General features: G+C 72.2%; 46 protein-coding genes (2 of these 46 cut by a window edge). 30 read left to right on the top strand and 16 right to left on the bottom strand.

Annotation, left to right across the window (positions count from 1 at the left end; all coding sequences use genetic code 11):
* Positions 1-881, top strand: partial view of a mechanosensitive ion channel family protein gene (locus ACIGA3_RS12590; RefSeq protein WP_399713748.1) — the 3' portion only. The gene continues 121 nt to the left of window position 1, outside the view; the window shows 881 of its 1002 coding nt (coding positions 122-1002); its start codon lies beyond the left edge, outside the window; it ends in the stop codon at positions 879-881.
* 81 nt (positions 882-962) lie between these two features.
* On the opposite strand, the gene ACIGA3_RS12585 is transcribed toward ACIGA3_RS12590, so the two are convergent.
* A complete protein-coding gene (locus ACIGA3_RS12585) occupies positions 963-1133 on the bottom strand; it encodes a DUF5670 family protein (RefSeq protein ID WP_399713745.1) in 171 nt (56 codons plus the stop codon).
* Positions 1134-1343: 210 nt separating this feature from the next.
* On the opposite strand from ACIGA3_RS12585, the gene ACIGA3_RS12580 reads away from it, so the two are divergent.
* Entirely contained in the window at positions 1344-1586 is a 243-nt protein-coding gene (locus ACIGA3_RS12580) for a DUF6479 family protein (protein WP_399713742.1), read from the top strand.
* A gap of 3 nt (positions 1587-1589) precedes the next feature.
* Here the strand turns inward: ACIGA3_RS12580 and ACIGA3_RS12575 are convergent, their stop codons facing one another.
* The 3 genes from ACIGA3_RS12575 to ACIGA3_RS12565 all read right to left on the bottom strand — a co-directional run bounded on the left by ACIGA3_RS12575 (position 1590) and on the right by ACIGA3_RS12565 (position 5066).
* On the bottom strand, positions 1590-2099 hold the full coding sequence (locus tag ACIGA3_RS12575) for an SRPBCC family protein (protein WP_399713739.1): 510 nt from the start codon (positions 2097-2099) through the stop codon (positions 1590-1592).
* A 70-nt stretch (positions 2100-2169) separates the two neighbouring features.
* Positions 2170-3282, bottom strand: a complete 1113-nt coding sequence (locus ACIGA3_RS12570) for an aminotransferase class V-fold PLP-dependent enzyme (RefSeq protein ID WP_399713737.1) — start codon at positions 3280-3282, stop codon at positions 2170-2172.
* A 71-nt stretch (positions 3283-3353) separates the two neighbouring features.
* On the bottom strand, positions 3354-5066 hold the full coding sequence (locus tag ACIGA3_RS12565) for an MFS transporter (protein WP_399713734.1): 1713 nt from the start codon (positions 5064-5066) through the stop codon (positions 3354-3356).
* A 236-nt stretch (positions 5067-5302) separates the two neighbouring features.
* Here ACIGA3_RS12565 and ACIGA3_RS12560 point away from each other — a divergent pair, with 236 nt between their 5' ends.
* Positions 5303-6097 carry a TetR/AcrR family transcriptional regulator gene (locus ACIGA3_RS12560; RefSeq protein WP_399713731.1) on the top strand — a complete coding sequence of 265 codons (795 nt, stop codon included), beginning with the start codon at positions 5303-5305 and terminating at the stop codon, positions 6095-6097.
* Between the two features lies 1 nt (position 6098).
* Here the strand turns inward: ACIGA3_RS12560 and ACIGA3_RS12555 are convergent, their stop codons facing one another.
* Positions 6099-7268 (bottom strand): DUF2993 domain-containing protein, encoded by a 1170-nt coding sequence (locus ACIGA3_RS12555; protein ID WP_399713729.1) that lies wholly within the window; start codon positions 7266-7268, stop codon positions 6099-6101.
* Positions 7269-7712: 444 nt separating this feature from the next.
* Between ACIGA3_RS12555 and ACIGA3_RS12550 the strand changes: the two genes are divergently transcribed.
* From ACIGA3_RS12550 to ACIGA3_RS12480, 15 genes are all read left to right on the top strand, one after another.
* Positions 7713-13925, top strand: a complete 6213-nt coding sequence (locus tag ACIGA3_RS12550) for a DNRLRE domain-containing protein (protein ID WP_399714022.1) — start codon at positions 7713-7715, stop codon at positions 13923-13925.
* A gap of 171 nt (positions 13926-14096) precedes the next feature.
* Complete coding sequence (locus ACIGA3_RS12545) at positions 14097-14666, top strand: hypothetical protein (protein ID WP_399713727.1); 570 nt, start codon at positions 14097-14099, stop codon at positions 14664-14666.
* 151 nt (positions 14667-14817) lie between these two features.
* Positions 14818-15159, top strand: coding sequence for an STAS domain-containing protein (locus tag ACIGA3_RS12540; RefSeq protein ID WP_399713724.1), 342 nt, complete (start codon positions 14818-14820; stop codon positions 15157-15159).
* 192 nt (positions 15160-15351) lie between these two features.
* A complete protein-coding gene (locus tag ACIGA3_RS12535) occupies positions 15352-15525 on the top strand; it encodes a hypothetical protein (protein WP_399713721.1) in 174 nt (57 codons plus the stop codon).
* Between the two features lie 136 nt (positions 15526-15661).
* Positions 15662-15970, top strand: coding sequence for a gas vesicle protein (locus ACIGA3_RS12530; RefSeq protein WP_399713719.1), 309 nt, complete (start codon positions 15662-15664; stop codon positions 15968-15970).
* Between the two features lie 68 nt (positions 15971-16038).
* Entirely contained in the window at positions 16039-16485 is a 447-nt protein-coding gene (locus ACIGA3_RS12525; protein WP_399713718.1) for a gas vesicle structural protein GvpA, read from the top strand.
* A 3-nt stretch (positions 16486-16488) separates the two neighbouring features.
* Positions 16489-17202, top strand: coding sequence for a GvpL/GvpF family gas vesicle protein (locus ACIGA3_RS12520; RefSeq protein WP_399713715.1), 714 nt, complete (start codon positions 16489-16491; stop codon positions 17200-17202).
* A gap of 38 nt (positions 17203-17240) precedes the next feature.
* Positions 17241-17498, top strand: coding sequence for a gas vesicle protein GvpG (locus ACIGA3_RS12515; protein WP_399713713.1), 258 nt, complete (start codon positions 17241-17243; stop codon positions 17496-17498).
* Between the two features lie 46 nt (positions 17499-17544).
* Positions 17545-18078, top strand: a complete 534-nt coding sequence (locus tag ACIGA3_RS12510; RefSeq protein ID WP_399713711.1) for a hypothetical protein — start codon at positions 17545-17547, stop codon at positions 18076-18078.
* On the top strand, positions 18071-19228 hold the full coding sequence (locus ACIGA3_RS12505) for an SRPBCC family protein (RefSeq protein ID WP_399713708.1): 1158 nt from the start codon (positions 18071-18073) through the stop codon (positions 19226-19228). Before ACIGA3_RS12510 ends, ACIGA3_RS12505 begins: the two co-directional genes overlap by 8 nt.
* Positions 19229-19285: 57 nt before the next feature.
* Entirely contained in the window at positions 19286-19696 is a 411-nt protein-coding gene (locus ACIGA3_RS12500; protein ID WP_399713705.1) for a gas vesicle protein, read from the top strand.
* Positions 19689-20468: a GvpL/GvpF family gas vesicle protein gene (locus ACIGA3_RS12495; RefSeq protein ID WP_399713702.1), complete on the top strand. Its 780-nt coding sequence runs from the start codon at positions 19689-19691 to the stop codon at positions 20466-20468. The genes ACIGA3_RS12500 and ACIGA3_RS12495 overlap by 8 nt, the downstream gene beginning before the upstream one ends.
* Before the next feature lie 2 nt (positions 20469-20470).
* Positions 20471-20704: a gas vesicle protein gene (locus ACIGA3_RS12490; RefSeq protein WP_399713700.1), complete on the top strand. Its 234-nt coding sequence runs from the start codon at positions 20471-20473 to the stop codon at positions 20702-20704.
* A gap of 21 nt (positions 20705-20725) precedes the next feature.
* Entirely contained in the window at positions 20726-21028 is a 303-nt protein-coding gene (locus tag ACIGA3_RS12485; RefSeq protein WP_399713698.1) for a gas vesicle protein K, read from the top strand.
* A 47-nt stretch (positions 21029-21075) separates the two neighbouring features.
* A complete protein-coding gene (locus ACIGA3_RS12480) occupies positions 21076-21486 on the top strand; it encodes a hypothetical protein (protein ID WP_399713695.1) in 411 nt (136 codons plus the stop codon).
* Positions 21487-21612: 126 nt separating this feature from the next.
* Here the strand turns inward: ACIGA3_RS12480 and ACIGA3_RS12475 are convergent, their stop codons facing one another.
* Together ACIGA3_RS12475 and ACIGA3_RS12470 are read right to left on the bottom strand one after the other, a co-directional pair.
* The gene (locus tag ACIGA3_RS12475; RefSeq protein ID WP_399713692.1) at positions 21613-22710 is read right to left on the bottom strand and encodes a glutamate--cysteine ligase; all 1098 of its coding nucleotides are present in this window, start codon (positions 22708-22710) and stop codon (positions 21613-21615) included.
* 56 nt (positions 22711-22766) lie between these two features.
* The gene (locus tag ACIGA3_RS12470; RefSeq protein WP_399713689.1) at positions 22767-23570 is read right to left on the bottom strand and encodes an SDR family NAD(P)-dependent oxidoreductase; all 804 of its coding nucleotides are present in this window, start codon (positions 23568-23570) and stop codon (positions 22767-22769) included.
* Between the two features lie 151 nt (positions 23571-23721).
* Here ACIGA3_RS12470 and ACIGA3_RS12465 point away from each other — a divergent pair, with 151 nt between their 5' ends.
* Complete coding sequence (locus tag ACIGA3_RS12465) at positions 23722-24429, top strand: YqjF family protein (protein WP_399713687.1); 708 nt, start codon at positions 23722-23724, stop codon at positions 24427-24429.
* On the top strand, positions 24426-24575 hold the full coding sequence (locus tag ACIGA3_RS12460) for a hypothetical protein (protein WP_399713685.1): 150 nt from the start codon (positions 24426-24428) through the stop codon (positions 24573-24575). Before ACIGA3_RS12465 ends, ACIGA3_RS12460 begins: the two co-directional genes overlap by 4 nt.
* A gap of 9 nt (positions 24576-24584) precedes the next feature.
* Here ACIGA3_RS12460 and ACIGA3_RS12455 read toward each other — a convergent pair whose 3' ends face one another.
* Genes ACIGA3_RS12455 through ACIGA3_RS12445 form a run of 3 tightly spaced genes read right to left on the bottom strand, consistent with a single transcriptional unit; the run spans position 24585 to position 27221 of the window.
* Positions 24585-25598: an NAD(P)/FAD-dependent oxidoreductase gene (locus tag ACIGA3_RS12455; RefSeq protein WP_399713682.1), complete on the bottom strand. Its 1014-nt coding sequence runs from the start codon at positions 25596-25598 to the stop codon at positions 24585-24587.
* Entirely contained in the window at positions 25595-26119 is a 525-nt protein-coding gene (locus ACIGA3_RS12450; RefSeq protein ID WP_399713679.1) for an isoprenylcysteine carboxyl methyltransferase family protein, read from the bottom strand. Before ACIGA3_RS12450 ends, ACIGA3_RS12455 begins: the two co-directional genes overlap by 4 nt.
* 43 nt (positions 26120-26162) lie before the next feature.
* The gene (locus tag ACIGA3_RS12445) at positions 26163-27221 is read right to left on the bottom strand and encodes a type III polyketide synthase (RefSeq protein ID WP_399713676.1); all 1059 of its coding nucleotides are present in this window, start codon (positions 27219-27221) and stop codon (positions 26163-26165) included.
* Positions 27222-27364: 143 nt separating this feature from the next.
* On the opposite strand from ACIGA3_RS12445, the gene ACIGA3_RS12440 reads away from it, so the two are divergent.
* Positions 27365-28225 carry a UbiA family prenyltransferase gene (locus ACIGA3_RS12440; RefSeq protein WP_399713674.1) on the top strand — a complete coding sequence of 287 codons (861 nt, stop codon included), beginning with the start codon at positions 27365-27367 and terminating at the stop codon, positions 28223-28225.
* Positions 28226-28327: 102 nt separating this feature from the next.
* Positions 28328-28507, top strand: a complete 180-nt coding sequence (locus ACIGA3_RS12435; RefSeq protein ID WP_399713671.1) for a DUF6480 family protein — start codon at positions 28328-28330, stop codon at positions 28505-28507.
* 6 nt (positions 28508-28513) lie between these two features.
* On the opposite strand, the gene ACIGA3_RS12430 is transcribed toward ACIGA3_RS12435, so the two are convergent.
* The 5 genes from ACIGA3_RS12430 to ACIGA3_RS12410 are packed head-to-tail and all read right to left on the bottom strand — an operon-like array spanning position 28514 to position 33859.
* The gene (locus ACIGA3_RS12430; RefSeq protein ID WP_399713669.1) at positions 28514-29383 is read right to left on the bottom strand and encodes a carbohydrate ABC transporter permease; all 870 of its coding nucleotides are present in this window, start codon (positions 29381-29383) and stop codon (positions 28514-28516) included.
* Complete coding sequence (locus ACIGA3_RS12425; protein ID WP_399713667.1) at positions 29380-30348, bottom strand: carbohydrate ABC transporter permease; 969 nt, start codon at positions 30346-30348, stop codon at positions 29380-29382. Before ACIGA3_RS12425 ends, ACIGA3_RS12430 begins: the two co-directional genes overlap by 4 nt.
* The gene (locus tag ACIGA3_RS12420) at positions 30342-31667 is read right to left on the bottom strand and encodes an ABC transporter substrate-binding protein (protein WP_399713664.1); all 1326 of its coding nucleotides are present in this window, start codon (positions 31665-31667) and stop codon (positions 30342-30344) included. Before ACIGA3_RS12420 ends, ACIGA3_RS12425 begins: the two co-directional genes overlap by 7 nt.
* On the bottom strand, positions 31664-32644 hold the full coding sequence (locus ACIGA3_RS12415) for a GNAT family N-acetyltransferase (protein ID WP_399713661.1): 981 nt from the start codon (positions 32642-32644) through the stop codon (positions 31664-31666). The genes ACIGA3_RS12420 and ACIGA3_RS12415 overlap by 4 nt, the downstream gene beginning before the upstream one ends.
* A 36-nt stretch (positions 32645-32680) precedes the next feature.
* On the bottom strand, positions 32681-33859 hold the full coding sequence (locus ACIGA3_RS12410) for an exo-beta-N-acetylmuramidase NamZ domain-containing protein (protein WP_399713659.1): 1179 nt from the start codon (positions 33857-33859) through the stop codon (positions 32681-32683).
* 529 nt (positions 33860-34388) lie between these two features.
* Between ACIGA3_RS12410 and ACIGA3_RS12405 the strand changes: the two genes are divergently transcribed.
* The 5 genes from ACIGA3_RS12405 (at position 34389) to ACIGA3_RS12385 (ending at position 38894) form a co-directional block, all read left to right on the top strand.
* Positions 34389-36152 (top strand): ATP-binding protein, encoded by a 1764-nt coding sequence (locus ACIGA3_RS12405; protein WP_399713656.1) that lies wholly within the window; start codon positions 34389-34391, stop codon positions 36150-36152.
* Between the two features lie 121 nt (positions 36153-36273).
* Entirely contained in the window at positions 36274-36693 is a 420-nt protein-coding gene (locus ACIGA3_RS12400) for a roadblock/LC7 domain-containing protein (RefSeq protein ID WP_399713654.1), read from the top strand.
* Positions 36690-37034 carry a DUF742 domain-containing protein gene (locus ACIGA3_RS12395; RefSeq protein WP_399713651.1) on the top strand — a complete coding sequence of 115 codons (345 nt, stop codon included), beginning with the start codon at positions 36690-36692 and terminating at the stop codon, positions 37032-37034. Before ACIGA3_RS12400 ends, ACIGA3_RS12395 begins: the two co-directional genes overlap by 4 nt.
* Positions 37015-37632 carry a GTP-binding protein gene (locus ACIGA3_RS12390; RefSeq protein ID WP_399713649.1) on the top strand — a complete coding sequence of 206 codons (618 nt, stop codon included), beginning with the start codon at positions 37015-37017 and terminating at the stop codon, positions 37630-37632. The genes ACIGA3_RS12395 and ACIGA3_RS12390 overlap by 20 nt, the downstream gene beginning before the upstream one ends.
* Positions 37629-38894, top strand: a complete 1266-nt coding sequence (locus ACIGA3_RS12385; protein WP_399713647.1) for a cytochrome P450 — start codon at positions 37629-37631, stop codon at positions 38892-38894. The genes ACIGA3_RS12390 and ACIGA3_RS12385 overlap by 4 nt, the downstream gene beginning before the upstream one ends.
* An 87-nt stretch (positions 38895-38981) precedes the next feature.
* Here ACIGA3_RS12385 and ACIGA3_RS12380 read toward each other — a convergent pair whose 3' ends face one another.
* The gene (locus ACIGA3_RS12380) at positions 38982-40208 is read right to left on the bottom strand and encodes a cytochrome P450 (protein WP_399713644.1); all 1227 of its coding nucleotides are present in this window, start codon (positions 40206-40208) and stop codon (positions 38982-38984) included.
* Positions 40209-40873: 665 nt separating this feature from the next.
* On the opposite strand from ACIGA3_RS12380, the gene ACIGA3_RS12375 reads away from it, so the two are divergent.
* From ACIGA3_RS12375 to ACIGA3_RS12365, 3 genes are all read left to right on the top strand, one after another.
* Complete coding sequence (locus tag ACIGA3_RS12375) at positions 40874-41092, top strand: MbtH family protein (RefSeq protein WP_399713641.1); 219 nt, start codon at positions 40874-40876, stop codon at positions 41090-41092.
* 396 nt (positions 41093-41488) lie between these two features.
* Positions 41489-55807, top strand: coding sequence for an amino acid adenylation domain-containing protein (locus ACIGA3_RS12370; protein WP_399713640.1), 14319 nt, complete (start codon positions 41489-41491; stop codon positions 55805-55807).
* Positions 55804-57671: the 5' end (the start) of an amino acid adenylation domain-containing protein gene (locus ACIGA3_RS12365; RefSeq protein WP_399713639.1), read on the top strand. Its footprint extends 5638 nt past the window's final position; only the first 1868 of its 7506 coding nucleotides appear in the window; it begins with the start codon at positions 55804-55806; its stop codon lies beyond the right edge, outside the window. Before ACIGA3_RS12370 ends, ACIGA3_RS12365 begins: the two co-directional genes overlap by 4 nt.

Genomic DNA, 57671 nt, shown 5'->3' with positions numbered 1-57671 from the left:
CCCTCATCGTCGTCGTCCTGGGGGTGATCCGCTGGGTCGCCAAGCGGGCCATCACCCGCGTGGTCCAGCACATCCTGCAACCCTCCGGCGACGAGGGCGAGTCCCGGCCGCCGCGCCGCTCCGGACGCGGAGCCGCCGTCCTGCTGCGCGACCGCTCCCGCGCCTCCCAGCGCCGCGAGCAGCGCGCCCGCACCATCGGCTCGGTGCTCAGCAGCGGAGTCACGATCGTGCTGGCCCTGCTCGGCACGGCCATGATCCTCGACCAGGTCGGCATCGCGCTCGGACCCCTGCTGGCCAGCGCCGGAGTGGTCGGCCTCGCCATCGGGTTCGGCGCGCAGAGCCTGGTCGCCGACTACCTCTCCGGCCTGCTCATCATGGTCGAGGACCAGTACGGCGTCGGCGACACCGTCGACCTCGGCGAGGCCATCGGCGAGGTCGAGCACATCGGCTTGCGCCTGACCCACGTCCGCGACCTCAATGGCGGCCTGTGGCACATCCGCAACGGCGAGGTCCTCCGCGTCCGCAACGACAGCCAGGACTGGGCCCGCGCCGTCCTGGACGTCGCCGTCGCCTACGACGCCAACCTCGACACCGTCTACCAGGTGCTGGAGGACGCCGGCCGCACCCTGCGGCAGAACCCGGCCTTCGCCGGCGTGCTGCTGGAGGACCCCAGCGTGTGGGGTGTGCAGTCGCTGGACGCGGACGGGGTCGTCGTCCGCCTCGCCGTGAAGACCGTGCCCCTCCAGCAGTGGGCCGTCACCCGTGAGCTGCGCCGCCGGGTGAAGGACGCGCTGGACGCCGCCGGCATCGACATCCCGTTCCCGCAGCGCACCATCTGGCTGCGCAACGAGGACCCGGAGGCGGCCGTCGTCGCCCGCTGAACCTCCCGCACACGACGAGGGGCCCGGCCTACCCAAGGCCGGGCCCCTCGTCATGTCATCCAACGTCCGCGCGCTGTCCGCCTACCAGCGGTACCAGCGGCCTCGACGGCCACCGCTGCCCGACGGACGCACGAAGAAGCCGACCAGCCACACCACCAGGACGATCACCGCTATCCACCACAGCGCCTTCAGGGCGAAGCCCGCGCCGAAGAGGATCAGAGCCAGCAGAAGAACCAGAATCAAAGGAACCATTGTCATAACCTCCTGACCACCGATTGCCCCTGACCAGGGAATACACGCACACAACTGTCAAGTTATCCGCACGACTTGAAGGGCATGAGGACGTGTTGCGGTGCAGGTCCCCGGTGGTGCGGTGCCCCGTTCGGTGCGGTGCGGGCACGGGGAGGGCTGACAGGGCCGGTGAAGGGGGATTCTCCGCGTGCGCGGGGGTAACCGCCCTGCATGAACATCGCTGCTGAATTCCTCGCCGCGTCCGGCAAGAGCGCGCTCTGGCTCCTGGTCGTGGGCGTGATCGTCGCCGTGATCCTGCTCGGCGGGTTCCTGCTGGGCAGCCGACGCGCGCGCTCGCGCCGCCTCTCCACCCCGCCCCCCGGCGCCGAGGCCCGCCGCGGCCCCCAGGAGCACCCGGGCGTCGGCTGGCAGACCCCGGAGGACAACCCGGAGAACCACACCCACCGCCGCTGACCGCTACCGCGCGGGCTGCCGCTCCAGCTCCCGCTTGAGGTTGCGCAGCGTGGTGCGGATGTTGCGGGTCTGGAAGTCGGCGAAGGTGCTGCCCGAGGTGACGACGCGGTCGAAGGCACCCGCCGCGAGGTCGGGCCAGGCGCGGCGGTCGTCGGTCCAGGTCTCGGTGACGCGGGTGCCCTCGCCGGCCGGCTCGAAGCGGTACTCCCAGGTGGCGATGGGGCCGCGCAGGCGCGGGCGGCCGACGCCGATCGCGTGGACCCGGAAGGCGAAGTGACGGCCCGGTTCGGCCGCAGTGACCGTGCACCGGGTCACCCAGCGGAACCTTCCGCGCTTGTTCCGTCCGACGAAGCTGGCGCCCACCTCGGCCGGGCCGTCCGCCGAGCCGGGGGTGGTGCCCAGGTTCTCCGGGCTCCAGCGGCCCATGTCGCCGGGGTTGCTCACCGCCCGGTAGGCGACCTCCGGCGAGACGTCGATGACGATGCTGTCGCTCACACTCAACACACGGGCCACTGCGCTGCCTCCTACCGCGAACACGAAGCTACTGCCGGGTAGGAATCATGGCACGGCCCATCCGGCCGGGTCAGGTCCCCAGCGCCGACAGAGCGGCCGCGACCCGGTCACACACCTCCCGCGGGGTCGAGGCGTGCGGGGAGAGCCTGAGCGAGTCGGCGCGCACCGTGGGGGTGACGCCCTCGGCGTGCAGCGCCTTCGCCACGAGGGACGGGTCGCGGTCCGGCACCGTGAAGGAGAGGATGCCCGCGCGCCGCGCCGGGTCGGTGGGGGAGAGGACCCGGCCTCCGTACTCCCCGATCACCTCGGTGAGTTCGCCGACCCGCTCGGCGATCGCGGCCTCGATCGCTCCTACGGTGTGCCGCTCGACGAGGTCCAGCGCGGCCGCGAACGCGGCGGCCGTCACCGGGCTGAGGTTGGTGATCGACCACCGGTGCGCGTCCGGGGCGGGCGGGTGTTCCGCGCCGTCGAAGAGGCCGACCTCCTCCACGCCCGTCCAGCCGGTGAGGACCGGCTCCAGGGATTCCAGCGCGCGGTCGGACAGGGTGGCGAAGCCCGTGGCCCATCCCGCGCGCAGCCACTTCTGGCCGCCCGCCACCACCACGTCGGCCGCGTCCCACGGCAACTCGGCCGTGCCGAACGCCTGGATGGCGTCCACGATCAGCAGCCGGTCCGGCCCGATCGCCTCGCGCAGCCCCGCCAGATCCGCCCGGAAGCCGGTACGGAAGTCCACGGCGCTCACCGACAGGGCGACGACATCCTCGGTCAACGCCGCCCGGACCAGTTCCGGAGTCACCCCGCCGCCGGGCTCCGGGTCCAGCCAGCGGGGCGCGACCCGGCCCAGGCCGGCGGTGCGGCGCCACGGGTAGTGGTTGGCCGGGAAGTCGGTGCGGGGCACGAGGACCGCGCCTTCCCGGATGCCGAGTGCGGCATGGAAGAGGCCGGTGGACGCGTTCGGCAGCAGCACGGTGTGCCGGGCGTCGGTGCCCGCGAGGCGAGCGGCCGTGTCCCGCGCGGTCTCCTCCGCGCGCATCAGACCGTCCACGGTGGTGTGGTCCGCGCGGGCGGACTCCGCCAGGGCACGCGCGGTGGCGTCCACGGCGTCCCGCGAGGGCGGGCCGAACCGTGCGAAGTCGAGATACCCGGCAGGTGTGTCGAAGTGGGCTGCGTACGAAGTGAGCACGGGGCTCATCCTCCCTGGTGCAGGGCGGGGCGGGCATCCCCGCCGTGGGAATGCCCGCCCCGCCCCGTCGCTCAGTGCCCGGCGGATTCCTCGGGGCGCGCGTGGCGCGGCAGGAGGAAGGCGAGCAGGAACGTCAGGACGAGCATCCCGTCCACGATCCACAGCACCGTCTTCATGACGGAACCGAAGCCGCCCTGGAAGGCCGATGTCGCGGTGGTCTGGAGCGCGGCCGGTATCCGGGCGCCGTCCTGCGGCGAGGTGATGACCGACCGGGTGTCCTTCTCCAGCGTCACGCAGGAGGCCGGGGTCGCGGCCGGGTCCTTGGCGACCGCGCGGTCCGAGGCGCAGGTGCGCAGATCCGCCACGACGCGGTCCTGAGCGGCCGGCGCGACATGCGCGGCGGTCAACTGCTTGCGCAGGCCGTCCGAGTGCTGGTCGACGGCGGTGGCGATGCCGCCGCCCAGCAGGCCGAAGAACACGGTGCCGAGGATGGCCACACCGAAGGCGCCGCCGAGCTGCTGGACCGCGGTCATGGTGCCCGACGCCGAACCCGTCTCATGCTGCTCGACGCTGGCGAGCACGGTGTCGAAGAAGGGCGCCATCAGCAGGCCCATCCCGATACCCGTGACCAGCAGCGAGGGCAGGAGCTGCCAGGGGCCGACACCGCTGCCCGCGAGATCCAGGGTCAGCCACACACCGAACACGCCGGCCGCCATGACCAGCGCGCCCCCCTGGAGCACGGCGCGGCCGAACCGGGTGACCGCCTGGGCGAGCCCGAAGCCGACGATCATGCCGCCCGACCAGGGCACCATCACCAGGCCAGCCTTCAGCGGCGAATAGCCCAGCCCGATCTGGGTGTAGAGGTTGAAGACCAGCATGAAGCCCTGCGTGGCGGAGAAGAAGACCAGCCCGAGGATCATGCCGCCGCTGAAGCCGCGCTTGCGGAAGAGGCTGATGACCACCAGCGGGTCCCGGCCCGCCCTGCTGCGCCGCGACTCGTACAGGGCGAAGGCGACGAAGACGACGACCGAGGCGGCCATCATCACGAAGGTCCACACGGGCCAGTCGTACTCACGGCCCTGGACCAGCGGGAAGATGAGGAGCAGAGCGGCCAGCGAGACCAGGAGCATGCCGGGGATGTCGAGCCGCGGCTTGCTCTCGGAACGGGTCTTCGGCAGGTAGCGCACGGCGCCCATGAGGGCGGCGGCGCCCAGCGGCAGGTTCAGCAGGAAGATCATCCGCCAGCCGGTGCCGAAGTAGTCGGCGTCCACGAGCCAGCCCGCCAGGATCGGCCCGGAGACCGCGGACAGCCCCATGACCGGGCCGAACATGCCGAACGCCTTCTGCGACTCCTTCGGCGGGAACATCTCCTTGATCATGCCGAGGCCCTGCGGCAGCATCACCGCGCCGAAGAGCCCCTGTATGACGCGGGCGCCGATCAGCATCTCGGGGGACACCGACACCGCGCACAGCAGCGAGCCCACGGTGAACCCCGCGGCGCCCACCAGGAACATGTTGCGGCGGCCGTGGATGTCGCCGAGGCGGCCGCCGGTGACCAGGCCGACGGCCATCGAGAGCGTGTACGCGGCGGCGAGCCACTGGAGGGTGGAGGCGCTGCCGCCGAGGTCGGCGCGCATGGAGGGGCCGGCGATGTTCGTGACGACGGCGTCCAGGAGGTCCATCACCTCGGCCGCGAGGATCACGAAGAGCGCAGCCCAGCGCCACCGATAGGGCGCTGGTGAGTCAGTGGGCGTCTCGGCGGACGCGACACCGGTGGTGGACATCGGTACTCCTCGCGGAAGGGGCCGCGGCACCCGGTGATGAGCCGTGGGCGCGGTGGGACGGACGGATCAAGCTGGAGAACACTGTTCACCGTAGCAGAACAGTGCTCACCCGGAGAACGCTGTTCATTAAGATATAGCGCAAGTGGGCCGCGAGGACAAGATATATCGCGTTGGGTGTGGACAAGTGCCGCTCACCAGCCGTGAACACTGTTCTCCGGCGGCCCTAGACTGTCCCCATGAGCGACGCGGCCGCCGGCAACTCCGCACCCCCTCCGCCGTCCCCCTGGGAGCGCGAGCGTCCCGCCCGCCCGCAGACGGCACCCCAGCGCACCCCGCTGTCGCGCGAGCGGATCGTCGAGGCGGCCTTCGCGGTACTGGACCGCCAGGGGCTCGACGGGCTCTCGATGCGCCAGGTGGCGGCCGAACTGGGCGTCACGGTCTCCGCCCTCTACGCGTACGTCAGCTCCAAGGACGACCTGCTGGAGCTGATGTACACCCGGCTCTTCGACGGCTTCCGGATGCCCGAGCCCGACCCCGAGCGGTGGCGCGAGCAGATCCGGGACTACGCGCGCGCCGGGCGGAAGCGCCTGCTGTCCCACCGGGACGTGGCCCGGATCTCCATGGCGCACGTCCCCTTCACGGCCGAACTGCTGCCGCACGTCGAGGGGCTGCTCGCCATATTCCGCACGGCGGGGCTGCCCGACCGGATCGCGGCGGAGGCCGGTGACCTCATCTCCACCTACATCGACGGCTTCGTCCTGGAGGAGGGCATGTGGCAGGACCGGGCCGCCGCCCGGCCCGACGACGGCGACTCCTCACTGGCCCGCCCGGACTGGCGCGAGATGGCCGGCGAGATGCAGGACTACTTCGCGTCCCTGCCCCCCGCGGACTTCCCCCACCTGCGCGCACTGGCCGACGTGATGGTGACCGACTCCTCCGACGAGCGGTTCGACATCGGTCTGGAGATCATCCTGCGGGGGCTGGCGAGCTACCTGCCGGACGCGGCAGCCGAGGCGACACCGGACGTCTGACTCAGCGCCCGCCCTCCGCCCGCGCCTTCGTCGTGTCACCGAAGGGCAGCGCACCCCCGCTGAGGTGGGCCCGGATGCCGTCCCGCTCCACCGTGATCCGCTGGATACGGATGTCGCCCGGCGTCCTCGGCAGCTGGAAGGACAGGTTGAGCCGGTCCGCGAGCTGGGGCTTGGTGACGCCCCGTACCGCGCCGAGCAGCTTGGGGTCGATGCCGAGCTTCGCGGGCAGGTCGGGCTGCTCGGCGACCACGTCGAACAGGTTGACCTGCATCAGCTTGCCGACGAACCCCGGCGTGCCGGTGAGCCGCGTCAGGGCCGACTCGCTGCGCATCGCGTCGCGGATCTGCGACCGGTCGATCCCGGCGCGCTCCGCGATCACCGGCACGGCCAGCATGGCCCGCACCTTGTCCCGCTGCTCGGCGACGGCGCGCGCCGCCTCGGGGGTGAGCTGGAGCCCCGCGTCGCGGCCGGGGCGGTAGACGGCCACGTCCCCGATGTCGAGGCGCATACGGCTGATGCCGGTCGACACCCCACGGTCACCGGACCGCCCGATACGCGCCTCCGCGTGCACTCCGAGGCGCTGTCCGGCGACCGGTAGCTGCCCGTCGGCCTTGATCGCGCCGGGGCCCAGGCGGCTGAACTCCACCTGCGAAGCGCCCAGTTCACGGTCGAGGTCCTCGAACGAGAGCAGTACGTCCCCGTCGAGGGAGCGGACGGTGCCGCCCTTGAGGTGGGAGGGGAGTTCACCGTCGAGCCGTACGTCGTGCGCCGTGGCGTGGACCCTCGCCAGTGACACCCGGTCGGCGGCGAGGTCGGGGACGGTGACGTGCGCGGTGTCGATCCGCTTGTCCAGCACCTGGGTCAGGAACGGGAAACCGTCGATGTCCACCTGCGGCGCGGCCTCCAGGTGCAGCGACTTCTGCAGCTGGTCCTCGGTCTTCCGCTCCGCGAAGAGCACCGCGAACCGGTCGCCCAGCACCAGGAAGGCCAGTGCGACGGCGACCGCGATGCCCGCCTTCACCAGGCGCCGCAGGTTCTTGAACCTGCGAGGGCGCTTCCCCCCGGCCTTGCGGCGGCCGGGAGGCTGCCGGTCTCCTGACTGCCCATCGGATACGGCGTGTTCCTGGTCGTTCATCGAGCGGTGCGACGCGGGGCGAGTGGAGGAGCGCATCACGCCACCCAAACACGTCACCGCAGGTCGGACGCAAGTTCAGCCCTTGGCGGGCGACGGTTCTCACACCGCTGTGACGGGGACACGTGGCGTGGGTGAAGGGGTGCGGTGGATCATGTGGCGTTCACGTGCGGCCAGGGCGCCATCGGGTTCTCGGCCTGGCTCGACGAATCCGGAATGTATCTCTCCGGATTTGTGACATTACGTAATGTGATGGAAATCATGACGGGGCGTCAGGGCGACGGTGCCCCGTAGCGCCCGTTTTTAGTGATCTTGATGCTGTTGTGTCTGGGGTTACTTTGCGAATCGATCACTGTTCCTTTACATAGCTGATCCACAGGGAGATTCGTGAGACCTGAAGTGCTGTCCTCTCGAGGGAGGGGACGGAAGTGGCAGGGAAAGAGCCGCGGTCTGCGCTGGGTCGCGGGCGGGCTGGCGGTGCTGATGTCGGTGTCGCTGCTGGAGGGCACGGCTGCCGCGTCGCCTGGTGAGCGGCCCGGTGGAGCGCCGAAGCCGAAGGCGACTGCGGCGGCCACCGCGGCGGACGTCGCGTCGGCCAGGGTCGCGGCGCGCCTGTCGGGCCATCGGGTGGAGGCGCTGTCGGAGCGCACCGAGACGTCGCGGACGTGGGTGAACAAGAACGGCACTCTGACGACGGAGCTGTCGGCGGGCCCGGAGCGGTTCGAGCGGGACGGCAAGTGGGTCGACATCGACGTGAGCCTGCGCGAGTCGGGGACGGGTGTGGAGCCGGTGGCCCACCCCAACGGCCTGCGGCTCGCGGGTAGGACCGGTGTGCCTGTCGCGTCGCTGAGGGCGGCTCAGCAGGCGAAGGCCGTCGACCTGGTGACGCTGGGTGAGGGCAGTGAGCAGATCACGCTGCAGTGGAAGGGCGGGCTGCCGGAGCCGAGGCTGCACGGCACGCGCGCCGAGTATCCCGAGGCGGTGCCGGGCGCGGATGTGGTGGTGGAGGCGACCCGGACCGGTTTCGAGCAGTTCGTCGAGATCAAGAAGAGGCCGGCTGCCGGCGGCTACTCCTACACGCTGCCGCTGAGGGCCAAGGGGCTGAAGGCGAAGCAGTCGGCGGACGGCAGTGTGCTCTTCACCGACCGCAGGAACAGAAAACGGGCTGTCATGCCCGCGCCAACCATGTGGGACGCGTCCGTCGACAAGCGCTCCGGTGAGAATCTCAACCGGGCCAGGGTCGCCATGAAGGTCGTCAAGGCCAAGGGCGGCGTGGATCTGGTGATCACGCCGGACGCGAAGTTCCTCGCCGACCCCGGCACCCGGTATCCGGTGACGGTCGACCCGTCGACGTCGTCGCTGTCGAACGTCTTCGACACCTATGTCCAGCAGGGCGAGACGGTCGACCTGTCCACGGACACGGAGCTGGACTTCGGCAACCCTGGCACGACCAACCCCGACGGCACACCGCGCACCGCGCAGTCGTTCGTCTCCTGGAACACGTCGCCGATCGTCGACGCGCTCGTCTCCAGCGCCAAGCTGTCGCTGTGGAACTTCCACTCGGGCAACACCGACTGCACGCCCCAGTCGTGGGAGGTGTGGTCCTCTCCGGCGGCATCGACGTCCAGCCGGTGGTCGAACCGGCCGACGATGACGGCGAAGAAGGCCACTTCCACCGAGACCCGCGGCAATCAGTCCTGCACCGCGGCTCCTGACGGGTGGATCAACGCGGATGTGACCACGCTGGCGCAGGAGTGGGCGTCGGCGAAGGTCACGCGCGGGCACATGGGTCTGCGAGCCACGAGTGAGTCGGTGATCCCGCAGTGGAAGCGGGTGAACTCCGCCAACGCGGCCGCGAACCCGCCGAAGCTGGTGGTGAACTACAACTACCGCCCGCGCACCGGCACCGACCAGCAGGCCGGCCCGCCGTTCTTCAAGGACTCCGGCGGTACGTGGTTCGCCAACACCACGACGCCGACCCTGCAGGACACCTTCGTCGACCCCAACAACGACAAGGTCGACGGCACCTTCCAGATCTTCGACAACTCCACCGGTGCGCAGGTCGGGGACGTCCTGGTCTCGCCGTTCGTGGCCTCCGGGCAGCCGGCCGCGGTGAAGGTGCCCTCGGGGCTCCTGGCCAACGGCAAGACGTACAAGTTCCGGACGTCGCCGTACGACGGCCTGCACTACAACACCGGCTGGTCCGCCTACGCGTACTTCACCGTGGACACCAGCGCCCCCTCCGCGCCCGGTGCGGTGACCTCCACCGACTACCCGGCCAACGCCTGGGTCAAGGGCGTCGGCCAGAGCGGCGACTTCACCGTCACCCCGCCGTCCGGTGACCAGAACGGCATCGAGTGGTCGCTGGACGGCGCGGTCTGGGAGAAGATCCCGACCAGCGGCACCACCCCGGTGAAGATCACCCTGGCGCCCGAGAAGGCCGGTACCAACGTCCTCCAGGTCCGGGCCACGGACAAGGCGGAGAACAAGTCCGACCCGGTCTCGTACACCTTCCACGTCGGCCCCGGCGGTGTGACGCTGCCCGACGACGGAACCCGCACCGCGGCCCGGGTGCCGCTGGCGGCGGAGGCCGAGTCACCGAAGTTCGACGCGGTCACCTTCCAATGGCGGCGCGGCGACGCCGACGACTGGGTGAACCTCCCGGCCGGCGACGTGACCTCCGGTGGCACCCCGGTGGCCTCCTGGCCGCTTGCGCTCTCCTCCGGCAAGACCCCGAAGCTCACCTGGAACGCCACCACGACCGTCGACCCCGACGGCGTCGTCCAGATCCGCGCGCAGTTCACCGGGAGCGCGGGCGCGGCCAGCGCCTCCGACCCGGTCGACATCGTGGTGGACCGCAACGCCGACGGCGCGGCCACCGAGAGCATCGGCCCCGGCTCGGTCAACCTGCTGACCGGTGACTACACGCTTCCCGGCGGCGACGCCTCGTTCTTCGGCATGAGCGTCACCCGCAGCGCCTCCTCCCGTTCCCCGCAGGCGGGGGCCGCCAACGAGCAGGCCCCGATCTTCGGCAAGGAGTGGCTGTACAGCGCCGCGGCCGACCAGATCACCACCCCGTTCTCGTACCTGCACAAGACCTCGGCGACCTCGCTCAGCATCGGCCTCTCCGGTGACGACAGCCAGATGCACTTCACCGCCAACGCGGCGCGCACCGGGTGGATCGCGGAGCCCGGCTCCGAGGACTACGCCCTCACCGGCGGCTTCGGCGGCGACTTCACCCTGAAGAGCACCGAGGGCGGCACCACCACATTCGTCCCCGTCGAGGCCGGCGGTACCACCTGGCGGGCCGACACGACCTGGATCGAGGGCGTGGACAACTCCACGACCACCACGGTCTCGGAGACGATCACGGTCGGTGACACCAAGATCGCCCGGCCCAAGAAGATCATCGCCGGCAACTCGGCGGTGTCCAACTCCTCCTGCGCCGCCGACTCCGCCGTCAAGGGCTGCCGCGTCCTGGAGTTCGTCTACGCGACCTCCACCACTGCCACGTCCTCGGCGTTCGGCGACGTGAAGGACCAGGTGTCCTCGGTCAGGCTGTGGGCTACCGCCCCCGGCGCCTCGGCGTCCACCGCGACCACGGTCGCGCGCTACGCCTACGACGCCGACGGCCGGCTCCGCGAGACCTGGGACCCGCGGATCTCCCCGGCGCTGAAGACCGAGTACGGCTACGACTCGGCCGGGCGGGTCACCTCGCTCAAGCCCGCGGGCCAGCTGCCGTGGTCGTTCGCCTACGGCGAGGCGGGGGCCAGCCCGGCGTCCGGCCCCGGCATGCTGCTCAACGTCTCCCGGGCGACGCTCACTCCGGGCAGCGCCGACCAGACCAACGGCACCGCCGCCACCAACGTCGTCTACGGAGTGCCGCTGACCGGCTCCGCGGCGCCGGAGAACCTGGGCGCCGCCGCCACGGCCTCATGGGGTCAGTCGGACATCCCCACCGACGCCACGGCGGTCTTCCCACCCGACCAGGTACCCGCCTCCAACGAGGGTTCCTCGCTCGCCGCGGGTGACTACGGCCGGGCCGGCATCAACTACCTGGACGCCAGCGGCCGCGCGGTGAACAAGGCCGAACCGGGCCACCGCCTGTCGGTCACCGAGTACGACCGCTTCGGCAACGTGGTCCGCACCCTGTCAGCGGCCAACCGCGAGCTCGCGCTCGGTGCCACGGACACGCTCAAGGACAAGCTGACGGACCTGGGCATCATGTCCCTGGCCTCCGCCGAGCGCGCCCAGCTGCTGTCGAACGGGTCGGTGTTCGACGCGAACGGGGAACGGGAGACGGACACCTACGGGCCGCTGCACCGCGTCACCCTGGCGGCGAACCTGACCAGCGGTAGCACCACGCTGGCAGCCGCCGGCACCCAGCTGATGGCGCGACAGCACACCGTCCGGGAGTTCGACTCGGGACGTCCCAGCGACGGCACCGCTGTCGTCCGTGACCAGGTCACCAAGGTCACGGTGGGCGCGCAGCCCCGATCCTGGCCCACCTCGACGGCAGACCCGCGGGTCACCACGACCGCCTACGACTGGGCCAAGGGCCAGCCGACCAGCTCCACCGTCGACCCGGGTGGCCTGGCGATCACCACGACCACCGGCTACGACGCCCAGGGCCGGGTGAGCCGCGAGTCGCAGCCCGCGTCCAACGGCTCGGATGCCGGTACGACGATCGTCACGTACTACACCGCGGACGGCACCGGCACCTGTGGCGGCAAGCCGGAGTGGGCGGACCAGATCTGCCGCCTCGCCCCGGCCGCCGACATCACCGGCGGCGGCTCCAACCCGGCGCAGCTGCCGACCAAGGTCCTGGAGTACGGGCTGTTCGGCCAGGCCACCAAGATCATCGAGACGGCCAACGGGGTCACCCGCACCACCACGACGGGCTACGATTCGGCGGCCCGGGTCACCACCCTGACCATTTCCGGCGGTGTCGGCACGGCCGTCCCGGTGGGCACCACGGCCTTCGACGACGCCACCGGTCTTCCGGTCAGCACCACCTCACCGACCGGCGGCACCATCAGCAGAACCTACGACAAGCTCGGGCGTCAGATGACGTACACCGACGCGGACGGGGGCACCACCACCACCAGGTACGACGCGCTCGACCGGCCGACGACCGTCACCGACAACGTGCCGTCGACCACCACCTACACCTACGACACCGGCGTCGACCCGCGCGGTCTGCTCACCTCGATGACGGACTCCGTGGCCGGCACGTTCACCGCCCGGTACGACGAGGACGGCGAACTGGTCACCCAGGGCCTGCCCGGCGGCTACACGACGAAGGACGTCATCGACCCCGCGGGCACGGCCACGGCTCGCACGGTCACCCGCAACAGCGACAGCTCCGTGGTGATCGCCGACAGCGTCACCGAGACGGTGCACGGCCAGACGGCCACCCACGCCGGAACCCCGGGTGTCACCGCCTCCCAGGCGTACACCTACGACAAGGCAGGCCGGCTGACCCAGGCGCAGGACACCGCCACCGACGCGGTCTGCACCACCCGCGCCTACACCTTCGACAAGAACTCCAACCGCAAGACGCTGGCCACGGCCACCGCCGCGGTGAACGCCGACTGCACCACCTCCGGCGCCACCACCACGTCCTACACCTACGACACCGGCGACCGGCTGATCGGCACCGGCTACGTCTACGACGCCTTCGGCCGCACCACCGCCAAGCCGGGCACCACACTGGCGTACCACGTGAACGACCTGGTGCGGCAGCAGACGGCGGGCACCGAGCGGCAGACCTGGACGCTGGACGCCACCCTGCGCAACCGGTCCTGGACCACGGAGTCCAACGCCTCGGGCACCTGGACCCAGACCGGCTCCCGTCTGAACCACTACGACTCCGACGGGGACAGCCCCCGCTGGATCGTGGAGAGCACGAGCGGCGGCGCGGTCACCCGCAACGTCGTCGGTCCGGACAGCAACCTGGCGGCGACCACCGCCAAGACCGGCGGTACGGTCCTCCAGCTGGCCAACCTGCACGGCGACATCACCCTGCAGCTGCCGGCCGACACGGCGGTCGCCCCCACGGTGCTGGACGCCGACGAGTTCGGCAACCCCCGGCCGGGACAGGCGGCCACCCGCTACGACTGGCTCGGCGCGCACCAGCGCTCGTCGGAGACCCTCACCGGTCTGAAGCTCATGGGCGCACGCCTGTACGACCCGGCGACCGGACGCTTCCTGTCCCTCGACCCGGTCCGGGGCGGCAGCGCCAACGCCTACGACTACGCCAACGCCGACCCGGTCAACCAGTTCGACCTGGACGGCCGTGTCTCGGCCTGGCGCAAGAAGTACGAGGAGGCCAAGGCATGCAGAAGCCTGGGCAGCGGCGGCTGCGCCTTCGCCACGATGCTGTCCGGCGTCCTGCTGTGGAAGCTCCCCGGCAGCAAGTCCCGGAACAACGCCCTGCGGCACTTCATCTGGATGTCCGCGCTGACCTATTTCTTCGGCTGGCGTGCCGCCAAGCGGCTCGGCGACGCCCACGAGTACGGGCAGACGAGCCGCGACTCCCGGAAGGACCAGTACAACAACAGGGTGGCGCGCAACTTCGTCGCCAGCAGTTACAACCGGTACTGGATGCGCTATTACAACAGCCGCGGCTATCTGTTCCAGTATCTGTACAGCGCCGGCAGCTGGCTCTACAGCCACGGGTACCTGGCCAGGTGATCCCGGGCCTGCCGTGGGGCGTTTCCGTCCCGTGACAGGTTGAGCCGGCAACAACCGTGTGCCGGGGCCGGCCCCTCCAGGGGGCCGGCCCCGGCATCGCCTTACTCTCTCCTCGCTCAGGCTGCTCTTCCCCCTACCCAGCCCGCCCACCCAAGACCCTCGGGAGACCCCGTGCAACCCCGGACGCACCTCACCCGGCCGCTCGCCCCGGCCGGCGCACTGCTCCTGGCCACCGCCCTGCTCACCGCCGGCCTGACCGGCTGCTCCTCGCTGTCCCCGTTCAACACCTGTGACGACACCGCGGCGCGGCTGAAGGACCTGCGCTCCCAGTCGATCCTCGACTCCGCCCCCGAGGGTGCGACCGCCCCCAAGGGGCTCGACTCGGTCGACTCGCACTGCATCGACGACAGCGGCGACGCCTGGCTGTACGCCGCGCGCGTCCACGCCTTCCCCGGCTCCCGGCAGGAGGTCGTGGACTTCTACCGCACCACCGCCGAGGCGGACGGCTGGCGCCTGCAGCACGACCCTTCAGACCCGGACACCCCCGAAACAACGGCGGGACTGTGCTTCACCAAGGGCGGGGACGGTGACGCCCTGCTGCTGACCGTGCAGTTCACCACCGCCCGCCAGCTGAAGATCGAGCACGGCTACAAGGCCGGTCCGGAGTTCGACTCGGGCTCCGGATTCGAGATAGAGGTCGGCTCCGAGACGGACGGGGCGAAGACCGGCTGCTTCGACTGACACCCCTGGACCTCCGGCTCCACCCGGAGGCCGTCGAGCAGCTCTGCCTCCTGGGCCGCCTTCTCGTGCCGTTCGCCGGGCACGGAGCCGGTGTCCTGAGGGACCATGGAGGCAGAGCAGTGTTCCGCCTCCGGCTGCGAAGGAGGTCACCATGGCAGCCGAACCGCCTTTCGTGCCGCCGATCGGGCCTGTCCTGACGGTCTCGGCCGCCGATGTCCGGCTGCCCGAGCTGATCCTGGCCGGGGACATCGGTGCCGACGCCCTGCGTGAACTGGAGGAGGTCCTCGGTGCCCCGCCACTCCACACGGCGGCCGCGTGGACCGTGGACATGAGCCAGGTGACCCGCATCGACCTGGCCTGCGCCTACGCCCTCCTGCGCGGAGCCACCCTGCGCCCGGAACCCGCCGCCCTGACCATCCGCGGCCCCCGCCGCGCGGTCCAGCGGACCCTCCGCAACGCCGGGCTCGACGTGGTGGCCGTCATCGAGGAGTAGGGGCGCCCTACCGCGCCCTGCCCTGCCCCGCCCCTCCCGCGACCACCGCCGACTCGGAGCCGGTGATCCGCACCGGCGCCGGGAACGTCGTGCGGAACACCGTGTGCGGCATTCCCGCGCCCGCCCGGTCGGCGGACCGCGAAGCGCTCGCGCCGTGACCACCCCGCTCCAGGGCTGGCCACCGTACGGGCGATGCTGGTCGACATCCTGCCGCTGACACCGGCCGACCCGCACGCGACCGCGTGCGGGTCGGCTCATGGGGCGCACGCCGACCCGGACCAACTCGCCGCCACCGCCGTCGCGTTCACCGAGGGCGTTCAAGTCACCCTGCTGGACGGCCATTTCGTCTGCTTCGCCGCGCCCTGAACCGGCCCGCTCCAGTAGCACCGTCGTTCGATTCGAACGTTCACGCATATGTGCGAGACCCACGGGCAACCGAAGCGGAAGGCGTAGAGGACAGGTGAAGGACCTCCTCGAAGAATCCCGTTGAGGGGAGGGGATCGTGGACAGAACAGACAGCGAGAACGAGAAGAGCGGTCAGGGTCCGGAAGAGCGAATGGACCTGCCGACCGTGATGCGGCAGGCGAGCGTACAGCTCTCCGGACTGCTCCAGCGTGAAGTGGGCGCGGTATCCGCCGTGAAGGCCACCGACGACGGCTGGGCGGCGGACGTGGAAGTCGTGGAAGTCGAAAAGGTGCCGGACACCATGAGCGTCATGGCGTCCTACCGCGTCGAACTCGACCAGCAGGGCCGGATCATGGCCTATGAGCGCGTACGCCGTTACGCCAGGGGCCAGATCGACCGCCGCTGAATCAATCGGGTACCGCAGCGGAATTCAGCCGCGCGGCGCCCTGAACGGATCAACGGAAAGAAGTCAGCATGTCACTCGTACAGCAGACCAGCACCCAGTCCGGCGGTAGTGGCGGCGGAGGAAATCTCTACGACGTCCTCGAACTCATCCTGGACCGAGGGCTCGTCATCGACGCGTTCGTGCGCGTCTCCCTCGTGGGCATCGAGATACTCAAGATCGACGTCCGTGTCGTCGTCGCCAGCGTGGACACCTATCTGCGCTTCGCCGAGGCGTGCAACCGGCTCGACCTGGAGTCCGGCCGCAAGGCGCCGAGCCAACTCACCGACCTCGTGGGCGACATGACCGAGAGCGGGGCCAAGGGGAAGTCGAAAGGAGCGCTGACGGGAGCCGTCGAGGCGTTCACCGACTCGCTCGGGAGCAAGCGCGAGGAGTCCGAGGAAGAGCAGCAGCCCCGTAAGCGCGCACCGCGCAAGTCCACGTCCAGCCGCCAGTCCAGCCAGAACCGCGGGGAGTAACACGTGCCCACCTACGTCTACGGCATCACCGGAGCCGACCATCCGCTGCGCCTGGAGGAGGTCGCCGGCGTCGGCGAGTCCCCGGCACCGCTGCGCACCGTACGGACCGGCAGCCTCACCGCCGTCGTCAGTGACGCGCCGGACGGGCTGCGGGCCAAGCGCCGCGATGTGCAGGCCCACCAGCGTGTGCTGGAGGTCCTGATGGGCGACGGCGCGACCCTCCCCATGCGCTTCGGTCTGCTCGCCCCCGACGACGAGCAGGTGGCGAGCGCGCTGGACGCCGAGGGCGACCGCTACCGCGCCCGCCTCGACGAGCTGGACGGCCGCGTCGAGTACCACCTCAGGGTCGCCCGCGACGAGGACGACCTGCTGCGCGAGATCGTCACCCACTCCGACCAGGTCCGTGAGCTGCGGGAACGCACGCGGGACCAGCCCGGCGCGCACGACGAGCGCGTCGCCCTCGGTGAACTGATCTCCCACGAGGTGTCCGCCCGCAGCAGCGCGGAGGCCGAGGAACTCACCCAGCGGCTCGCGCCCGCGGCGACCCGCCTCTCGGCCGGAGAGCCCAGCTCGACGCACTTCCTGAGCGTGTCCTTCCTCGTCCCCGAGGACGAGGTGGAGACCTTCGTCCAGGCCGTGGGGCGCGAGTCGGACCAGCGGGGAGACGCGTACACCTTCACCCTCACCGGGCCGCTGCCGCCCTACAGCTTCGTCTGAGCGGACCTGCCCGGCCGACGACGGAAGGGAGCGTCGCAGTGGGACTCATCACCGGCATCGTGACCTTTCCCCTCGCCCCCGTACGCGGATCGCTCTGGGTCATCGACCAGGTGCTGACCGCGGCGGAGCGGGAGTACTACGACCCCGAGCCTGTGCGACGCGAACTGGCCGCACTCGAAAGGGCGTTGACGAGCGGCGAGATCTCCGATGAGGAGTACGACCGCCGGGAGGACGAACTGCTCGACCGGCTGGACGAGATCGACGCCCACCGGCGGGAGAACGGAGGAAGTGGCTGACCGGACAGCGCAATCGACGACCCGCAGAGACTGAGGTGCTCACCGAATGACGAAGAACGTCAAGATAGCCGCAGCCCTGGTAGGCGGATACGTACTGGGGCGGACCAAGAAGGCCAAGATGGCCATCGGGCTGGGCATGTTCCTGGCCGGCAAGAAGCTCGACCTCGACCCGAGGCGCATCGGCACGCTGCTCGCCGAGTCGCCCGCCCTCGCCGGTCTCAACGCCCAGGTTCGCAAGGAACTGGTGGAGACCACGAAGGCCGCCGCCACCGAGGCGCTGACCAAGCGCGCCACCGGTCTCGCCGACTCGCTCACCGACTCCCTGGCCCAGCGCACCAAGGCCCTGGACGGGCCCCAGGACGACGAGGTCGAAGAAGAGGAAGAGGAGGAGAAGCAGCCCGCCAAGCAGCAGCGGTCCGCCGCCTCCGAGGGCACGCGCCGCAAGACCGCCCCCGCCCGCAAGCGGACCGGCACCGCGAAGTCGGCCGCCTCCCGCAGCGGGGCCTCCCGGGCCGGCGGGGCCGCCAAGAAGCGGGCCTCCTCCGCCGCGCGCAAGAGCGGCGGTGCCGGCAATGGCTGATTCCACCCTGAGCAAGGCCAAGGACGAGGTCGTCCACAGCGAGTCGACCGACCGCCTGAAGGAAGCGCTGGGCACCTACCTGCGCGCTCGCGCCGAGCACACCGTCAGCCGGCTCGGTCACCGGCTGGGCGAGAGTGTCACCAAGCTCGGACAGGCGGGCGAGGGCGGCCCGCTCAAGAGCCTCGCCAAGGGCGGGCAGGCGCTCGCCGACGGCAAGTCACCCGCGCAGGCGGCCGTCTCCGCGGGCGTCTCCCACCTCAAGGACACCGTGAAGGACAAGGTCAAGGGCCTGTTCGGCAAGGGCCGCAAGTCCGGCGGCGGCAAGTCCAAGAGCGTGACCATCGTCGAGGACATCGACGTCGGCGTGCCCGTGCGCGAGGCGTACGACCAGTGGACCCAGTTCCAGGAGTTCTCCACCTTCGCCAAGGGCGTCGTGAGCGTGGAGAAGGCGGACGACACCACCAGCAACTGGAAGGTCAAGGTCGCCAAGTCCACCCGCAGCTGGAAGGCCAACGTCACCGAGCAGGTGCCGGACGAGCGGATCACCTGGACGACCGAGGGCGCCAAGGGCACGGTCAAGGGCGTCGTCACCTTCCACGCCGTCACCGACAACCTCACCAAGGTGCTGCTGGTCCTCGAGTACTTCCCCAAGGGGCTGTTCGAGAAGACGGGCAACATCTGGCGCGCCCAGGGCCGCCGGGCCCGGCTCGACCTCAAGCTCTACCGCAAGTTCATCATGATGCGCGGCGAGGCGACCGACGGCTGGCGCGGCGAGGTCCGCGACGGCGAGGTGGTCGTCACCCACGACGACGCCATCGAGCAGGAAGAGGCGGAAGAGGCCGAGCAGGAGCAGGACGAGCCGCGAGCCGAGGACGACGGGGCCGAGGGCGAAGAGGGCGACGACGGCGAGCTCACCGACGCGGCCGACGAGGACGACCTCGAAGACGCCGAAGACGCTGACGACGAGTTCACCGACGAGGCCGGCACAGCCGACGAGGACGAGTACCTGGACGAGGACGCCGACGACGCCGAGGAATACGAGGCGGAGGCCGACGAGCCGGACGCCGAGGAGTCCTACGACGAGCCCGAGGAAGAAGAGGCGGCTCCCCGGTCCTCCCGGCGCCGGCGCACCGCCGACGCCAGGGCCTGATCCGGGAACCAGCCGAAAGACAGGGTTGAGAACGTGTCCGATTCACTCGCCGGTCGAATGCCGGCCCCTCCGCGCACCGCGCCGTCCTACGCGGGGCAGGGAAACAGCGCCAACCTGGCCGACATTCTGGAGAGGGTCCTCGACAAGGGAATTGTGATCGCGGGGGACATCCAGATCAATCTCCTCGACATCGAGCTGCTGACCATCAAACTCCGCCTGCTTGTCGCATCCGTCGACAAGGCGAAGGAGATGGGTATCGACTGGTGGGAGCACGACCCCTCGCTCTCCTCCCGCGCGAAGCCTTCTTCCACCGCTCCCGCCGCCTCCGATCCGGCGCTGAGCGAGGAGAACGAGCGGCTGCGCGCCGAGATCGCCCGGCTGCGCGCCGCCGCCGAGCTGCCCACCGGCCACACGGCCGGCGGGGACGCCCGGCAGGAGCCCGCGGAACGGGAGGCCGGCCGTGAGTGAAACGGAGATGGCGTACGTCTACGCCGTCGGCCTCGGTGACCTGGCCCTGGACGGGACGACGGCCCCGGTCACCGGGGTCGACGGCGGCACCGTACGCACGGTCGGCGGCGGCCGGGGACTCACCGCCCTGGTCTCCGCCGTCCCCGCCGACCGGTTCGGCGAGGAGCACCTCGCCCCCCAACTGGAGGACCTGGAACGGCTGGAGGCGATCGCGCGGGCCCACCACGCGGTGGTGGACGCCGCTTTCGCCACGGCCACGGTCCTCCCGATGCGCCTGGCCACGGTCTACCGCGACCAGGCGCGCGTGGCCGCCATGCTCGACGAGCAGCACCCCTGCTTCGAGGAGCTGCTGCGCACGCTGGACGGCCACGTCGAACTCGGGCTGAAGGTGTACGCCGAGCCCCGGGCGGCGTCGGCCGCGCAGGAGCCCGAGCCGGCGTCCGCGAGCCCCGGCCGCGCCTATCTGCAGCGCCGTCGCGCCGAGCGACGCCTCGCCCAGGACACCTACGGTGCCGCCCGCGACACGGCGGAGCAGGCGGCGCGGGTGGCGTCGGCGCTCGCCTCCGCCCGCGCCGTCCACCGGCCCCAGCAGGGGGAATGGTCGGCCGGGCGGGGCGAGAACGTGGCCAACGAGGCGTACCTCGTGCCCCGGCAGGACGTGGACCGGTTCCGTACGGAACTGGGCGCGCTCGCCCTGGACACCCCCGGTGTCACCATCGAGGTGACGGGGCCCTGGGCGCCGTACTCCTTCGCGGGCGGGGTCTCGAGTTGAGCATGCGGCCCGCGAACGGGCAGGGCGTCGAGCCGGTCGCCCAGCCGCCCGTCGCCCTGATCGACCTGCTGGACCGGCTGCTGAACGGCGGGGCCGTGCTCACCGGCGACATCGTGCTGAGCATCGCCGATGTCGACCTGGTGCACATCAACCTCCGGGCGGTCATCCGCTCGATCACGGGAGACGCGCCTGGGCCCGCCATCATGCCGCCGCGTTCCCGTACCGAGGAATGCTGAGGAGTGCTGAGGAGTTCTGTGATGCCGGAAACACCCGCGAACGCCCTCGCCGCCCATATGCGGACGGACCCCGACACGGTGGAGCGGGATCTGATGAAGCTGGTGCTCACCATTGTCGAATTGCTGCGCCAGCTCATGGAGCGCACCGCCATTCACCGGGTGGACCAGGGAGATCTCGATGACGACCAGGAGGAACGCATCGGTATGACGCTGATGATTCTCCAGGAACGCATGGAAGAACTGTGTGACCGGTACAACCTGACAATGGACGAACTGAATCTGGATCTCGGGCCGTTGGGATCTTTGCTGCCCCGAGACCTCTGAATTCGAGAACCCTGTTTTGCCGCCGGGGGAAAGGACAGTAGGGAATTATGACTGACGACAAAAAGAACACCAGGAGCACGACCGCGGCGAACGCCAAGAAGACCGCGTCCTCCGCCACCTCCACCACGCGCGCGGCGGCCGCCGGCACCAAGGAGACGGCACAGGAGGCGAAGAAGACCACGGTCTCCGGCGCCCAGTCGGTCGGTGACACCACCCAGCGCGTGAGCCGCGCGGCCGTCGCCGGTCTCCAGACCGGACAGCAGGTCGTCGCGGCCAACACGGCAAAGGCGGTCGAGGCGGCGGGCACCGCGTGGACGGTCATCAAGCACCGCAAGGCGGTCGCCGCCGCGGCCGCCGCGGGTGTGGCGGGCGTCGCCGGAGCGGCGTTCGCGATAGGCCGCTCGACGGCCAAGCCGCAGATGGGCCCCCTGACCAGGCTGGCCCGAGGCCGGATCTGAGCACATCCGCTTCCGCGAGGAACGCGATGACCACGGCGACCTCCCCCGCGTCCACGGACGCGCGGGAGGTGCCCGTGTGTGCGGGTCAGGACGTACGCGCTCGATTGCCCGGATCAGGGAGCGCGGTCATTCCTCACCGGTCAGGCGTACGCACTCGGTGACGACGGCGCGGAGGCTGTCCGTGCGGCGCAGGATCGCGCGCTGGGTCATCGCGCCGTTGCCGTGCTTCAGCAGGCCCGACAGGGTGTCCTGGGCGCCCTTGGCGTCACCGTGGTCGTCCAGGGCGTCGCGTACGTGGTCGAACAGCGCCCGGACCACCGTCTCCGCCGGGGCGGGGCGCATGGTCAGGGGATGCAGCAGGCGGTCCTCCAGGCCGTAGCGGGCGGCCTGCCAGGCGGCGAGCCGCACCAGGGAGGAGCCGAGCCGGGCCGGGGGTTCCCCCGCCTGCCACTGGCGGGCGGCCGTCTCGACGAGAGCGCGGCACAACAGGGCCAGGAGGACCGTGGTGTCCGGGTCCAGACAGACGTCCGCGACCCTGATCTCGACCGTGGGGTACTGGGCGGAGAGCCGGGCGTCGAAGTAGATCATCCCCTCGTCCCGGAGGACCCCGGTGCCGACCATGTCCCGTACCCGCTCGTGGTACCGGTCGGCGGAGCCGAAGAGATCCGTCGGCCCGGCCGACGGCCACCGCCCCCACATCTGGCTGCGGTAGCTGCTGTAGGAGCTGTCCTGGCCCTGCCAGAAAGGGGAGTTGGCGCTCAGGGCGAGCAGCACGGGCAGCCAGGGGCGGATGCGGTCCAGCACGGCCACGCCCTCCTCGTCGGAGTCCACCGAGACGTGCACATGACACCCGCAGGTGAGCTGGTCCGACAGGGTCAGCCCGAAGCGCTCGGCCATCCACCGGTAACGGCTGTCCGCGGTCAGCGTGGGACTGACCGGCAGGGGAGAGGTGGCGAGGGCGGCCACGGCGGCCCCCGTCCGCCCGGCGAACCGCGCCGCCTCGGCACGGCACCGGCGGATCTCGGCCGCGAGTTCGTCCGCCCGTGTCTGCGGGGCGGTGGCGAACTCCACCTGCTGGCGTTGCAGCTCCGACTCGAAGACCTGCTCCCCGTCCGCCCTGGCGGCCCCGCCGGCCTGCGCCAGCACCGCCGCCGCGACGGCTCGTGGTTCACCGCTCTCCGCGTCCACCAGGAGAAGCTCCTCCTCCACTCCCACGCTGCGCACGCGGCCGTCCTCCCTGGCCGGTCCGGGGACCGGTCCCCTTCAGTGCGTCCCGTCGGTCAGTCCTGCTCGCCCGAGCCGGGTTCGGCCATCCTGCCGTGGGCCTCGGCCTTGAGCCTGTCGGGGAGCACCTTGGCGGCCATTCCCTGCGCCTTCGTCCTGGCGGACCCCGCGACTACCTTGTCCTTGCCCTCGAAAAGGGCGTCCAGTCCCTCCCGCGCGACCTCGGCCGGGTCGTCCTTCTCCTGTTGGCCGACCTGGGTGTCGTCCATGTCCGCGCGGTGGAAGAACTCGGTCTCGGTCGGGCCGGGCATGAGCGCGGTCAGGGTGACGCCGGTGTCCTTCAGCTCGCTCTGCAACGCCTGGGTGAAGGACTGCACGAACGACTTCGACGCGTTGTACACGGCCTGGAAGGTGCCGGGCATCGTGGAGGCGATGGACGAGGTGACGAGGATGCGGCCCCGGCCGCGGGAGACCATCTCGCGCACGACCCGCTTGGCCAGGTGCACGGTCGCGCGCACATTGAGGTCGACGATCTCCAGCTCGTCCTCCAGGTCGGTGTCCGCGAAGGCACCGCCCTGCCCCACACCCGCGTTGAGCACCGCGACATCGAGGGGACGGTCCGTCGCGGTGACCGCCGTCCACAGCTCCTCGGCCTGGTCGTAGTGGCGCAGGTCGGCCCGGACCGGCTCCACCGACACCCCGGCCACCGCCCGGATCTCCTGGGCCGCCTGCCGCAGCCCGGTGTCGTTCTCGGCGTTGATGATCAGGTCGTAACCGCGCTCGGCGAGCTGCTTGGCCAGCGCGAAGCCGATACCGCTGGACGCGCCCGTGACCAGGGCGAGAGGCTTGACGTCGTTCATGGCCGGATCTCTCCCTGGGTGAGGTCGGTGCGGGCGGGACGCGCTTGGCGTACCTCCCGCAGTTCCCAGATCGGCCGTTCCTGAACGGCTGTGACGCGATGGCCTCCCACGAGGGCGTTTCCGTGGTCCCGCGGGTGGAAACTCGCCGTGCATGGTGGCCAACCGTGTGCCGGTCCTGCGGGCCCGCTGGCTGACGCAGACCTTCGTCAGCTGGCCCTACGAACCCCGGACGGTCCAGGCGCTGCTGCCCGAGGGGCTGGTCGTGGACGAGTACGAGGGGGCCGCGTGGGTCACCCTCACGCCGTACCTCATGGCGGACGTCCGCGTCCTCGGTCTGCCCGCACTCCCCACCTTCGCGGAGACCAACCTGCGGACCTACGTGCGCGGGCGGGACGGCGTCTGGTTCTTCTCCCTCGACGTGACCTGCCCGCTGCTGCTGGCGGGCCGGGTCCCGGGCGTGCCCTACCACCTGGCCGACCTGCGCGTCTCCGTCGGCGAGGACACCGTCACGTACACCGGGGCGCGCCGGACCGGGCACGCCGCCTACCGCCTGACCGTCCGGCCCGGCGCGCCCGTCGAGCCGACGAGGCTGGACGTGTGGCTGACCTCGCGGTGGCGGGCGTACAGCCGGCGGCTGGGCGTGCTCTGGGAGACGCCCGTGGGGCACGAGCCGTGGTCCCTATCCGGGGCCCTGGTCGAGGTGCTGGAAGAGACGGTCACCGGCGCGGCGGGGCTGCCCGCACCGCGTGGGGAGCCCGTGGCGCGGTTCTCCGAGCGCATCAGCCACGCATGGGTGGGCGCGACCCGGCCCCTGCGATCCCCGACCCCACCGAACACCCGACAAGGAGGCCGGTCATGAGCGAGTGGACCCCGTCCCAGGCAGAGGGCGAGCGGGAACCGGACCCCGAGACCGACGGCCGGCCCGGCCGGACCGTCCACCCCGACGTGCCGCGCACGACGCCCTCACAGGCCGAGGGCGAGCGGCTGCCGGAGGACGACGAGTAGAAACCCCGGCTACCGGAGCGCGTGCACCGCCGCCGCGAACACCGGGGGCAGCCGGGACGCCACGGGCACGATCAGCCGGGCGGTGCCCGGACGGCTGCTCGCGGCCAGCAACGCCCTGGTCAGCATGCGGTGGCGCCGCGTCAGCAGGGTCCAGTCCCGCTCGTACCGCTCCGGCCGCCCGGCGGCGACACCGCGCACGGCGGCCTCGGCCGTCGCCAGGGCGAGCGCGATGCCCTCCCCGGTGAGGGCGTCCACATAGCCCGCCGCGTCCCCGACGAGCAGCACGCGGCCCGCGACCCTGCGCCGTACCCGCTGGAGCAGCGGTCCGGCACCGCGCACCTCGGTCGCGGGAGCCCCGCGCAGCGCGGCGGTGAGTGCCGGGAAACCGGCCAGATGCTCGTCGTACCCGCGCCGGACGCGGCTGAGGACCGCGACGCCCACCAGATCGTCGGCGACCGGGGTCACGTACGCCTCGCCCCGGCCGGACCAGTGGACCTCCACGAAGTCCGTCCACGGGGCGACGCGGTAGTGCCGGCGCAGTCCGTAGCGGCCCCGTGCGCCACCGGGCAGCTCCAGCCCCAGCCGGCGGCGCACGGGTGAGTGCAGGCCGTCGGCGGCGATCAGCCAGCGGGCGGTGATCCCGGCGGCGGTGACACTGTCGGTGTTCTGGCGTACCTCGCCGACCTTGCCGGGCTCGATCCGCACGCCCAGGGCGAGAGCGCGCTCGTGCAGCGCCTGGTGGAGGGTCGTACGGCGGATGCCCAGCCCCGGGCGGCCACGGAAGGGCGCCTCGGCCCGGCGGACGCCGTCCACGTAGCGGATGCCGCGCAGATCCCGGCCCGCCGCCTCCACACCGAGCGCCCGTAGCGCCGCGACCCCGCCGGGCATCACGCCCTCCCCGCACGCCTTGTCCACGGGCGCGGTGCGCGGCTCCACCACCACGGCGGTCAGCCCGGCGAGCCTGGCGTGCACGGCCGCGGCCAGCCCGGCCGGACCGCCACCGGCCACCAGGACGTCGATCACGCCGGAACCGGTGCCTCGGCCGCGGCCAGCGCCTGGTTCTCGCACCGGATACGCACGCACAGCACGGCGGCGTTGAGCACCGTGAACGCGGCCGCGGTCACCCAGGCCGTGTGCACCAGGGGCAGCGCCAGCCCCTCGGCCACGACGGCCACGTAGTTCGGATGCCGCAGCAGCCGGTACGGCCCCCGCGCCACCAGCGGCAGACCGGGTACGACGATCACGCGGGTGTTCCAGCGCGTCCCGAGCGTCCCGATGCACCACCAGCGCAGCGCCTGGGCACCCACCAGCACGGCCAGCATCGGCCAGGCCAGGGCGGGCACGAAGGGCCGCCCGGCGAGCCATACCTCCAGCGGGCAGCCGATCAACAGCCCCATGTGCAGGGCGACCATCGCCGGGTAGTGGCCGTCGCCCGCCACGATCGCGCGGCGGGCCCTGCTCCACCGCTCGTTGCGGCGCGCCACGACGAGTTCGGCGACCCGCTCGCCCGCGACGGCGGCCACCAGCAGCGCGTACCAGATCATGTGTCCTGTGCCCCAAGTCCAGTCCGGAAGTTCCCTGTGGTGCTCACCAACGCAACAACACCAACTCGCAGGCCAGACCCGGCCCGATGGCCAGCAGCAGCCCCGGAGTGCCGGATGGCGGGCGGCGTTCGGTGAGGGTGTCGCGCAGTACGTGGAGCACGGAGGACGAGGAGAGGTTGCCGACCTCCGCCAAGTGGCGCCAGCTCACGGCGAGTTCCTCGGCGGGGAGGTCGAGTGTCTCCGTGACGGCCTCCAGGATGCGGGGTCCGCCGGGGTGGCACACCCAGCCCGTCACGTCCTGCGGTTTCAGGCCGTGGTCGCCGAGGAACTCCTCGACGTCGTCGGCGAGATGGCGGCGCAGCACCTGGGGGATCTCCGGATCGAGGACGACCTTGAAGCCGGAGTCCCCGATGTCCCAGCCCAGGGCGCCACCCGCGTCCGGGTACAGACGGCTGCGGGTGTCCACGATCGTGGGGCCCGTGAACCCGTCCGCACGGTCGGCCCCGCAGGCCACCACGGCGGTGGCGCCGTCGCCGAAGAGGCCGGTGGCGACCAGGTTGGCCGTCGAGGCATCGCCGCGCTGGAAGGTGAGCGAACACAGCTCGACCGACAGCAGCACCGCCACCTGATCCGGCCGCCCCAGCAGGAAGTCGTGCATCCGGGCCAGCCCGGCCGCGCCCCCGGCGCAGCCCAGCCCGAACAACGGCACCCGCCGCACGTCCGGCCGCAGCCCCAGCCGGCCCGCCACCCGCGCGTCGACGGACGGGACGGCGACACCGGTGACCGAGGTGAAGACCAGCAGATCCACGTCGGCCGCCGACAGCCCGGCCCCTCGCAGAGCCTCCCGGACCACCCTGGCGCCCAGGTCGGTGGCGGTGGCGATGAAGATGTCGTTGGCGGCGCCGAAGCCGTCCAGCGTCTCGTACCGGTCGAGCGGCAGGGTCATGTGGCGGGAGCGGACCCCGGCGTTGTGGTGCAGCCGGTCCAGCACCTGGCGGTCCGCGCCCTCGGGCAGACAGGCACGGGCCACCATGTCGGTGATCTCGGACTGGGCGAAGCGATGCGGCGCGAGGGCACCGTGCACGGCGGCGATCCGCGTCATGAGGCTCCCGTACGTCGACCGGCCCGGGGTGGACTCAGCAGACCTTCCCAGGACCGGTACCCCGGCACCAGAGATCGCCCGTCCGGCCGTTCCGGGCCGTGGCGCGCCCTGACCGGTCCCGGCGGGGCTCCTACGATCGCCGGGTGGTGACTCCCGAGCAGTCGACGATCCCGGCCCGCAAGGCTTCCGCTCTGGCCGGGGCCTGCCACCCCGGCCCGCTGGTGGTGGTCACCGCGCTGACGGCGGCGCTGGCCGTGACCGCCGGCCAGGAACCGGGCCGCTGCCTGCTGACCACCGGCGCCGTACTGGCGGGGCAGCTGTCCATCGGCTGGTGCAACGACGCCTTCGACGCGCGCCGGGACATCGCGGTGGGGCGCCGGGGCAAACCCGTCGCCGACGGCGCGATCGAGGCCGGGCAGGTGTGGACGGCCGCGTGCGCCGCCCTCGCCCTGTGCGTGCCCCTCTCCTTCGCCTGCGGATGGTCGGCGGGCGCCGTGCACCTGACCGCCGTCGCGGCGGCCTGGGCGTACGACCTGCGGCTCAAGGCCACCCGCTGGTCCTGGGCGCCCTACGCGGTGGCCTTCGCCGCGCTCCCGGCCTTCGTCACCCTGGGTCTGCCGGGGCGGCCGTGGCCCGCCTGGTGGGTCGTCGCCGCCGGGGCACTCCTGGGCGTCGGGGCCCACCTCGGCAATGTGCTGCCGGACATCCGCGGGGATCTGGCGACCGGCGTACGGGGCTGGCCGCAGCGGCTGGGCCCGGATCGCGTACGGCTGCTGCTGCCGGTGCCCCTGGTCACCGCCTCCGCCCTGCTGGCGCTCGGACCCGCCGGACGGCCGGGCGCGCGGCAGCTGGCCGCGCTGGCGGTCGCCGGGCTGATCGCGGTGACCGGGACGGTGCTGGGCCGCCGCCGCGAGCGGGCCGCGTTCGCGGCGGCGGTCGCCGTGGCCGTGGTGGACGTGGTGCTGCTGCTGGGCAGCGGCGGCCTCGGGACCGGGGCATCCTGAGAAGGGGGGCGGGGCCGCATCCGAGCGGCTCCGGCGGAGCGAAGTACCCACGTGTCGCCCGGCGCCGGTGGCGGCATCGTCGCAGGTGAACAGAGGTGAACCATGCCCGATTCATTGCAGCCGCCCGGCGAGACCCCGCCCGTCGAGGGATCGACCGCCGAGGCCCACCCCGAGCGGCCGGACGGCGGCCCCTGGGAGCACCCCCGGATCTGGCTGTTCCTCATCCTCCTCGGCTGCGCGCTCATCGCCGCGTTCTTCCTGGTCAGGATGATCGACCTGTAGAGCCGCTCACTTCAGGCCGCTGAGCATGATGCCTCTGATGTAGTGCCGCTGGAGCAGCAGGAAGAGGACCAGCACCGGAAGGATGCTCAGGACCAGGCCCGCCATCACGATCGGCATCGTGCGCGTCGGGTCCACATAGTCCTGGAGCAGCTGGATGCCGACCGGCAGCGTCATCACGTCCGGGTTCGCGGTCGACACCAGCAGCGCCCAGATGTACTCGTTCCAGGCGTCGACGAACGTCAGCAGCCCCAGCGTCACCATGACCGGCTTGGTCTGCGGCACCACGATCCGCCACCACACGGCGAACTCCCCGGCCCCGTCGATCCGCGCGGCCTCCAGCACCTCGTCCGGGATCGAGACCATGAACTGGCGCATCAGGAAGATCCCGAAGCCGTTGACGAGGAAGGGCATAGCCAGCGCCACGATGCTCACGGTCAGCCCCGCACCGCCCCGCCCCAGCAGGTCGTTGCCGCCCGCCAGCGGCCAGTGCACCAGGATCAGGAAGTGCGGGATGAAGAAGAGGAACGGCGGGAACATCATCGTCGACAGCACCAGCCGGAAGATGAAGTCCCGGCCGGGGAAGCGGAGTTTGGCGAGCGCGTAGCCCGCCAGCGACGAAGTCAGCAGCACCGACGCGTTGATCACGGTCGTGGCGATGACGCTGTTGCGGAACAGCACCGGCAGATCGAGCTGGTCGATGGCCGCCCGGTAGTTGGCCAGGTCGAACGCCTCGGGCAGGAACCGGTACGGCAGCGTGCCGGACTCACCCGGCCCCTTGAACGACGTCATCACCATGTCGAGGAACGGCACCACCGTGAGCACGGCGCCCGTCACGACCACCAGATACGACAGCCACGGGAAACGGCGGCGGATCACGCGTCCTCCCCCTTGCGCCGGAAGATCCACAACTGCACCAGGGTGACAAGAAGGATCACCACGAACAGCACGAAGGCGGCGGCACTCGCGGTGCCCCAGTCGCCGTAGGAGAACGCCTGCCGGTACATCTCCAGCGCGGCCACATTGGTCGCGTCGCCGGGACCGCCCTTGGTCATCACGATGATCAGCGCGAACGACTGGAGCCCGGTGATGAACTGGGTGACGCACACGAACAGCAGCGACGGCCGCAGCAGCGGCAGCGTGATCCGCCAGAAGACGGTGACGGGCCCGGCGCCGTCCAGCGCGGCCGCCTCGTAGTACGACCCCGGGACGGACTTCAGCCCGGCGGTCAGGATGAGGATCGCCGAGCCGACCGACGCCCACGCCTGGACGACCACCACCGCGGGCAGCGCGGTGTCCGGGTCCTGGAGGAACGCCACCGAGTCGAGCCCGACGGCGTTCAGGGCGCCGTTGACCAGCCCGCCCGGCTCGTACATGTACTTCCACACATTGCCGACGGCGACCACCGTGGTGACGATCGGCAGCAGGTACAGGGTGCGCCACACCCCCTGGAAGCGCAGGTTGTCGATGCAGGTGGCGACCAGCACCGAGCCCGCCAGCGCGAGGGCCACGGTGCCGAGGGCGAACAGCAGGGTGTTGGTGAGGATCGGCGTCAGGAACGTCGAGCCGTCCGCGAACAGGCCGGCGAAGTTGTCCAGGCCGACCGGCTGGATGTCGCCGAGGTCGAACCCGGCCCAGCGGGACATCGACAGCAGCAGCGCGAAGCCGAGCGGCAGGATCAGGAAGACGGCGAAGAACAGCAGCGTCGGCGCCAGGAACAGATAGGCGACCACCGCCTGATGGCGCCGGGCCCGGCCGCGGTGGTCCACGGCCGTCCGGGTGGGATCGACGGAGCGCGGGCGCGGCGGCCGTGCGGTCGTCTCCGGGGTCAGGGCGTTCACCATGAGCGCGACACCTCCTGGTCGACCTGGCGGCGGATGGTGCGCAGCGACTCGTCCACCGACTGCTGACCCGTCCACAACGCCTCGATGTTCTTGCGCAGCAACGACTTGGCCTGCTGCGCGCCCGGCACGTTGGGCTCCGGCACCGCGTACCCCAGCGCGTCCAGGAACGGGCGCAGGTTGGGATCGCCGCCCTCGCCGAGCAGCGTCCGCATGTCGTCGGCGCGGCCGGTCAGAGAGCCCACCGACACCTGGAGAGCACTCATCCGCGTCGCGGCCGCCCCCTTGCGCACACTCACCTTCTCGGTGTTGAGCCAGCGCAGGAACTCCCAAGCCTCACGCGGGTGTTGGCTGGAGGTATTGACCCCCAGCATGAATCCGGTGGCGAGCGTGGCACGCCTGTCGCCCAGCTTCGGGACGGGCACCGGAGCCACCCCGACATCGCGATAGGCGTCGCCCATCTGGGCCTTCAGGCTCCCGGTCCACCATCCGGCGCTGATCACCATGGCCACCTGCCCGGACTGGAACGCCTTGTAGACGTTGACACCGGGCGCGCTCGCCCCTCTGCTGACGAGACGGTGCTCCAGATCGAGCACGGCCCGGCCGGCCGGAGAGTCGATGGCGGTGCTCCTGCCGTCCCTGGACATGAACGTGCCCCCGGACGCGTTGAGCAGGGCGAGGGTCTGGCCGACGGTGGTGGAGTCGTCGTAGGTGGAGAGGCCGAAGCCCTGGACCAGGGTGTTGCCGTACCGGTCGCGTCTGGTGGTGCGGTACGCGGTGTCCTCCAACTCCCGCCAGGTGCGCGGGGGATGAGCGATGTCGGCCTCGCGCAGCAGGCGCCTGTTGTAGTAGAGGGCGTAGGTCTGGGCCTCGGTGGGGTAGCCGTGGATCTCGCCGCCCACAGAGGCGGAGCCGACCGCCGCCGCGCCGTAGCCGCGGGTGATCTCCGCCGCGTCCTCGGGTGGGGCGGGCCGCAGGACACCCGCCCGGACCAGCTGGCCGTTCCACAGGCAGTACGGCTGGAGGATGTCGGCGCCCTGGCCGGCGGCCTGCCGGACCATGAACGTGGTCAGCAGGTCGTTGAACTCGACTGCCTTGGTGCGCACTTTCACCCGGTCGTGCGTGGCGTTCCACTCGTCGACCGGACCTTGCAGGGCCGCCTTCAGCTCACCGCTCGCGTAATGGGAGAGCACCGTGAGGACGATCGGGTCGCCGGGCCGCCCGGTGCCCCGGTGCGGTGCCGCGCAGCCGGCGGCGAGCAGCGCCGAGGGGAGCGCGAGCGCGAAGCGGCGGCGGCTCAGACCGCGCGCCGAGCCGGTCATCGGGCCGCCTCCCGGCGCAGCACGCGGAACACCCGTGTCGTCGTGAACCCGGCCCGGCGGTACAGATGACCCGCCGGGGACCGCTCGCCGGTCCAAAGGAACCAGGCCGAGCCCGCGCCCAGCGCCCGCATCCGCTCCAGGACCAGATGGAGCAGGACCTTGCCGAGCCCGGTGCCGCGCATCTCGTCCAGCACCCCGAACGGGCCGAACCGCTCGGTCACCGACTCGTACGCGCCGTGCATCGCCCAGCCCACCAGACGGCCCGAGGGGTCCCGGACGACGACGATCCGGTCCAGTGGCGCGCCTTTCAGCAGGCACTCCCGGATCGCGCGCGCCCAGTCGGGGGTGAAGTGGTGTGCGGCGAGGGCGAGGAGTTCCGGCAGGTCGTCGTCGGCCGGGGTGCCGAACCGGTAGCCCCGCGCTGTCAGTTCGGCGGCCCGGTGCCCGGCCTCCGCCGGGAAGGCGTAGCCGGTCAGGGTGCGGTCCATCGCCGCCGCCTCGTACAGCGTGCGGAAACCCAGGGACTCCAGCAGCCCCGCCGCCTCCGGGTACGTCCGGGCGTCCAGGCCGGGGAGGAGGTAGTTCGGGGTGTACGGGGCGAAGTCCACGCGTGTGCGGCCGTGGCCGTGCAGCCAGTCGAGGGCGTCGGTCAGCAGCCCCCGGCCCACCCCACGGCCACGGGCTTCCGGGTCGACGAAGAAGAACGGGACCCAGCCCTGCGCCGGCTCCAGGTCGGTGCCGGTCATCGGCGTCAGCCGGCGCACCGCGTAGGCCGCGCCGACGAGGCGCCCGTCCTCCACGGCGATCCGGAGCCCGGCCGGGTCGAAGTTGGCGTCGAGCAGCACCAGGGAGCGGAAGCGGTCCGCGGTGATGGGGTCGGCGGGCGCGCTCCGGCACCACGCCGCCACCAGCGGCGGACCGTCACCCGCCCGGAACCCGCGGAACTCGGTCCGGGCTCTCGTCGTGCGATCGGTCATCGACGGGTCGTCCTTCCATGCGCGGGCCCTCGGCCGTCAGGGATAGAGCAGTACGTCGTCACCGGCCCACCAGCCGGGTGGTGCGGGCGGCTCGCACAGCGGCAGCGGGTCCTCGCCCGCGTCGATCGCGCGCCGCAGCCGGTCGGAACCCCACAGCTGGTCGATGAAGCCGCTGTCCGCGCCGCCGGCCCAGGCGAAGTCGTCCGGATACAGCCGCCGCAGCGTGCCGAGCATGGCCACGGCGGTGCGTACGGGCGCGAACGCCTCGCGGTCCGTGACATGGAGCTGGACCCCGCGCAGGGGACGTCCGGCGTGCTTGTCGAAGGTCGGTACGTAGCGCAGTTCCCTGAAGTGCACGCCGGGCAGGCCGAGTTCGGCTAGCGCGGGGGCGAAGCGGGCGTCGATGTACGGGGCCCCGACGATCTCGAAGGGCTGGGTCGTGCCCCGGCCCTCGGAGACGTTGGTGCCCTCGAACAGGCAGGTGCCGGGGTAGACGACGGCGGTGGCGTGCGTCGGCATGTTGGGCGACGGTGCGATCCATGGCAGACCGGCGGCCTCCGTGTCCATCTCCCGCCGCCATCCGGCAGCCTTGATCACCGTCAGGTCGACCTGTCGTCCCGCGACCTCGGCCACGGCAGACCTGTTGAGATACCAGGCGAGTTCACCGCAGGTGAGCCCGTGCCGGATCGGCACCGGCGCCCGCCCGACGAAGCTCGCGAACGCCGGATCGAGCAGCGGGCCCTCGCTGACCAGCCCACCGAGGGGGTTGGGCCGGTCCGCCACCACGAACCGCACGCCCGTGCGCGCGGCCGAGACCATCAGGTCGAACATCGTCCACACATAGGTGTAGAAGCGCGCCCCGACGTCCTGGAGGTCGTACACCAGCGCGTCCACGCCGCTGTTGATCAGCACCTTGTCGAGGCGCTCCTCGTCGCACCGGTATGTGTCGTAGATCGGCAGCCCGGTGGCCGGGTCGACCTCGTCGGGCTCGCTCTCGCCCGCCTGGGCGGTGCCGTACAGCCCGTGCTCGGGGCCGAACAGGGCGGCCAGGTTCACGCCCGCCTCGATCAGCGCGGGTGCCGTCGGGCGCAGGTCGGGGAGGACACACGTGTGGTTGGTCACCAGCCCGAGCCGGCCGGGCCCGGCGAGCCCGGGCACCGCGCACAGCCGGGCGATCCCGGTGGTCACGTTGAAGTGGTCGTCCGTACTACTCATTCTTCACTACTCATTCTTCGCCCCTTATCGGAAATTCTCTTGAATGTCCCGGAATTGGGCAATGCTGCGGACACTACCTCTCGGTGGGGGCGGGCCCATGGCGCCGACGTTCGGCCATCGGAGTGGAAACCCGTTCGACTCCGCTCGCCGCGCGGCCGATCAACGCCTGGCCTGATCACGCAGTTGGCTGAAAGAAGGTCCCTCTCATAGGGGTTGGCGCCTCGGGGAGGGTTTGCGGTCGCTACCTCGGCGGCTGGGCATCCGGTGCGCATGGGGTCTTTCCGGGCCCGGTAGCAGGGGTGAAGGCCGTTCGGTCCTCTATCACGCCCTGTCGTCCGAATGGTTGCTTCACGACGACTTCAGGTCCGGGGGTCCCTGAGGGGTCAATCGGAACTTCGCACACCGCGGTGTGACTAGCATGTGGGCGTAACCGGCCGGAAGATCGCCTTCCTCCGAGGCAGCCGCTTCCGGACCCGCGATCGAGCGCTCGGTCGCCGTTTCTTCTGCTCGCAGACCGAGGGACCGCGGAATGTCAGTTCCTGCACCGTCCGTTCAACACCGCTCGAGGGCCGTTCAGCGCAGTGCGTGGGCGGTGCCCGCGGCCGTGGTGGCGGTGACCGCCGTGGCCGCGGGTGTCGCGGTCGGGGTGGCGCCTTCCGGCACCCGCAGATGGACACTGGTGGTGGCGGCCGCGGGCTGGGGATGCGTCGCCGTGGCCGTGCTCGTCGGCCACCTCCTCGTCCGCCGGGCCAGGCATGCCGCCGCCACCCAGGCCGCCGAGAACGGCCGACTCCGCGCGCAGGCGCAGCAATCGGCCGCGCAGACCGGCCACTTGGTGAACGTGACGCTGCCTTCCCTGCACAGCCTGGTGCTGGCCGGCAGCGGCGCCGCCAAGGCGCTCGACGGCGTGTCGATGCCCAACGACCAGAACCTGCGCCGGCTCGCCCAGCTCTCCGCCGGTGCCCTGGAAGAGGCCGTGAACCGGGCGGCCGTAGCGGACGAGGAGCGACGGCAGACCCAGGACGCGCTGAACGAGGTGCTGGCCGAGGTGGACCGGCTCGCGCGGGAGATGCTGCCCGCCGCCGTGGCCCGGCTCGCCGAAGGCCGCTCCGCCGACACGGTCCTGGGCGAACTCACCCTTCCCCAGCTGCCGTTGATGCAGGACCTGAGTGATCGGTTCGTACGCGAACTGGCGCGCAGCGAGCGGCGTCAGGGCGGTACCCGGATCGCCTCCACCAAGGCGCTCAGCCGGGTGCAGGCCAAGGCCGTCAGCATGCTCGCCGACCTGCGGGCGATGCAGGACGAGCACGACGGCAAGATGCTCGGCGACCTGATGCGGCTGGACCACAAGACCTCCCAGCTCGTGCTGATCGCCGACCGGCTGGCGCTGCTCATGGGTGGCAAGACGAGCCGTACCTGGAACAAGCCGATCCGGATGGAGAGCATCCTCCGGGGCGCCATCGGCCGCATCGCCGCCTACCAGCGGGTCCGGCTGCACTTCACCTCCCAGGCCGCGATCTCCGGATTCGCCGCCGAAGGCGTGATGCACCTCCTCGCCGAACTGATCGACAACGCGGCGAACTTCTCCCCGCCCACCGACGAGGTCCACGTCTACGTGGAGGAGCACCGGGCCGGGATCGTCGTCACCGTCGAGGACAGCGGACTGACCATGTCCGAGGCGGCGATGAAGCACGCCGAGGGCGCCGTCGCCGGAAGCATGGCCGACCTCGCCTCCCTCCAGGGCACCCGGCTGGGCCTTGCCGTGGTCGGACTGCTCGCGCTCAAGTACCGCATCAACGTCAGCTACCGTCCCTCCTCACGCGGCGGTACCGGGGTCGTCGTCCTGCTGCCCAGGCACCTCATCGCGCAGCAGCGCGACCCGTGGCCCGCGCAGCGGGAGGCGGCCCGCGCGGCCACCGCCCGACCGGTCCCGGCACCCGAACCGCCCCCCGCCCCCGAACCGCCCCCCGCGCCCGAAGCGCCGACGCCCGCCCCGGCCCCCGTCGCCGAGGCACCCGTCCGGTCCGAGCCGCCCGTGATCGTGCCGGAAGTGCCCGGGCAGACCCGGCACGAGCCGCCCGCCTCCGCCACCCCGAACGGACTCCCCGTCCGCAAACCCGGCCGCACCATGAGCGACGCCGAGCGCGCCCAGCGGCCCGCTCCGGAGGTCACCCCGCCCCGGAAACGGCCCGTGCACGACGTGGGCTCCCGCTTCGGCGCCTTCCACCGTTCGCGCAAGCCCGGAGGCACCCAGGGCGGCCGGTCCGACACCGAGCCTCCGACCGCCGGGTAGCTCCGCCCCTCCCATACCCCGCCGGGCCAGCGTCCCGGCAGCCACGCCCCCCTCGTGCCCATGAGATTGGAGGAACGGGCCGGTGGCCGATCAGCCGGACACCACCGTCCCATCACCCATCATGCAGACCACCGACAACAGCCTCGTCTGGCTGCTGCAGAACCTGCTGGAGCAGACCCCCGGTGCCCGGCACGCCCTGGTCCTGTCACGGGACGGCCTCAAGCTGTGCTGGACCCCCGGCCTGGCCGCGGATCAGGCCGACCAGCTCGCCGCGATCTGCTCCGGCCTGCAGGCCCTGTCCCACGGCGCGTCCGTGGAGTTCGGGGACGGCTCCGGCGGCGTACTCCACTCCATGACCGCCTTCCACGGCGGACTGCTGTGCATCGTGGGAGCCGGCGAGGGCGCGCACCTGGCGGTCGTCGCAGCCGAGGACGCCGACCCCGGCCGCCTCGGCGAGGAGATGACCGGCCTGGTCGACAAGATCGGCGAGCATCTGCGGGCCGCGCCCCGGCAGCCGTTCCAGGGGAGTACCCCGTCGTGACCCGCAAGCCGGTGGACACCGGCGCCCCCGACCGGCTCTACACGGTCACGAACGGGCGCAGCAGCGTCGACGACACCCTGGACCTGGTCACACTCATCGTCGCGGAGTGCCAGCCGACCACGGGGATGCAGTCGGAGCACTCCCGCATCCTGACCCTCTGTCAGCACCCGACCTCGGTCGTCGAGATCTCCGCCGAACTGGAACTGCCGATCATGGTCGTGCGGATTCTCCTCGGCGACCTGCTCGACACCGGACGCATCACCGCACGCCATCCACCCGTGAACCCCCTCCCCGATCCCGCCCTTCTCAAGGAAGTGCTCCATGGGCTCCGCAATCTCTGAGCTGCCCGCCCACCGCACGCCACTGGCCGACGCGGCGGAAACCGGTCTGAAGATCGTCGTCGTGGGCGGATTCGGTGTCGGCAAGACCACCCTGGTCCGCTCCGTGAGCGAGATCCGGCCGCTGAACACCGAGGAGGTGATGACGGAGGCCGGTGTCGGCATCGACGAGACCAGCGGTGTGGCGGCCAAGTCGACCACCACCGTCGCCTTCGACTTCGGCCGGATCAGCCTCAACGACACCATGGTGCTCTACCTGTTCGGCGCGCCCGGCCAGGAGCGCTTCTGGTTCCTGTGGGACCGGCTCTTCTCCGGCACCCTCGGAGCCGTGGTCCTGGTGGACACCCGCCGGATGGACGACTCCTGGTACGCGATAGACCGGCTGGAACACCACCGCACGCCCTTCGTGGTGGCCGTCAACCGGTTCGACGACGACGCCGCCCACCACTCCCTGGACGAGATCCGGCAGGCGCTCGCGCTGCCCGATCACGTGCCGATGCTCGACTGCGACGCACGGGTCCGGCAGTCGGGCAAGGACGTGCTGATCACTCTCGTGGACCACGTGTACACGCTGGCCACCGCCCAGGAGGCGACCCCGTGACCGACCCCGGCTCCTTCTCCGCGCAACCGGCACCGCCGCCCGGCTGCCCCGCCCACACCGACGCGGTGCGCCTGGCGGGCTTGGAGTACCAGCAGACGCCGTCGCAGATGTACCGGGCGCTGCGCCGCGACCACGGTGCGGTCGCGCCGGTGCTGCTGGACGGCGACATCCCCGCGTGGCTGGTGCTCGGCTACCACGAGGTCGCTCAAGTCACCAGCCATGACGAGCTGTTCGCGCGGGACTCCCGGCGCTGGAACCAGTGGGACAACATCCCGCCGGACTGGCCGCTGATGCCCTTCGTCGGCTACCAGCCCTCGGTGCTGTTCACCGAGGGGGAGGAGCACCGGCGGCGGGCCGGGGTGATCACCGAGGCGCTGTCCGGGGTGGACCAGTTCGAGCTGGCCCGCGACTGCGAGCTGATCGCCGACGAGCTGATCGCCCGGTTCGCCGGCAGCGGCCAGGCGGAGCTGATGGCGTCGTACGCGCACGCGCTGCCGATGCGGGCCGTGGTGCAGGTGTGCGGGATGCCGATCTCGGGCGCGGACACCCAGCAGCTCGTGGACGACCTGCGGATCTCCCTGGACGCGGCCGAGGGCGACGACCCGGTGGCGGCTTATGGGCGCGTGGGCGAGCGGCTGGTGCGGCTGGTCCAGGACAAGCGGGCCGACCCCGGCAAGGACGTCACCTCGCGGATGGTGCTGCACCCGGCGGGGCTCACCGACGAGGAGATCGTCCAGGACCTGATCTCGATCATCGCCGCCGCGCAGCAGCCGACCGCGAACTGGATCTGCAACGCGCTGCGGCTGCTGCTGACCGACGAGCGGTTCGAACTCAGCGTGTCCGGCGGCCGGGTCAGCGTCGGCGAGGCGCTGAACGAGGTGCTCTGGCTCGATACGCCCACCCAGAACTTCATCGGCCGCTGGGCCGTACGGGACACCCAGCTCGGCGGCCGTCAGATCAAGGCCGGCGACTGCCTGGTCCTCGGGCTGGCGGCCGCCAACACCGATCCGGGGCTCTGGCCCGAGGGTCATGTGGGCGCGGAGAACGCCGCGCATCTGTCGTTCAGCAACGGCGAGCACCGGTGCCCCTACCCGGCCCCGCTGCTCGCGGACGTCATGGCGCGCACCGCCGTGGAGACGCTGCTGGAGCGGCTGCCCGACCTGGTGCTGACGGTGGACCCGGAGAAGCTGACCTGGCGGTCGTCCATCTGGATGCGGGGCCTGACGACCCTGCCGGTGCGGTTCACCCCGGTCGACGGATAGCCGGTGGCCGGCTGGGCCCCGGGCGGGGCCCAGCGGCACGGCGCCGGTCGGGCGGTCGGACGGTGAGCCGGTCGGGCGGTGAGGCGGTCAGGCGGTCACCGGGGTGAACCGCACCGGCAGCGCCTGGGGTCCGCGGGTGAACACGCCCTGCTCGACCAGGTCGAAGCCGTCCGCGACCCGCAAGTCCGGCATCGCGTCCAGCAGTTGGGCCACGCCGATCTCGACCTCGGCCTTGGCGAGCAGCGCGCCGACGCAGAAGTGCCGGCCGAGCGCGAACGCCAGGTGGTCGGCGGCCGCGGAGAAGGCGTTCGTGGCGGTGAGGTCCTCGCGGAAGATGTCGAAGCGGTCGGGGTCGCGGTAGCGGTTCTCGTCGCGGTTGGCCGAGCCGATCAGGCAGGTGACGGTGACCCCGGCCGGGATGGTGCCGCCGCTGAGCTTCACCTCCGTCGCGGACTGTCGCATGATCATGTGCACCGGCGGGGTGAAGCGCAGGGTCTCGGCGAACGCCCTCGGGATCAGGCTGTGGTCGGCCTGGACGGCGGCGAGCTGGTCGGGGTGGCGCAGCAGGTTGGCGAAGATGCTGGCGATCGCCTTGTCGGTGGTCTCGCCGCCGGCCGCGAGCAGCAGGCTGCAGAACGCCTTGATGTCCTCGTCGCTCATCCGCACCCCGTCGACCTCGGCGGCGCACAGCACGGACAGCAGGTCGTCGCCCAGGTTCTCGCGCCGCTCCCTGATGATCGGCAGCATGTACTCGGCGAACTCCACCCGGGTGCGCTCGCCGGCGGCGGCCACCTCCTGGTCGCCGGACAGGTTGCCGAGGAAGGCGATGACGGTCGTGTACCAGCGGTGGAAGCGGGCGTGGTCGGCCTTGTCCAGGCCCAGCATGTCCGCGATCACATTGACCGGGAAGCGGGTCGCGTAGTCCGTGACCAGGTCGGCGGAGCCGGTGTGCCGGAAGCCGTCGATGAGCTCGCGCGAGTTGCGCTCGATGACGGGCAGGAACTTCTCCTGGAGGTCCCGGCCCCGGAAGGCGGGGGCGACCAGGGCCCGGCGCACGGCGTGCTCACGGCCGCTGAGCTGGAGGATCGTCTTGCCGTGCACCGGCTCGATCTGCCAGTCGTAGTTGTCGGTGGTGAACTCGCCGTCCTTGTCCTTGAAGACGCGCTCGACGTCTTCGTAGCGCGAGATGATGTAACTCTGCGTGGCCTCGTGCCAGATGAGGGGCGAGGTGTCCCGCATCAGGCGGTACGCGGGGTAGGGGTCCGCCGCGAACTCGGGCGAGAGGATGTCGGGTATCTGTGCCGCAGTGGTCATGATGCTCCGTCGGGACCGGGAATGGCGTGTTCCGTAAGGTTATTGATCATTCGTCAGCCATGACAGCCCCTAAAAGCTTCGACTGGGGCGCGGGGTGCTCCTTGGCCGGAAACCGGTCGGCCAGAAGCAGGGCGCGCGGTCGGTTCTTCCGCTCTCTTGTCTTGTTCTGGACGGTGCGACGGACGGGTGCGGCCGGAAACGGGGCGCACGGTCGGCGCATGGGAGCGTGGCGCCGAGCCATGTGCGCTCATGTGAGAACGCGGGGACACAGGCGCGGGGTCAGCCGGATCGGCATGGGTCATACAGGGGTGAACTGCCGCACTTCGGGCGCCTGTTGGCTGAATGGTGGCCATTGAGTGCCGTTCGGCATATGCCTCGGGCAGCAATGATGGTTATTGCGCGCTCTATTACCAGTGGGTAATCGATCGAACGTGTACCTCCGATCGTGGACTTTCCCTTAGTGTGATGAGTGTGAATGCACAGGGTCCGGGCAGTCTGGTTCCGACCGACCGCACGGCAACTGTCATCTCGGGGATGGAGCGATTCGCTCCTTCGTTCGATCTGACCCACTGTTCGGATCGGGCAAGACGTCCGGGGGCCGCGGAAGTGGTATTGCGCGGCTACTCGGAAAACAAGCTGATGTACGTGCCGCCAAGGGGGGCGTCGTGGTCAATCCTTTCGACGATGAGTCGGGCAAGTTCCTGGTGCTCGTGAACGAAGAGGGTCAGTACTCGCTCTGGCCGGCGAATCTCGCCGTGCCGGGCGGCTGGCGCGCGGGCGGTCCGGAGGGGTCGCGCCAGGAGTGCCTGGACGCGATCGAGGCCGCCTGGACCGACATGCGGCCCGCCGGCCTGGTGCGGGCGATGGCGGCCGACGCCGGATAGGCCGCCGCGGCCCCGGTCTGTCCGGGGTGTCATGCCAGGTCAGCGGTGTTCCGCCGCTCCGTGATCCCCTGGGCGCCGCTCTCGCCCCGGGGGTCACCGGGCCGGTCGCACCGGATGACCGTCGTCGTCGGCGAGGCGCTCGCGCCGGTTCCCGTTCCCGCTCGCGGAGGCCCCGGCGTCGCGTCCGGCTGCCTGGTCGACGCGCGTGGACACGGCGGGCTGCCGTGCGCCGGTAAGCGGAAGTGCGGATGGCGCGGCCGCGTTCGTCATCTCGGATACGCACTTTCTTCCTTTCACCGTCATGGAAACGTCATGGGGGAACCGCGTATACGCGCGTTCTTTTTACCCCGGCTTTCCTTACCGTCCCCGAAACCTCTCCCCAAAGGTTGATCCCGCATGCGTGAAAACCGCTCGGCCGCGTTCGATGCGACGCCCGAAGAACCGTTCGAACTGACCGCCGCGCAGCAGGGTGTGTGGTATGGGCAACTGGTCGATCCGGACAGCCCCAAATACAACATCGGGGAATGCCTGGAGATCCGGGGCGGCCTCGACGAGGATTTATTCGCCGCCGCTGTGGACCGGGCCGTGTCCCTCCACGACAGCCTCCACCTGGAGTTCGTCACTGACGGTGAAACGATTCGCCAGAGGGTGGCCCGTACCGGACCGGACGCCCCGAGCAGGCTGCGCCGGGTCGATCTCAGCGGCGCGGACGACCCCGCCGCCGCGGCCGAGCGGTACATGGCCGACGACATGGCCACCGTCGACCGACTCCACGCTCCGCAGCACCATTTCGCGCTGCTGCGACTGAGCCCCACGCTGCACTACTGGTACGTCCGGTACCACCACATCGCCGTCGACGGCCTCAGCGGCGCCCTCGTCGCCCGCACGGTCGCCGACCTCTACACCCGCGCGGCACAGGGCGAGGACGAGGCCGAGATCACCGCCGCGCCCCTGCGCGATCTCGTGGCCGAGGAAACCGCCTACCGCACCTCCGGCCGCACCGAGACCGACCGCGCCTATTGGACCGGACGGTTCACCACCCCGGCCGGGGACAGCCCGGAGGCCGACGCGGACACCCGCGCCGCCACCCCGCTCATCCGCCGCCGCACCGACACCCCCGCCCCGAGCGCCACTTCCGAGGCGCCGGTGCAGCTGCACTCCGGCGAGACCCTCCCCGTCACCGTCCTGGACGAGCTGCGCCGCCTGGCCGGCGACAGCCGCACCACCTGGACCGCCGTCCTCGTCAGCGCGGTCGCCGCCTACGTCGCCCGCGTCACCGGGACCCAGGACATCCGGGTCGGGCTCGCCTCCCACGGCCGGCACGCCGGACTGCGCCACATCGTCGGCATGACCTCCAACATCCTGCCGCTGCGCCTGTCCGTCGCCCCTGACATGACGGTCGGCGCCCTGGTCCGCGCCGTCGCCGCCGAGATGCGCGGCGCGCTGCGGCACCGCCGCTTCTCCCGCGAACAGCTGGCCCGCGAGCTCAACATGGCCGACGACGGGGCACGCCTCACCGACGTCGTCGTCAACATCATGGGCTTCGAGTACGGCCTCGACTTCGCCGGCAGCCCCGCCACCTCCCGGCTGCTGTCCATCGGCCCGGTGGACGACGTGTCCCTCTTCGTCTCCGAACGCTCCGAGGGACAGGGGCCGTTGATCGGGTTCGACACCAACCCGGAGCTGTACCACCCGGACGACGTCCGGCTGCACCAGCACGCCGTCGTCTCCTTCCTGACGGCCCTGGCCGGTGCGGACGCCGAAACCCCGCTCGCCGAACTGCCGTTGCTCGACGACACCGCCACCGCCGCCGTACTCGCGCAGGGGCGCGGCACCGAACTGCCCGCCGTGGACACCGCTCTTCCGCAGGCGTTCGCCGCGCAGGTCCGCCGTACGCCCGATGCCCCGGCCGTCGTGGACGGGGCGCACACCCTCACCTACCGCGAGCTGGCCGAGACGGCGGCCGAGCTGTCCGGCGCGCTGAGCGGCTGGGGCGTCGGCGCCGAGGACGGCGTCGGCGTACTGGTGGGCCGTTCGGCCGCCGTGGTGACGGCCACCCTCGGCGCGGTGGGCGCGGGTGCCGCGTACGTACCGATGGACGCCGCGTGGCCCGTCGAGCGGCTGGACCGGGTCGCCGGGACCGCCCGGGTCCGCGCCCTGGTGGTGGACGCCGCCAACGCCGACGAGGACTGGGTCGAGAGGGCGGCCGGGACGCTCCCCGTCCTCGTCGTGGACGAGCGCGGCAGCCTCCTGCGCGGCGCTCCGGAGCGGCCGGGGACCCCGCCCGAGGTGAAGCAGGGCGACCGCCTCGCCTACGTCATGTTCACCTCCGGCTCCACCGGCCTGCCCAAGGGCGTCGGCGTCACCCACGCCGACGTACTCGCGCTGGCCGCCGACTCGGCCTGGCGGGACGGCGTCGCCGACGCGGTGCTGATGCACTCCGCGTACGTCTTCGACGCCTCCACCTTCGAGATCTGGGTGCCGCTGCTCAACGGCGGCCGGGTGGTCGTCGCGCCGCCCGGCGGCCTGGAACCGCACGTCCTCAGGGAGATGACCGAGCGGTACGGCGTCACCTCGCTGTTCCTGACGACTTCCCTGTTCAACATCGTGGCCGAGACCGACCCCGCCGCCTTCGCCGGGCTCCGCCTGGTTGCCACCGGCGGCGAGGCCGCAGCCCCCGGCCTGACCCAGCGGGCCGCCGAAGCCGCCCCCGGCATCCGCGTGCTGCACGTGTACGGGCCCACCGAGACCACCACCTTCGCCACCCGCCACCCGGTCACCGCGCACACGCCGGGCGTGCCCCCGATCGGCCGGGCCCTGGACGGCATGAGCCTGTACGTCCTCGACGACCGGCTGCGCCCGGTGCCGCCCGGCGTGGTGGGCGAGCTGTACGTGAGCGGCCGGGGCGTGGCGCGCGGCTACCAGGGGCGTGCCGCGCTCACCGCCACCCGGTTCGTGGCCGACCCGTACGGCCCGGGCGGCGCCCGGATGTACCGCACCGGCGACCTTGCCCGCTGGACCGCCGACGGCGACATCGAGTACGCCGGGCGCGTCGACGGGCAGGTCAAGCTGCGCGGGTTCCGTATCGAGCCCGCCGAGATCGAGAACACCCTGCTCGCCGACCCCGCCGTACGCTCCGCCCGCGTCCTGGTCCGCGAGGACGTGCCCGGCGACCGGCGCCTCGTCGGCTACGTCGTACCGGCACCCGGTGCGGCCCCGGACGCCGCCGCTCTCGCGCGGGCCGTGGCCGGGACGCTGCCCGCCTACATGGTGCCGTCCGCGTTCGTCCTGCTCGACGCGCTGCCGCTGAACGCCAACGGCAAGCTCGACCACCGGGCCCTGCCCGCGCCCCGCGCCTCCGCGGCCGCCGGGCGCGCCCCGCGCACCGCCCACGAGGAGGTGCTGGCGGGCCTGTTCGCCGATGTGCTCGGGGTGTCCGCCGTCGGCGTGGACGACGACTTCTTCGCCCTCGGCGGCCACTCCCTGCTCGCCACCCGGCTCACCGGCCGGGTGCGCACCGCGCTCGGCGCCGAACTCGACCTGCGGACCCTCTTCGAGCACCCCACGGTCGCCACCCTCGCCGCCGTGCTCGACACCTCCGGCGAGGCCCGCCCCGCGCTCGTCCCGCAGGACCGGCCCGACACGGTGCCGCTGTCCTTCGCCCAGCGGCGGCTGTGGTTCCTCAACCAGGCCGAGGACTCCGGCGACACCTACAACGTCCCCCTCGTCCTCGACCTCGAAGGCCCGCTGGACACCGACGCCCTGCGCGGCGCCCTCGCCGATGTCGTCGCCCGGCACGAGAGCCTGCGCACCGTCTTCGCCGAGGAGGACGGCGTGCCCCGCCAGGTCGTCCTGGACGCGGGTACCGCTGCCGCCCTCGTCCCGCTCGCCGTCGAGGAGCCCCCGGACGCGGAGCACGCCGACGCGTGGGCCGAGGAGGCGGTCCGCCGCCTGTCCGGCGCCCCCTTCGACCTCGCCGGCGAAGTCGCCTTCCGCGCCGGGCTGCTGCGGCTCGGTCCCGACCGCCACGTCCTGGTCCTCGTCCCGCACCATGTCGTCGCCGACGGCTGGTCCCTCGCCCCGCTCAGCCGCGACCTCGGTGCCGCCTACCGCGCCCGGCTGGCGGGCGAGGACACCCCCGACTGGCCCGCGCTGCGCGTCCAGTACGCCGACTACGCCCTGTGGCAGCGCCGGCTGCTCGGGGAGGACGGCGACCCGGACAGCCTCGCCGGGCGCCAGCTCGCCTTCTGGCGCGAGGCGCTGCGCGGCGCCCCCGACCTGCTCGAACTGCCCCTGGACCGGCCCCGCCCGGCCGCACCGAGCCACCGTGGCGGGGCGGTGCCCTTCGACCTGCCCGCCGACGCGCACGCCGCACTGGTGCGACTGGCCCGCGCGGCCGGCTGCACCCCGTTCATGGTGCTCCAGGCAGCCCTCGCCGTGACCCTGCGCGCCCACGGCGCGGGGGAGGACATCCCGCTCGGCACCGCCGTCGCCGGACGCGCGGACGAGGCCCTGGACGACCTGGTCGGCTTCTTCGTCAACACGCTGGTCCTGCGCACCGACCTGTCCGGCGACCCGACGTTCCGGGAACTCCTGGGCCGGGTCAAGGAGTTCGACCTCGCCGCGTTCAGCCACGGGGACATCCCGTTCGAGCGGCTCGTGGAGGCGGTCAACCCCGAACGCTCCGGCGACCACCACCCGCTCTTCCAGACCATGCTGGTCCTCCAGAACCAGGAGCGGGCCGGGATCGACCTGCCCGGCATCACCAGCCGCGACCGCTCCGGGCACACCGGGATCAGCAAGTTCGACCTGACCTTCTCGCTCACCGAGAACGCGGCGTCCGCCGACCGGACCGAGCCCGCCCAGGGCATCGGCGGCTACCTCGAATACGCCACCGACCTCTTCGACGAGGCCACCGCCCGTGCCCTGTGCGACCGGTTCGCCCGCGTCCTCACCGAGGCCGTCGAGAACCCCGACCGGCCCGTCGGCGACCTCGACCCGCTCGGCCCCGGCGAACGCGACCGGCTCCTCGCCCAGGGGCACGGCACCGCACGCCCGCTGCCCACGGCCACCGCGCCGGAAGCGGTCCGCCAGTGGGCCGCCCGCACCCCCGACGCGACCGCCGTGCGGGACGCGGACACCCACCTCACCTACGCCGAACTCGACGCCCGGGCCGACGCGTTGGCCCACGTGCTGCGCGAACGCGGCGCGGGACGCGAGACGCTCGTCGCGCTCGCCCTGCCCCCGTCCGTCACCTCCGTCGTCGCCATGCTGGCCGTCCTGCGCGCGGGTGCCGCCTACCTGCCCGTGGACCCGCGCTACCCGGCCACCCGCATCCGGCACATGTTCGCCGACGCCCGCCCGGTCCTCCTGCTCACCACGAGCGACGTCCACGAGGCGCTGCCGCACACCGACGTGCCGTGGCTCGACCCCGGTCGACCGGGCGACAGCAGAAGCGAGCCGGAGTTGAAGATCCACCCCGCCGACCCGGCCTACGTCATCTACACCTCCGGCTCCACCGGCCGCCCCAAGGGCGTGACCGTGCCGCACGGCGCGCTCGCCAACCACATGGCCTGGATGGGCCGGCACCTGACGCTCACCCGGGGCGACCGTGTCCTCGCCCGCACCTCCACCAGCTTCGACGCCTCCGTGTGGGAGCTGTGGCTGCCGCTGATGAACGGCGCCGAGGTGTGCGTACTGCCCGACGGCGCCAACCAGGACCCGCGGGCCCTGGTCGGCTGGATGGACCGGTTCGCCGTCACCGTCGCCCAGTTCGTGCCCTCCCACCTCGCGCTCGTCCTCGCCGAGGCCGCCGACGCGGCGCCGCTGCCCGCGCTGCGCGCCGTCCTGTGCGGCGGCGAGCCCCTGCCGCGCCCCCTCGCCGACGAGATAACCCGCACCTGGCACGCCGAGGCGCACAACCTGTACGGCCCGACCGAGGCAACCATCGACGCCACCGCCCACCGCGTCCCCGAGGACGCCGAGGGCCACGCGGCCGAGACCGTGCCGATCGGCCGGCCCGTCGACACCATGCGCGCCTACGTCCTCGACACCCGGCTACGGCCCGTCCCGGCCGGGGTCACCGGGGAGCTGTACCTCGCCGGACCCAACCTCGCGCGCGGCTACCTGGGCCGCCCCGGCCTGACCGCCGAGCGCTTCGTCGCCGACCCGTTCGACACCACCGGCGCCCGCATGTACCGCACCGGCGACCTGGTCCGGTGGAACCGGCACGGGCTGATCGAGTACGTGGCCCGCGCCGACGACCAGGTCAAACTGCGCGGCTTCCGCATCGAGCTGGGCGAGGTCGAGGCCGCGCTCCTCGCCCGCCCCGGCGTCACCGCCGCCTGCGCCGTCATCCGCGAGGACGCCCCCGGCAGGCGCCGGCTGGTGGCCTACGCCGTCACCGCCGAAGGGGCGCCGCGCGCCCTCACCCTGCGCGACGACCTCGCCGAGGCGCTGCCGCACTACATGGTGCCCGGCGCCGTCGTCGTCCTCGACGAACTGCCGCTGCTGCCCAACGGCAAGGTGAACCGGCGGGCCCTGCCCGAACCCGAACCCGAGCCGGAGGCCGAGACCTCGGTGGCCCCCGGCCGGGGCACCCCGCAGGAGGAGCTGCTCGCCGGGATCTTCGCCGACGTCCTGCACCGCCCCGCCGTCGGCCCGCACGACAGCTTCTTCGACCTCGGCGGCCACTCCCTGCTCGCCATGCGCGTCGTCAGCCGCGTCCGCGCCGTCCTCGGGGCCGAGGTCGCGGTACGCACCCTCTTCGAGCACCCGACCGTCGCCGGACTGGCCCGCGCCCTCGACACCCCCGGCCGGGCCCGCCCCGCCGTGCTGCCGGCCGCGCACCGCCCCGAGCCGCTGCCGCTGTCCTACGCCCAGGCGCGCCTGTGGTTCCTCAACCGGCTGGAGGGGCCCAGCTCCACGTACAACATCCCGCTCGTCCTCGAACTCGACGGCACCCTGGACCCGGACGCCCTCAGGGCCGCGCTCGGCGATGTCATCGAGCGGCACGAGGCGCTGCGCACGCTGTTCCCCGAGCGGGACGGCGTACCGCACCAGACGGTCCTGCCCGCCGAGGCCGCCACGCCCGGGCTGCCCGTGGTGAGCACGGCACCGGCCGACATGGACGCCACCGTGCTGGCCGCCGTGCGCGAGCCGTTCGACGTCACCACCGACCTGCCGCTGCGCGCCCTGCTGCTGCGCTCCGCGCCCGAACACCATGTGCTGGTCCTGGTCGTCCACCACATCGCCGGTGACGGCTGGTCCCTCGCCCCGCTCGCCCGCCACCTCGGCACGGCCTACCGGGCCCGGCTCGAAGGCACCGAGCCGGGGCTGACCGTCGGCACCCCGCTCCAGTACGCCGACTACACCCTCTGGCAGCGCGCCCTCCTCGGCGAGGGCGACGCCGGGTCCGAGGACGACGGCGTGCTGCGCGGCCAGCTCGATCACTGGCACACCGCGCTCGCCGGGATGCCCGGACTGATCGACCTCCCGCTGGACCGGCCGCGCCCGGCCGCCGTCGACCCCAGGGGAGGCGTCCACACCTTCGAGGTGCCCGCCGAACTGCACACCCGGCTGCGGCGACTGGCACGGGAGTCGGGCAGCAGCCTGTTCATGGTGCTCCAGGCGGCCGTGGCCACCCTGCTGCACCGGCACGGCGCGGGCGACGACATCCCGCTCGGCTCGCCCGTCGCCGGCCGCACGGACGAGGCGCTGGAGGACCTGGTCGGGTTCTTCGTCAACACCCTCGTCCTGCGCACCGACCTCTCCGGCCGCCCCACCTTCCGCGAACTCCTCGTACGTGTACGGGAGTTCGACCTCGCCGCCTACGCGCACCAGGACGTGCCCTTCGAGCGGCTGGTGGAGCACCTCAACCCGGTCCGGGCCCGCGACCACCACCCGCTGTTCCAGACCATGGTGGTGCTCCAGAACCAGGAGAGCGCCCGCCCCGAACTGCCCGGTCTCACCGTCGAGGACCGGCTCGTGCACAACGGGCTGAGCAAGTTCGACCTCACCTTCGCCTTCACCGAGGACCGCGACGGCGGTCTCGGCGCCGGGGTCGAGTACGCCACCGCGCTGTTCGACCGCAGCACCGTCGAGAACCTCACGGCCCGGCTCCTGCGCCTGCTGGAGCGGGTCGCCGCCGACCCTGAACGGCCGGTCGCCGAACACGACTTGATGGCTCCGGACGAGCACACCCGGGTGACCAGGTGGGGGACCGGCCGCGCCCTGCCCGCCACCGACGAGCCCGCCGTCCTGCCCGCGCTGTTCGCGGCCCAGGCCGCCCGCACCCCGGACGCGAAGGCCGTCACCGCCGCCGACGCCACCCTCACCTACGCCGAACTCGACGCCCTCTCCGCCCATCTCGCCGGCACCCTCGCGGGCCTGGGAGTCGGTGCCGAGACCGGAGTCGGCGTGCTGCTCGGCCGGTCCCCGGCCGTCGTGACGGCCTCGCTCGGCACGGTCCGCGCCGCCGGGGCCTATGTCCCGCTGGACGCCCGCTGGCCCGAGGAACGGCTCGACCAGGTCGCCGGGGCCGCCGGAGTCCGCGTCCTCCTGGTCGACGAGGCCGCCTGCGACTCACCCTGGGTGGGCGCCGCCGCCGAACGGATACCGGTCGTCGTGCTGGACCGGCTCGGCCGCGTCCTGCGGGGCGGGCCCGAGCACCCCGGCCGCCCGGTCCCCGTCCCGGACCCCGCCGCCCTGGCCTACGTGATGTTCACCTCCGGCTCCACCGGCCTGCCCAAGGGCGTCGGCGTCACCCACGCCGACGTGGTCGCGCTGGCCGCCGACTCGGCCTGGCGGGACGGCGCCGCCGACGCCGTGCTGATGCACTCGGCGTACGTCTTCGACGCCTCCACCTTCGAGATCTGGGCCCCGCTGCTGCACGGCGGCCGGATCGTCGTCGCACCCGACGGCGTCCTGGACGCCCGCGCCCTCGACGACGCGGTCCACACCCACGGGGCCACCGCCGTCTTCATGACGACCGCCCTGTTCAACGTGATCGCCGAGACCGACCCCGGCGCCTTCACCGGCCTGCGCCTGGTGTGCGCCGGCGGCGAACTGGCCTCCCCGGACGCCATGCAGCGGATCGCGGCCCTCGCGCCCGACACCCGCGTCCTGCACGTGTACGGCCCCACCGAGACCACCACCTTCGCCACCCGCTACCCGGTGACCGCCGACCTCCCGGCCGGGCCGCCGCCCATCGGCCGCCCGCTGGACGGCATGCGCCTGCACGTCCTCGACGGCTCGCTGCGGCCCGTACCGCCCGGCGTGGTGGGGGAGCTGTACCTCGCCGGACACGGCGTGGCGCGCGGCTACACGGGCCGGCCCGGCCTGACCGCCACCCGCTTCGTCGCCGACCCGTTCGACGCGGCCGGCGGCCGGATGTACCGCACCGGCGACCTGGTCCGCTGGACCCCGGACGGCCAGATCGCCTACGTCGGCCGGTCCGACGGCCAGGTGAAGCTGCGCGGCTACCGCATCGAGCTGGGCGAGATCGAGAACACGCTGGCCTCCTGCCAGGGTGTCGCGGACGCCTTCGCCGTCGTCCGCGAGGACACCCCGGGCGACCGGCGTCTCGTCGCCTATGTGGTCCCCGCGAGCGGCGCGAGCCCCGACCCCGCCGACCTCGCCCGGGCCGTCGGCCGGTCGCTGCCCGCCTACATGGTGCCCAGTGCCTTCGTCCCGCTCGACGCGCTCCCGCTCACCCCCAACGGCAAGGTGGACCGGCGCGCGCTGCCCGTCCCCGAGCACGCGCCGGTGAGCGGACGCCCCGCCCGTACCGGCCGCGAGGAGATCCTCTGCGGACTCTTCGCCGATGTCCTCGGTCTGGACGCGGTCGGTCCCGACGACGACTTCTTCGCACTCGGCGGCCACTCCCTGCTCGCCACCCGGCTCACCGCCCGTATCCGCGCCGCGCTCGGCGTGGAAGTCCCCGTCAAGACCCTGTTCGAGCACCCGGCGCCGGCCGCGCTGGCCGGCGTGCTCGACGGCGCCGAGGTGGCGCGGCTCCCACTGGAGCGGGCCGAGCACCGGGTGGAGCCGCTGCCGCTGTCCTTCGCACAGCGCAGGCTGTGGTTCCTCAACCGGTTCGAGGGCCCCAGCGACACCTACAACGTCCCGCTCGTGCTGCGGCTGGACGGCCCGCTGGACGCCGACGCCCTGGAGAGCGCGCTCGCCGACGTGGTCGAACGCCACGAGAGCCTGCGCACCGTCTTCCCCGACACCGACGGCGTGCCGCGTCAGCTGATCCTCGACGCCGGGGCCGCCGACCTCGACCTCACGCCCCGCGACACCGACCCCGCCCGCCTGGACGAGGTGCTGGCCGCCGAGGTCGCCCACGCCTTCGACGTGAGCGCCGAGGCGCCGGTGCGGGCCCGGCTGGTGCGGCTCGGCGCCGAGTCGCACGTCCTCGTACTGGTCCTGCACCACATCGCGGGCGACGGCTCGTCGCTCGCGCCGCTCGCCCGCGACCTCGGCGAGGCGTACCGGGCGCGCCTCGCGCACGAGGAACCCGGCTGGACCGATCTCGCCGTCCAGTACGCCGACTACACGCTGTGGCAGCACGCGCTGCTCGGCGACGAGGAGGACCCGGACAGCCGGGCCGCCGGACAACTCGCCTTCTGGCGAGAAGCGTTGGCCGGAGCGCCCGAGCTGCTGGAGCTGCCCGCCGACCGGCCGCGCCCCGCTGTCACCGGGCACCGCGGGGACGCGTTCGCCTTCCCCGTGGACGCCGTCACCCACCAGGCGCTCGCCGCGCTGGCCCGCGCCCGCGGGTGCAGCCTCTTCATGGTGCTCCAGGCCGCCCTGTCGGTGCTGCTGTCCCGGCACGGCGCCGGGGAGGACATCCCGCTGGGCACCGCCGTCGCCGGACGCACCGACGAGGCCCTGGACGACCTGGTCGGCTTCTTCGTCAACACCCTGGTGTTGCGCACCGACCTCACCGGCGACCCCACCTTCGACGAAGTGCTCGACCGGGTGCGGGAGTTCGACCTCGCCGCCTACGACCACCAGGACGTGCCCTTCGAGCGGCTGGTGGACGCCCTCAGCCCGGACCGGGCGCAGAACCACCACCCGCTGTTCCAGACCATGCTGGTGCTCCAGAACCAGGCCGGCGCCGACATCGAGCTGCCCGGCCTCACCGTCTCGGAGCAGCCGGTGCGCACCGGCATCAGCAAGTTCGACCTCACCTTCACCTTCACCGAGACCGAGGACACCGCCGGGCGGCCCACGGGGCTCGACGGGGTCCTGGAGTTCTCCACCGAGCTGTTCACCCACGCCACCGCGTACACCCTCGCCGACCGGCTGACCCGCCTCCTCGCCTCCCTCGCGGCCGACCCCGGCCAACGGGTCCATGAGGCCCAGGTGCTGAGCACGGGCGAGCGGCAGCGGCTGGCGGAGGCCGCGCTCGGGCCGGTCCGGGCCGTGGCCGCGCGGACGGCACCCGAGGCGTTCCGCGCCCAGTGCGCCCGGACCCCGGGCGCCGTCGCGGTACGCGGTGCCGACCACAGCCAGACCTTCACCGAACTCGACCAGCTCTCCAACGACCTCGCGCACCACCTGCGCGGCCGGGGCATCGGCCGGGGCGACCTCGTCGCCCTCGCCCTGGAGGGCACCCCGGACCAGGTGGTGGCGATGCTCGCCGTGACCAAGGCCGGGGCCGCCTACCTGCCGATCGACCTGGACCACCCCGAGGCGCGCATCGCGTACACCCTGTCCGACGCCCGCCCCGTCCTCCTGCTCACCCACGCCCACCGGACCGAACGCCGTCAACTGCCCCTGCCCTGCCTCGCGCTGGACGACCGGGCCACCTGGTCCACCGGGCACGTCGCACCGCCCGCCACCACGCCCGACCCGCGCGACGCCGCGTACGTCATCTACACCTCGGGCTCCACCGGCCGCCCCAAGGGTGTCGTCGTCACCCACGCCTCGCTCACCAACCACATGGCCTGGATGGCCGACCACCTCGCCCTCACCGACGACGACCGTGTCCTCGCCCGGACCTCGCCCAGCTTCGACGCCTCGGTGTGGGAGACCTGGCTGCCGCTGCTGCACGGCGGCTCCACCTGCCCGGTACCGGCAGCCCTCAACCACGACCCCGCCGGACTGCTCACCCGGACGCGTGAACTCGGCGTCACCATCGCCCAGTTCGTGCCCTCGCACCTCTCGCTGGTCCTCACCGAGACGGCCGGCGAGGAAGCACCCGCGACCCTGCGGGCCGTCCTGTGCGGCGGCGAACCCCTGCCGCGCACCCTGGCCCGGCGGGTCCGGGACGCCTGGCGGGCCGAGGTGCACAACCTGTACGGGCCCACCGAGACCACCATCGACGCCACCGCCCACCACCACACCGACGACACCGACACCGCCGAGGGGAGCGTGCCGCTCGGGCGCCCCGTCGACAACGCCCGCGCCCACGTGCTCGACGCCCGCCTCCAGCCCGTGCCGCCGGGCGTCACCGGGGAGCTGTACATCGCCGGTGACGGGCTGGCGCGCGGCTACCTGGGCCGGGCCGGGCTCACCGCCACCCGCTTCGTCGCCGACCCGTACGGGCCCGCCGGAAGCCGGATGTACCGCACCGGCGACCTCGTCCGGCGCGACGCGAACGGCCTGCTCACCTACGTCTCGCGCGCCGACGACCAGGTCAAGCTGAACGGCTTCCGCATCGAACTCGGCGAGATCGAGGCCGCGCTCACCGCCCTGCCCGGCATCACCGCCGCCTGCGTCCTCGTACGCGAGGACCAGCCGGGCGAACGGCGCCTGGTGGCCTACGTGGTGCCCGGCGGGGGAGAGGGCGCGGACCTGGCCGACGACGCGCTGCGCCGGGGGCTGGCCGACGTGCTGCCGCCGTACATGACGCCCGCCGTCTTCGTGCGCCTGGACGCGCTGCCGCTGATGACCAACGGCAAGACCGACCGGCGCGCCCTGCCCGCCCCGGCGCGGGCCACCGGCACCCGGCCGGGCGGGGAGCCGCGTACCGAGCGCGAACGCGTGCTGTGCGAGGTGTTCGCCTCCGTACTGCGGGCGGACGCCGTGCGCACCGACGACGACTTCTTCGCGCTCGGCGGCGACAGCATCCTGTCCATCCAGCTCGTCAGCCGGGTCCGGCAGGCCGGGCTCGCCGTCACCCCGCGCGACGTCTTCGTGCACCGCACACCCGAGGCCATCGCGGCCGTCGCCACCGTGCTGACGGCGGACTCGGCCGAACCCGCCGAGGCGGGCACCGGCGAGATGCCGCCCACGCCCATCGCGGCCTGGTTCCTGGAGCGGCCCGGCGCCACGGACGGCTACAACCAGTCCGCGGTCCTGCGCACCCCGGCCGACGCCGACGAGGAATCCCTCATCGGCACCCTCCAACTCCTCATCGACCACCACGACATGCTCCGGATGCGTGTCGCCCGCTCCACCGAGGAAGAGCCGGTCCTGTACGCACAGCCGCCCGGCTCCGTGCTCGCGCGCAAGCGCCTCACCCGGCTCGACATCACCGGGCTCGACGCGGCCGCCGCGTCCGCCGCGCTCGCCGAGGCGGGCGAGCAGGCCCGCGCCCGGCTGCGGCCCGCCGACGGCCATGTCATCGAGGCCGTGTGGGGCGACGCGGGCCCGCGCACGCCCGGCCGGCTGCTGATCGTCGTCCACCACCTGGCCGTCGACGCGGTCTCCTGGCGGGTGCTCGGCGCCGACCTGGCCACCGCCTGGCAGACGTTCACCGGCACGCCTTCGGCACTTCCGTCCGTCGCCACGCCGTACCGGAGCTGGGCCCGCCTCCTCGCCACCCAGGCCCGCACCCCCGAGCGGGAACGCGAACTCCCGCTGTGGGAAGGCGTGCTGAACACCCCCGACCCCCGCATCGGACACCGGCCGCTCGACGCGGAGCGCGACACCGCCGAGCACACCCGCACCGTCACGACCCACCTGGACGCCCGCTGGACCGGCCCGCTGCTCACCACCGCGCCCGCCGCCTTCCACGCGGGAGTCGACGACGTCCTGCTCACCGCGCTCGCCCTGGCGATCCGCGCCTGGCGCGAGGACCGGGGTACGGGCCGCACGGACGACACGGCCGTCCTGATCGACCTGGAGGGGCACGGCCGGGAGCAGCTCGCCGACCACATCGACCTCTCCCGCACCGTCGGCTGGTTCACCAGCCTCTACCCGGTCCGCCTCGACCCCGGCCCCGGCCGGGTCGTCGACCCCGCGCGCTTCGACGCGACCCTGATCGACCGCGCCGTGAAGCAGATCAAGGAACAGCTGCGGGCGATACCCGACCACGGCGTCGGCTACGGGATGCTGCGGCACCTCAACCCCGCCACCCGCGACCGGCTCACCGTGCCGGCCCCGCAGATCGGCTTCAACTACCTGGGCCGCTACGCCGGTTCGGCCGGGAGCGCGGGCGACTGGGAGGTCCTGCTCGACGGCGGCCAGCCGCGCAGCCAGGACCCGGACATGCCCGTCCACCACGTCATCGACATCAACGCGCACACCGAGGACCGCCCCGACGGGCCCGTCCTCGTCACCCGCTGGGCCTGGCCCGGCGACCTCCTGAAGGAGGAGGACGTGGCAGACCTGGCCGACGCCTTCGCCCGCGCCCTGCGCGCCGTCGCCGAACACGCCGAACAGCCCGACGCGGGCGGCTACACGCCCTCCGACCTTCCCCTGGTCTCCCTCGACCAGGCCCAGATCGACCGACTTCAGAACAAGTGGGGTGGACGCAAGTGACCGGGTTCCAGCTGGAGGACGTACTGCCCTTGACGCCGTTGCAGGCGGGCATGCTCTTCCACTCGCTCTACGACTCCCAGGCCGTGGACGTCTACACCACCCAGTTCGTGTTCGACCTCGAAGGCACCGTCGGTGTCCCCGCGCTGCGGGCCGCCATCGGCACCCTGCTGCGGCGCCACGCCAACCTCCGGGTCGGCTTCCTCCACGAGGACCTGGACCAGCCCGTCCAGGCGGTCGCCGCCGAAGTACCGGTACCACTGGTCGAGTTGGACCTCACCTCGGCCGACGGCTCCGAGGCGCTGGACGCGTTCCTCGCCGAGGACCGCACCCGCCGGTTCGACCTCACCACCCCGCCCCTGATGCGGTTCACCCTCGTCCACACCGCGCCCGGCCGGCACCGCCTGGTGATGACCAGCCACCACCTCCTCTTCGACGGCTGGTCCGTCCCGCTGCTGGTGCGCGAGCTGTTCGAGCTGTACGCCCGCCAGGGCGACGACATCACGCTGCCCCGCGTGACCCCGTACCGCACCTACCTCGCCTGGCTGGCCGCGCAGGACCGGGCCGCCACGCTGGGCACCTGGCGGGACGCGCTGGCGGGGCTGGAGACGCCCACCCTGCTCGCCGGGCGTGGCGCGCCCGAGGGACCGGACTCCGCCGAGCTGCCCGACACCCTCGTGCTGGAGCTGGACCGCGCCACTACGCACCGGCTGCGCGAGACAGCCCGCGCCTCCCGGCTCACGCTCAACACCCTGGTCCAGGGCGCCTGGGGCCTGGTGCTGGCCCACCTCACCGGACGCTCCGACGTGGTGTTCGGCACCACCGTCTCCGGGCGGCCGCCGGAGATCCCCGGCATCGAGACGATGATCGGCCTCTTCATCAACACCGTCCCGGTACGGCTGCGCCCCGAGCCCGGCGAGAGCCTGGCCGCGCTGCTCACCCGGCTCCAGGAGGAGCAGGCGGGGCTGCTGGGCAACCAGTACGTGGGCCTCACCGAGATATGCGAGACCGCCGGACTCGACCGGCTCTTCGACACCCTCGCCGTCTTCGAGAACTACCCGCTCGACGCCGAGGCCCTGCGCACCGCCCAGCAGGGCATGGCCGGGCTCACCGTCGCCGGTATCGACGGCACCGACGCCGCCCACTACCCGCTCACCCTCACCATCGCCCCCGGCGAGGACAGCCTGAGGATCACCTTCGGCTACCGCTCCGCCCTGCTCGACCGCACGGAGATCGAGCAGACCGTGGCCCGCATGCGCCGCCTGCTCACCCGGATGGCCGAGGGCCTCGACGTACGGGCCGACAGCCTGCCCCTGCTGCTGGAGGGGGAGCGGGAGCGGCTGCTGGAGACGGGACGCGGCGCGGAACTCCGGCTGTACGTGCGGAACTTGAGCGTCCCCGACGCGGTGGCCCGGCAGGCCGAGCGTCACCCCGGCACGGTCGCCGTCACCGGTGCGGGTGAGGAGCTGACCTACGGGCTGCTCCAGGAACTGTCCACCGGGCTGGCCCGAGCCCTCACCGGCTCCGGGGTCGGCGCGGAGGACGGGGTCGGCATCCTGCTCGGCCGCTCCTCGGCCCAGGTCACCGCCTCCCTGGCGGTCCTGCGCGCGGGCGCCGCCTACGTCCCGCTGGACCCGCGCTGGCCCGCCGAACGCCTCGACCGCGTCAATGAGTCCGCCCCGCTGCGCGCCCTGATCGTGGACGAGACCACCCGCGAGAACCCCTGGGTGCGCGGACTCGACATCCCCGTACTCACCGTGGACCCCGCCGGACGCGTCCTCAGCGGCGGCCCCTTCGCCCCCGGCGCCCTGCCCGCCGTGTCCGGCGGCGACCGGCTCGCGTACGTCATGTTCACCTCCGGCTCCAC

This window comes from Streptomyces sp. NPDC085596 (genome assembly GCF_044541565.1).
Classification (GTDB): domain Bacteria; phylum Actinomycetota; class Actinomycetes; order Streptomycetales; family Streptomycetaceae; genus Streptomyces.
This window is presented reverse-complemented; position numbering and strand designations above follow the sequence as displayed.

Coding starts and splice junctions, on each gene's coding strand:
- ACIGA3_RS12585 (WP_399713745.1), bottom strand. CDS start 1,133: ATGGTTCCTTTGATTCTGGTTCTTCTGCTGGCTCTGATCCTCTTCGGC.
- ACIGA3_RS12580 (WP_399713742.1), top strand. CDS start 1,344: ATGAACATCGCTGCTGAATTCCTCGCCGCGTCCGGCAAGAGCGCGCTC.
- ACIGA3_RS12565 (WP_399713734.1), bottom strand. CDS start 5,066: ATGTCCACCACCGGTGTCGCGTCCGCCGAGACGCCCACTGACTCACCA.
- ACIGA3_RS12560 (WP_399713731.1), top strand. CDS start 5,303: ATGAGCGACGCGGCCGCCGGCAACTCCGCACCCCCTCCGCCGTCCCCC.
- ACIGA3_RS12555 (WP_399713729.1), bottom strand. CDS start 7,268: ATGCGCTCCTCCACTCGCCCCGCGTCGCACCGCTCGATGAACGACCAG.
- ACIGA3_RS12550 (WP_399714022.1), top strand. CDS start 7,713: ATGTCGGTGTCGCTGCTGGAGGGCACGGCTGCCGCGTCGCCTGGTGAG.
- ACIGA3_RS12540 (WP_399713724.1), top strand. CDS start 14,818: ATGGCAGCCGAACCGCCTTTCGTGCCGCCGATCGGGCCTGTCCTGACG.
- ACIGA3_RS12535 (WP_399713721.1), top strand. CDS start 15,352: ATGCTGGTCGACATCCTGCCGCTGACACCGGCCGACCCGCACGCGACC.
- ACIGA3_RS12525 (WP_399713718.1), top strand. CDS start 16,039: ATGTCACTCGTACAGCAGACCAGCACCCAGTCCGGCGGTAGTGGCGGC.
- ACIGA3_RS12510 (WP_399713711.1), top strand. CDS start 17,545: ATGACGAAGAACGTCAAGATAGCCGCAGCCCTGGTAGGCGGATACGTA.
- ACIGA3_RS12505 (WP_399713708.1), top strand. CDS start 18,071: ATGGCTGATTCCACCCTGAGCAAGGCCAAGGACGAGGTCGTCCACAGC.
- ACIGA3_RS12500 (WP_399713705.1), top strand. CDS start 19,286: ATGCCGGCCCCTCCGCGCACCGCGCCGTCCTACGCGGGGCAGGGAAAC.
- ACIGA3_RS12490 (WP_399713700.1), top strand. CDS start 20,471: ATGCGGCCCGCGAACGGGCAGGGCGTCGAGCCGGTCGCCCAGCCGCCC.
- ACIGA3_RS12485 (WP_399713698.1), top strand. CDS start 20,726: ATGCCGGAAACACCCGCGAACGCCCTCGCCGCCCATATGCGGACGGAC.
- ACIGA3_RS12480 (WP_399713695.1), top strand. CDS start 21,076: ATGACTGACGACAAAAAGAACACCAGGAGCACGACCGCGGCGAACGCC.
- ACIGA3_RS12470 (WP_399713689.1), bottom strand. CDS start 23,570: ATGAACGACGTCAAGCCTCTCGCCCTGGTCACGGGCGCGTCCAGCGGT.
- ACIGA3_RS12465 (WP_399713687.1), top strand. CDS start 23,722: ATGGTGGCCAACCGTGTGCCGGTCCTGCGGGCCCGCTGGCTGACGCAG.
- ACIGA3_RS12460 (WP_399713685.1), top strand. CDS start 24,426: ATGAGCGAGTGGACCCCGTCCCAGGCAGAGGGCGAGCGGGAACCGGAC.
- ACIGA3_RS12450 (WP_399713679.1), bottom strand. CDS start 26,119: ATGATCTGGTACGCGCTGCTGGTGGCCGCCGTCGCGGGCGAGCGGGTC.
- ACIGA3_RS12445 (WP_399713676.1), bottom strand. CDS start 27,221: ATGACGCGGATCGCCGCCGTGCACGGTGCCCTCGCGCCGCATCGCTTC.
- ACIGA3_RS12435 (WP_399713671.1), top strand. CDS start 28,328: ATGCCCGATTCATTGCAGCCGCCCGGCGAGACCCCGCCCGTCGAGGGA.
- ACIGA3_RS12425 (WP_399713667.1), bottom strand. CDS start 30,348: ATGGTGAACGCCCTGACCCCGGAGACGACCGCACGGCCGCCGCGCCCG.
- ACIGA3_RS12420 (WP_399713664.1), bottom strand. CDS start 31,667: ATGACCGGCTCGGCGCGCGGTCTGAGCCGCCGCCGCTTCGCGCTCGCG.
- ACIGA3_RS12415 (WP_399713661.1), bottom strand. CDS start 32,644: ATGACCGATCGCACGACGAGAGCCCGGACCGAGTTCCGCGGGTTCCGG.
- ACIGA3_RS12410 (WP_399713659.1), bottom strand. CDS start 33,859: ATGAGTAGTACGGACGACCACTTCAACGTGACCACCGGGATCGCCCGG.
- ACIGA3_RS12405 (WP_399713656.1), top strand. CDS start 34,389: ATGTCAGTTCCTGCACCGTCCGTTCAACACCGCTCGAGGGCCGTTCAG.
- ACIGA3_RS12400 (WP_399713654.1), top strand. CDS start 36,274: ATGCAGACCACCGACAACAGCCTCGTCTGGCTGCTGCAGAACCTGCTG.
- ACIGA3_RS12390 (WP_399713649.1), top strand. CDS start 37,015: ATGGGCTCCGCAATCTCTGAGCTGCCCGCCCACCGCACGCCACTGGCC.
- ACIGA3_RS12380 (WP_399713644.1), bottom strand. CDS start 40,208: ATGACCACTGCGGCACAGATACCCGACATCCTCTCGCCCGAGTTCGCG.
- ACIGA3_RS12370 (WP_399713640.1), top strand. CDS start 41,489: ATGCGTGAAAACCGCTCGGCCGCGTTCGATGCGACGCCCGAAGAACCG.